We start from the raw sequence: 43924 nt of genomic DNA, 5'->3' as shown, positions 1-43924 counted from the left end.
GATCACGCCGCGATGGCGCCCGCCGCTCTGGTCCATGGCCTCGGTGTTTCGGGCGAAGCGCTCGATCGCCTCGGCCACGAAGCCTCGGTAGAACGTGTCGCGCGCCCGCTCGATCTGCGCCTGGCGGTCCGCCCCGGCGCTCTCGGCCTCGCCGAGGACCCGCTCCCAGGTGTCGGCGAGCGGTTCGTTGCGGAAGAGCTTGCGCGCCTCGGGCACCGCGCCGTTCGGGAGATACAGCGCGGCCGAGGTCGGCCACTCCCGCTGGAAGAACTCGGCCAGCCCGCCGATCGTGTCGGACACGCGCGGCAGGAGCGGATGGCCGTGGCGCGCATAGTGGATCGCGGGCTCCAGGACGGTGCGCAGCGGGAGTTCGCCATGGTCGCGCAGAAGCAGCATCCAGGCGTCGAACGAGCCGGGAATGACGGTCGAGAGCAGGCCGTTGCCGGGGATGAGCTCCAGGCCCTCCCGCTTGTAGTGTTCGATCGTCGCGCCCGCCGGAGCCGGCGCCTGGCCGCAGATCACCTCGGTGCGCCCGGTCCTTGCCGAATGGAAGACGATCGGCACGTCGCCGCCGGGACCCACGAGATGAGGCTCCACGACCTGCAGCACGAAGGCCGAGGCGACGCCGGCGTCGAAGGCGTTGCCGCCGAGTTCCATCATGCGCATGCCGGCAGCCGTCGCCAGCCAGTGCGTGGTGGCGACGGCGCCGAACGTGCCGAGAAGCTCGGGGCGGGTGGTGAACATGGATGGCACTCCCAGATGCTGATGTCTTGGCGATCGCCCTTTCGGGCGCTTCGCCTCTAGTGCTCGCGCGGGTCGAGCGCGTCGCGCAGGCCGTCGCCGAGAAGGTTGAAGCCGAGAACGACCAGGAAGATCGCAGCCCCCGGGAAGACCGACATCCAGGGCGCCTGGCTCATGAAGTTCTTGGCCGTGTTCAGCATCGAGCCCCAGGACGGGTTGGGCGGCTGCTGGCCGAGGCCGAGAAAGGACAAGGAGGCCTCGGCGATGATGGCGGCTGCGATCGTCAGCGTCGCCTGGACGATGATCGGCGGCAGCGTGTTGGGGAAGATGTAGCGGGCCAGGATCCAGCGGTGCGGCAGGCCGATGGCGCGCGCCCCTTCCACGTAGTCCTCGGAAGCGACGGTCAGCGTCTGGGCTCTGGCGAGGCGGATGAAGACCGGCACGGCCGACAGGCCGATCGCGATCATGGCGTTGGTCAGCGAGGGGCCGAGAAAGGCGGCGAGCGCGATCGCGAGGATCAGGAAGGGGATGGCGAGCAGCGCCTCCGTGACGCGCGAGATCGCGGCGTCGATCCAGCCTCCGAAATAGCCGGCCAGCAGACCGAAGGGCACGCCCACCACGACCGCGATCGCGACCGACACGACGCCCGCCATCAAGGAGGCCCGCGCGCCGTAGGCGAGACGCGAGAAGACGTCGCGGCCGAGCTCGTCGGTGCCGAGCCAGTTCAGGGCGGAGGGCGCCTTGCGGATCGCGCGGAAGCTGGTCGCCGCGGGATCGAACGAGGTGACGAGCGGGGCGAAGATCGCCAAAGCCGCGAAGAAGAGGACGATCACCGCCCCCACGATCGCGGCGCGGTTGCGCAGGAACTTTCGCAGCGCGCGGCTGGGCGCGCGCTTGGGCGTTCCCACGACGGCGCCGGGGTTGGCTTGGACGACGGTGCTCACGAGGCGTGCCTCAGGCGCGGGTTGATCAGGACGTAGAGGACGTCGGCGAGGAGGTTCATCGCGATGAAGCCGATCGCGGTACAGAGCACGACGCCCTGCACCACCGCGTAGTCGCGGGTGAAGACCGCATCCACCATCAGCTTGCCGAAGCCGGGGATCGTGAAGATCTGCTCGGTCAGGACCGCGCCCGCGATCAGTTCGCCGAAGAGAAGCGTGAGCAGCGTCACGATCGGCACGAGCGCGTTGCGCAGCGCGTGCTTCAGCACCACGACCTTGGGCAGGAGGCCCTTGGCGCGGGCCGTGCGCACGTAGTCGGCGCGCAGGACGCCGAGCATGGCCGAGCGCGTGTGGCGCATGAGCGAGCCGGCGAGGCCCGTGCCGAGCACGAAGGCGGGCATCAGCATGGTGCGCAGCGACTGCCAGAGATCTTCCGTAGGCGGCACGTAGCCCGATGCCGGCAGCCATTGCAGCTGCACCGAGACGAGGAAGATCAGGAGGATGCCGAGCCAGAAGTTCGGGATCGACAGGCCCGACAGGGCGAAGACGTTGGCGGCGTAGTCCATCCAGGTGCCCTTGCGCACCGCCGCCAGGATGCCGGCCGGAATGCCGATCAGGACCGCGAAGACCATGGCCATGGCGGCGAGCTGCAGCGTGACGGGCAGCTTCTGGAGGATAAGGGTCGCGACCGGCACGTCGGTGCGCAGGGAGACGCCGAAGTCGCCGCGCAGCACCTGCCCCACCCAGGCGAAGTACTGGACGTAGATCGGGTCGTCGAGCCGGTACTGTTCGCGCAGGAAGGCGAGGACGGCGGGATCGCGCTCCTCGCCCGCCAGCGTCAGCACGGGATCGCCCGGCAGGATCTTCTGCAGCGCGAAGACGAGCAGCGAGACGATCACCAGTGTCGGGATCGCGACCAGCGCGCGGCGGGCGATGATGGAGAGCATGGGCGTTGCCTCTCAGCCTTGCGTTCGCCTCAGTCCGCCAGCGCCACGTCGCGCAGGCGGATGATGCCGTCGGGATAGGGCACGAAGCCCGTCAGACGCGCGGAGTGGGCGAAGGGGTAGGACTGATAGTAGGTGTAGATGATCGGCAGTTCGTCCTGGAGGATCGTCTGGGCTTGGTCGTAGAGCGCGAGGCGGGCGGCCGGGTCGCTCGCGCGGCGCGCCTCGTTCAGGAGCCGGTCGACCGTCTCGTTGCAGTAGCGCATGTCGTTGAGGCCGCCCTTGCAGGAGACGTACTGGTGGATGTTGCCGTCGGGATCGACGCGGCCCGACCAGCCGACCTGCGAGACCTGGAAGTTGCCGGCCGGCATCTCCTGCTGCATGGCGGCGAACTCGATCGGGCGCAGCGTGATGTCGAAGCCCGCCTCCGCCGCCATGGCCTGGATCAGCTCGCCGACCTGCTGCCCGGTGCTGGAGCTGGCGACCAGCATCTCGAAGGCGACCCGCTCCTGTCCGGCCTCGGCCAGAAGCGCCTTGGCGCGCTCGACGTCGCGCGCCGGCGCGGAAAAGCGCGGGCTATGGTAGGGGCTGGAGGGCGGAAAGGGCTGCCCGGCGGGCGCCCAGATGCCGCCGCCGACCACATCGTTGATGACGTCGCGGTCGATCGAGAGGTTGAGCGCCTGCCGTATGCGCTTGTCCTCGCCCAGCGGCGTCTTGGCCCGCTCGCCGTTGGCGACGTTGATCGTCAGGCTCTGGTAGCCGAGCCCCGCTCCCACCGCGAGCTTCAGCGTCTGGCTCGCCTCCACGGCCGGCGCGTCCGAGGGCGCCATGCGCTCGATCAGGTCGAGATCGCCCGACTGCAGGTTGGCAAGGCGCACCGTCGTGTCGGGGATCGGCAGGAAGACCACCTGGTCGAACCGGTAGCGCGCGGCGTCGTAGTAGTCCGGAAACTTCGTGAGGACGATGCGGTCGTTCTGGGTGCGGCTCTCGAAGCGATAGGGGCCCGAGCACACGGGCTCGCGGCTCAGGGTGTCGTTCTCGCCGAAGGCGGCGGGCGAGAGCATCATGCCGGCCCGGTCGGAGAGCTGGGCGAGGATCGTGGCGTTGGGCTCCGACAGGTTCAGCCGCACCGTGAATTCGCCCACGACGTCGACGCTCGCCACGGACGAGATCTCGCTCTTGCGAAGCGAGTCGGGCAGCGTGCGGGCGCGGTCGAGATTGGCCTTGACCGCCGCGGCATCGACGCGCGTCCCGTCGTGGAACCGGGCGTCGCGGCGCAGCTCCATCGTGAGCTGGGTGGAATCGGCGTTCCAGCGCCATGTCGTCGCCAGCGCGGGCGTGAACTCCAGCGTCGGCGTGATGTCGACCAGCTTGTCGCAGAGCGAGCCGAACACGATGCGGCCGACGAAGGAGCGGGAGCGATGCGGGTCGAGGACGTCGGGATCCTCGTTGAGCCCGATGCGAAGCACGCCTTGCGCATGGCTCGGCACGGCGCTGCCGCACAGGAGGAGCGCGCCGAGGACGAGAAGGCCGGTGGATCGCATGGAGCTTGTATTCCCTTGGAGGAGCCGGGCGGCGCGGGCGCCGCCCGAGCTGAAGGCGTCAGGGCTTGAGCATCACGCCCCGGAGACGGATCATGCCGTCGGGATGGGCGGTGAAGCCGTCCAGCGAGGCGCGCAGCGCGAAGGCGCGCGGCTGGTAGTAGATGTCCATCGAGGGCATCTCGTCCTGCGTGATGGCCTGCACCTGGTCGTAGAGCGCCTTGCGAGCGGTCTGGTCGGTGACGGTGCGCGCCTCGTTGAGCAGCCGGTCGACCTCGGGGTTGCAGTACTTGCCGTCGTTGAGCGAGCCCTTGCAGGTCATGAACTGGTGAACGTTGCCGTCCGGATCGACGCGGCCCGACCAGCCGATCTGCGCCATCTGGAAGTTGCCGCTCTGCATCTCCTGCTGCATGGCGGCGAACTCGGTCGGGCGAAGCGTCACGTCGAAGCCCGCCTCCGCCGCCATGGCCTGGACGAGTTCGGCGATCTGCTGCGAGGTGGTGGAGTTGCCGAAGGCCATCTCCACGGATACGCGCTCGTGGCCCGCTTCCTTCAGGAGGGCCTTGGCGCGCTCCACGTCGCGCTGCACGACCGGAATGGACTGGTTGTAGTAGGGGCTCGCCGGCGGGAAGGGCTGCTGGGCGGGCTCGAACGTGCCGAAGCCCACGACCTCGTTGATGACGTTGCGGTCGATCGAGAGCTGGAAGGCCTGGCGGATGCGCTTGTCGGAGCCGAAGGGCTCCTTGGCCCGCTCGCCGTTGGCGACGTTGAAGCGGAACTCCACGAAGCCAGTGCCCGCCGCCTGGAGGAACCGGAGGTTCGGATCGCCCTCGACCGCCGCGATGTCGTTGGGCGCCAGACGCTCCAGCATGTCGATGTCGCCCGACTGGAGGTTGGCGAGGCGAACCGTCGTGTCGGGGATCGGCAGGAAGACGAGCTCGTCGAAATGGTAGTTCGCCGCGTCGTAGTGCGCGGGGTTCTTCCGCAGGACGATGCGGTCGTTCTGCGTGCGGCTGACGAAGGAATAGGGGCCCGAGCAGACCGGCTTGTCGGCGAAGGTCTCGAAGGCCGAGGGTGCCAGGATCATGCCCGCGCGGTCCGACAGCTGGGCGAGAAGCGTCGCGTCCGGCTTCGACAGGTTCATCACCACGGTCTGCGCGTCCGGCGCCTCGACGGAGGCCACCGAGGTCAGCTCGCTCTTGCGCAAGCTATCGGGCAGCGACTTCGCGCGCTCGATGTTCGCCTTCACAGCTGCCGCGTCGAGCTTGGTGCCGTCCTGGAAGGTCGCGTCGGGCCGCAGCTTGAAGGTGAGCCTGGTGCCCGCCTCGTCGAAGCTCCACTCGGTGGCGAGCTGGGGCACGATGGTCAGGTCGGGCGCCACGTCCACCAGCTTGTCGCAGAGCGAGGTGAAGATCATGCGCCCGACGAAGGTGCGGGCCCTGTGCGGGTCGAGGACGTCCGGGTCCTCCTGGAGCCCGATGCGCAGCGTCCCTTCCGCAAGGGCGGGAGCGGAGACGCTCACGAGAAGCAGCGTGGCGAGAAGGGTTCTGCGCATCGGGTCGTCTCCGTTGGGGATGAGGGTGGGGAACTCAGTTCGCGAGGCTGACGCCTCGCAGACGGATCATGCCGTCGGGGTAGCCGACGAAGCCCTGGAGCGCCTTCTTGTGGGCGAAGGGATAGGGCAGGAAGTAGAGGTAGGAGACGGGCTTATCGGCCTCGAGCAGCGCGTTGGCCTGTGTGTAGAGCTCGACGCGCTTCGCCTGGTCGTTGGTGGAGCGCGCCTCGTTCAGGAGCTTGTCCACGGCCTCGTTGCAGTAGTGCCCGTCGTTGAGGCCGGCGCCGCAGGTGACGTGCTGGTGGATGTTGCCGTCGGGATCGACGCGGCCCGACCAGCCGGACTGGCCGGCCTGGAAGTCGCCGCTCTTCAGCGTCGACTGGAGCGCGGCAAATTCGGTCGGCTGCAGCTGGATGTCGAAGCCGACCTCGGCGCCCATCGCCTGGATCAGCTCGTAGACCTGCTGCGAGGTGGTGTTGTTGCCGTAAGTGATGGTGAGCGGCACGCGCGTCACGCCGGCTTCCTTCAGAAGCGCCTTGGCGCCCTCGACGTCGGCCGTGGCGGCCGCGTCCTTCGGCGCGGCGAACGAGGCGGGCGGGAAGGGCTGGGTGGCGGGCGTGAACGAGCCGAGGCCCACAACGTCGTTGATCACGGAGCGGTCGATCATCTTGTCGAAGGCGCGGCGCAGGCGGGCGTCGGTGGCGAGCGGGTTGGCCGCGCCCGCCCCGTTCGCGAGGTTGAAGGCGATCGCCTGGTAGCCGAGGCCCGTGACCGGCACGACCGTCAGGTTCGGATTGCCCTCGGCCGCCGCCATGTCGGTCGGCGCGATGCGCTCGATGATGTCGAGATCGCCGGACTGGAGGTTGGCGAAGCGCACGGTCGTGTCCGGGATCGGGCGGTAGACGACGGTCTTGGTCGGATAGGCGGCGGCGTCCCAGTAGCCGTCGTACTTCTCCAGCGTGATGCGGTCGTTCTGGACGCGGTCCTTGAACCGGTAGGGCCCGGAGCAGACCGGCTGGGTGCCCATCGTGTCGAAGGCGGCCGGCGACATGATCATGCCGGCGCGGTCGGACAGCTGCGACAGGAGGGCGGCGTCGGGCCGCGACAGGTTGAGTTGGACCGTGTCGGCGTCCACCACGTCGACGCTCTTGATCGAGGCGATCTCGCTCTTGCGCAGGCTGTCGGGCAGCTCGCGCGCCCGGTCGAGATTAGCCTTCACCGCCGCCGCGTCGATCTTGGTGCCGTCGTGGAAGGTCGCGTCGGTGCGCAGGTCCATGGTGACGCGCAACCCGTCGGCGCTCGTCTCCCAGCGCGTGGCGAGCTGGGGCACGATCTGGAGGTCGGGCGTGATGTCGACGAGCTTGTCGCACAGCGCGGTGAAGACGATGCGCCCGACGAAGGTGCGCGCGCGGTGCGGGTCGAGAAGGTCGGGATCGTCCTGGAGGCCGATGTTCAGGGTCTGCGCGAAGGCGCCGCCTGCGGGAAGAAGAACGGCGGTCGCGAGCAGCGCGGCCTTCAAGGTACGGGTCATGGGGCTACTGGTCCTCGGGATGCTTGGGGTCCGGTTCTTATGCCGGGATTTCGGAGGCGGGCTTGGCGGCCTGCCACTGGCGATAGAGCGCGAGGCGGCGGTCGAGCCGCTCGTTGGGAGGCGGCAGCGGCAGCGAGGCCGACGAGCCGGCGGCCTGGATCTCGCGCCAGAAATGGCAGGCGACGCGCCGGCCCGAGGCATCCGCCGTCTCCAGCACCGGACGGTCGGTCGAGCAGCGGGCCTTGGCATGCGGGCAGCGCGTGTGGAACTTGCAGCCGGACGGCGGCTGGACGGGGTTCGGAACATCCCCTTCCAGGAGCTGGCGCTCGCGCTTCAGGAGCGGCGAGGGCTGCGGAATCGCCTCCATGAGGGCCATCGTATAGGGGTGGAGCGGCTGATCGAAGAGCGGCTCGGTCGGCGCCTCCTCGACGATCTCGCCGAGATACATGACGGCCACGCGGTCGCTCATGTGGCGGATCACGGCCAGATCGTGCGCGACCACGACGAGCGTCAGCCCGAGGCGCTCCTTGAGCTCCTCCAGAAGGTTCACGATCTGCGCCTGGATCGACACGTCGAGCGCCGAGACCGGTTCGTCGCCGAGCAGCAACTTGGGCTCGCAGGCCAGCGCCCGCGCGATGCCGATGCGCTGGCGCTGTCCGCCGGAGAACTCGTGCGGGAAGCGGTCCATCATCGCGGGGCGAAGGCCGACCGTGCGGAAGAGCTCGGCGACGCGCTCGCGCCGCTCGGCGGCGGGACGCAACCCGTGCAGCCAGATCGGCTCGCCCACCACCTCGCCGGCGCTCATGCGCGGGTTGATCGAGGCGAAGGGATCCTGGAACACGATCTGCAGCTCGCGCCGCAGCTTCAGCGCGTCCGCCCCCTTGGCGCCGGAGATGGCGCGGCCCTCGAAGCGAACCTCGCCGGAGGTCGGCGAGATGAGATCGAGCAGCACGCGCCCGAGCGTCGACTTTCCGCAGCCGGATTCGCCCACCACCGCGAAGACCTCGCCGCGCCGGACCGTGAGCGACACGTCGTTCAGGGCGTGGACCGCCGGACGGCGCTGGAGGAAGCCTCCGCCGCCGAAGCGCTTCACGAGGTTGCGGCCCTCGAGGATCGGCTCGGCCGTGGAGGCGGACGCGTCGGCGCTCATGCGGCGGCCCTCCGGGTGTCGCTTGCGGGCAGCTTCTCCTCCAGCGGCGCATACCAGCAGGCCGCGCTGTGGCGGGCGGTGACCTCGCGCAGCGGGGGGTCCTCCGCTCGGCAGTTGTCCTGCGCGAAGGGGCAGCGCGGCGCGAAGCGGCAGCCCTCCGGCATGTCGTCGGCGGGCGGCACGGTGCCGGGGATCGTGGACAGCGAGGCCTGGCGGGCACCAAGAGACGGCATCGCGCCCATCAGGCCGATCGTGTAGGGATGCTGGGGGTCGGTGAAGATCGCCTCGACGGGCCCCGCCTCCACCACGCGCCCCGCATACATGACGGCGACATGCGTCGCGACCTCGGCCACGACGCCGAGGTCGTGCGTGATCAGGATCATCGCCGTGCCGGTCTCACGCTGGAGCTGCGCGATCAGCGCCAGGACCTGCGCCTGGATGGTCACGTCGAGCGCCGTGGTCGGCTCGTCGGCGATGAGCAGGCGCGGCTGGTTGACCAGCGCCATCGCGATCATGACGCGCTGGCGCATGCCGCCCGAAAGCTGGTGCGGGTAGCTGTCGAGCCGCTTTTCGGGTGCGGGAATGCGCACGCGCTTCAGGATGTCGAGCGCGACCGCGCGGGCCTCGGCCTTGGACACGCGGCGGTGGCGCATCACCCCTTCCGCGATCTGCTGGCCCACCGTGAAGGCGGGGTTCAGCGAGGTCATCGGCTCCTGGAAGATCATGCCCATCGCCGAGCCGCGCAGATCGGCGCGCTCGCGCTCCGAAAGCTGGAAGAGATCGCGCCCCTCGAAGATCGCCTCGCCGCCGGTGATGCGCGCGGGCGGGCTCGGCAGGAGCCCCATCAGCGCCAGCGCCGTCACGCTCTTGCCGCAGCCCGACTCGCCCACCACGCACAAGGTCTCGCCCCGCCCGACGGTCAGCGAGACGCCCGACACGAGGTCGGCGCCGGTGCGCCCGAAGCGCAGCGACAGGTCGCGCAGCCGCAGAACCGGCTCGGCCGTCTCACTCGGCCCCGGGCCGGCGGTCTCGTGGTTCGCAAGCATCGTCATGCGGGCGAATGAACCGGAAAGCGAACCAAGGCGCAATCCTCACCCGACAAGGTTTGCGCACAAATTTTGAGCGAGCTTTGCCCTGCGCCCGGCGAGCACGACCGTTTCACAGGCAACCGAGGTCGCATGCGAACCGTCCGCTATGGAAGCGGATCAGGGATTTAGGGCTCGTTTTCGATCCTTTCGGGCGGAGCGCATCGGATCGAGCGCCGCGCTCACGATCCGTTGATCCGCATCGAGGCCGCTTCGTCTTCCCGTCGCGGGACGATTGTCCGCAACTCGCCCTTCGGCTAGCCTTCCTCAAACCAATGCGAACCTTCTCCTATTGGTGCGAACGGAGCGCGGCATGCAGGACCATGCAAGGGCCGGCGGCACGACCGGCCGGAAACCGGGCCCGCCGGGACACGGCGACGCGGACGCGGCGTCGGGCACGGAGCGCTCCGGCATCGAGCGTGAGCTGCGGCGGCGCATCGAGGCCGACGGCTTTCCCGGCGGACGCCTGCCGCCCGAGCGGGTTCTGGCCGAGGAGCTCGGCGTCGGGCGGCGTGCCCTGCGCGAGGCCTTGAGCGTGCTCGAGGGCGAGGGCCGCATCTGGCGGCGGCAGGGTCTCGGCACGTTCGCGGGTGCCCCGCCCGCCCCGGTCGAGCCGCAGATGCCGCGGGCGGACGCGCTCGGCCGCCTCGCGAGCCCGGTCGCGGTGATGGAGGCGCGCCTGGCCGTCGAGCCCGTGGCCGCGCGCCTGGCCGCCATGCGCGCCACCCAGCCCCAGCTCGACCAGCTCGCGCGCGCCGCCGGGCGAACCTTCGGCGCCCGCTCCGCGCAGGACTACGAGGATCTCGACAGCCACTTCCACCGCACGATCGCGGAAGTGGCGGGCAACGTGCTCCTCCTGTCGATGCTGGACCTCCTGTCGCGCGTGCGGCGCGAAGCGCGATGGGGGCAGATGCGGGCGGCGAGCTTCTCGCCCGGCCGCCTGGAGCGGCTCGGCGCCGAGCACACCGCGATTCTCGAGGCGATCACCGACCGCGATCCCGCCCGCGCAGAAGCCGAAATGCGCCGCCACCTGCGCGCCGTGGCGGTGCGGCTCGTCGGCATGGACCCGCTGCCCCTCCTGCTTCCGCCCGAAGGCGGCGAGGGCTGAAGGCTCAGGCCGCCAGCGACCGGCGGCCCGCGGCGGCCAGAACGGTGCGCAGCCCCTCCACGACATGGAAGGGCCGGCAGGGCTTGCGGCAGACCGGCGCACGCGGATAGCGGGTGCGCAGCACGCTCCGCTCCCCCAGCCCCGTGTGGAACAGGAAGGGCACGCCGGCCCCCTGCAGGGCGTCGGCGAGCGGCAGCGCGTCGCGATCCTCGTCGAGGCCGATGTCGAGGACGGCGGCCTGGAAGCGCGTGCGCTCCACCGCCCGGCGGCCCTCCTCGAAGCTGCGCGCGAGCGTCACCTCGATGCCCCGTTCCTCCAGGGCCTCGAGCGTGTCGGCGGCGATCAGGGGGTCGTCCTCGACGAGAAGAACGGCAAGGCCGGACAGGCGCGGGGATTCGATCATGGGCGGCAAGGCTCCTTCGCATGTGCGAAAAGCTTGGCCGGCCAAGCGGTTCCCGCGCCGCAACGTCTCACCCGCGTGACGCGCACGTGCGGGCAAGACTTGCGCGCGCCGCATTTTGACGGCAGTGGGGAGAGCTGCGCCGTGTTCCGCGCCCCGTCCCGTCGCCCAGGATCGCCCGCCCCCATGACCGTCCCCAGCCCGTTCCCTTCGGAGCCGAGCCAGACCCGCCGGCTTCTGGAGTCCTTCGACTGGGCCGCGACGCCGCTGGGACCGCGCGAGAGCTGGTCGCCGGTGCTGCGCACCATGGCCGACGCGGTGGTGGACGCGCCCCTGCCGCAGGTCCTGATGTGGGGTCCCTCCCACGTCATGATCTACAACGACGGCTACGTCGACATCGCCGGCGCCAGGCACCCGCGCGCCTTCGGCGGTCTCGTGCCCGAGATCTGGCCCGAGATCTGGGACTGGAACCGCGAGCGCCTGGCCGAGGGGCTGGCCGGCCGCCGCCACGCCTTCCGCGACCAGGAGATGGTGCTCCACCGCAACGGCGCGCCCGAGACGGTGACGTTCGATCTCTTCTACACGCCCGTGCGCGAGGGGGACGGCTTCGGCGGCGTCCTGTGCAAGGTGGTGGAGAACACGGGGCGCGCGACCGCCGAGCGCGCGCTCCATGTGTCCAACGAGCGCTTCCGCGCCGCGGTCGAGGCGATCCACGGCACGCTCTGGACCAACTCGGCCGACGGCCGCATGGAAGGGCCTCAGCCCGGCTGGGAGGCGCTGACCGGCCAGAGCGAGGCCGAGTATCGCGGCTTCGGCTGGGCGAAGGCGGTCCACCCCGAGGATGCCGACGCAACCGTCGTTGCCTGGAACGAGGCGGTCGCCGCGCGCGCGACCTTCATCCACGAGCACCGGGTGCGCACGCGCTCGGGCGAATGGCGCACCTTCGCGATCCGCGGCGTGCCGATCCTCGACCGGGACGGCCGGCTGCGCGAGTGGGTCGGCATCCATACCGACGTCACCGACGAGCGGCTCAACGCCGAGCGTCTCGCCGAGCACGCCGCCATGCTGGAGCGCCAGGTGCGCCACCGCCAGCGTGCCGAGGACCAGCTGCGCCAGCTCAACGAGACGCTGGAAACGCGCATTGCAGCCGAGATCTACGAGCGGCGCCAGGCCGAGATCGCGCTCGCCCGTTCGCAGAAGCTCGAGACCGTCGGCAAGCTGACGGGCGGCGTCGCCCACGACTTCAACAACCTCCTGCAGGTCGTCTCCGGCAACCTGCAGCTTCTCCTGCGCGACGTGGCGGGGATGGAGCGCGCCGAGCGGCGCGTCGAGAACGCCATGGCCGGTGTTCAGCGCGGCGCCAAGCTCGCCGCCCAGCTCCTCGCCTTCGGCCGTCGCCAGGCACTGGAGCCCAAGGTCGTCAACGTCACGCGCTTCGTGCAGGGCATGGACGACATGCTGCGCCGCGCGATCGGCGAGGGCGTCGAGGTCGAGACCGTGGTGGGCGGGGGCCTCTGGAACACGTTCATCGACCCGACCCAGATCGAGAACGCGCTCCTGAATCTCGCGATCAACGCGCGCGACGCCATGGACGGCCAGGGCAAGCTGACGATCGAGCTCGGCAACGCCCATCTCGACGACGCTTACGTTCGCCACCATCCCGACGTCGAGCCCGGTCAGTACGTGATGCTCGCCGTCTCCGACACGGGAACCGGCATGAGCCCGGAGATCATGGAGAAGGTGTTCGAGCCCTTCTTCTCGACCAAGGCGGAAGGCAAGGGCTCGGGCCTCGGCCTGTCCATGGTCTACGGCTTCGTGAAGCAGTCCGGCGGCCACGTGAAGATCTATTCCGAAGTCGGCCACGGCACCACGATCAAGCTCTACCTGCCCCGCGCCCACCAGGGCGAGGACATGGCGGTCGAGGTCGACGCGGGCCCCGTCTCGGGCGGCTCGGAGACGATCCTCGTGGTGGAGGACGACGAGGCGGTGCGCGCGACCGTGGTCGAGATGCTGACCGACCTCGGCTACCGCGTCCTCAAGGCGGTGGACGCGCAGTCGGCGCTCAACGTCGTGGAAAGCGGCATCCCGATCGACGTCCTCTTCACCGACGTCGTCATGCCCGGCACGATGAAGAGCCCGGAGATGGCGCGCAAGGCCGTCGAGCGCCTGCCCGACCTCGCGGTGCTCTTCACCTCGGGCTACACCGAGAACTCGATCGTCCACGGCGGACGGCTGGACGCGGGCGTGCGCCTCCTGTCCAAGCCCTACACGCGCGAGGCGCTGGCGCGGAAGATCCGCCACACGATCGCCAACCAGCAACAGATCAACCAGGCGCGCCGCGCCGGCACGGCGGCGCCCGCCGCGCGTCCCGCGCCTGCGGCTCACGCGACGCCGGTCTCCCCCGCCCCGGCTGCGCCACCGCGCGCGCTGCCGGCCATCGAGGCGCCGCGCCTGGCGCAGGCGACCGTCCTTCTCGTCGAGGACGACGCCCTGATCAGGCTCAACACGGCCGACATGCTGAAGGATCTCGGCCATGTCGTGGTGGAGGCGGGCCGGGCCGAGGACGCGCTGACCGCGATCCAGACCGTGCCCTTCGACGTGCTCGTGACCGACGTCAACCTGCCGGGCATGTCGGGTCCCGCGCTCGCGCGGCAGGCGCTGGAGGTGAAGCCGGGCGTCGGCATCGTGTTCGCCACGGGCGATCGCCACGTCGAGGGCTTCGACATGGAAGCCCCGCACGTCGCGCTCCTGCCCAAGCCCTACGGGCCGGAGGACCTGGAAGGGGCGATCGCCACCGTCCTCGCCGCCCTTCCCCACTGGAGCGCGGCGAGCGCCAAGGACACGGCAGCCAAGGTCTGACGGCGCCAGCCAGCCAGCCGGGAAGAGATCGTCTCGGCTGGCGGGTTTCGATCCGGGAGTGACATAAGCGATGCATCATTGCACGCCCTTAGAGCAGGCATCGGCATCGCCCTACCGCCAAATGATCGCTACATCTTGGGGTCCGATGTGACCTTGGCGCGTTCTTAGCTTTCTCCAAGCCGCGCCAAAAGCTCACAGATTGAACAACTCCTCTGCAATGCGGTGCGAGCTGTCTTCTCATCGGCTACCCATGACACAATCCAAGCGGTCATTATCGATGAAAAATACCTCTTTCGAGTTGTAAATCGCGTGGATAGTGCGAGCAATGGGGATTTGATCCGCTTGTCGCCAGGGTAGGGTTGTCAATTAATCCTACACACAACCCGTGTACGCATGCGGCATGCAAACCACTACCTCTCGGCTGGGACTTGCGACGGACGCAGCAAGGCGTTGGTCAAGAATTGCTCGATACTTTAATCGTAGTAGCGATGGCGTCGCCGCCGTAGAGTTCGCCCTCCTCGGGGCACCCTTCTTCCTCATCATCTTCATGATCTTGGAGACGGCGTGCATATTCATCGGAGATATCACTCTTGAGCAGGCAACCGCTCGAGCAGGCCGAACGGTTCGGACGGGCCAGGTAGCAACGCTCAATCAGTCAGAAGCAGACTTTCGCAAGAATCTATGTGGCAACATTCTCGTCCTGCTGAACTGCGATAACGTCCGGATCGATCTGCGATCGTATTCCAGCTTCTCATCGATTCCGACCGATGCCCCCATAGCGAGCGGTCGTTTGCAGAGCGGCGAGTTCCAGTTCGAGAGAGGAAACCCAGGGCAGATCATGGCCTTGCGCGTCTTCTACGAGTATCCGCTCTACACGGACATCGTCGATCGCTTCCTCTCCGATCTTGATGACAATAAGCACCTTCTGATGTCGGTCGCGGTCTTCCAAACGGAGCCCTTCTAGTCGTGACAAGACGATGAAGCACACTTCCAACCTGTTACAGAGATTTTTGGGCAGTACGTCCGGCGTTGGCACCGTCGAATTTGCTGTTACCGTTCCAATTTTGCTGATACTTTACCTTGGCGGAGTCGACCTGACCCGTGCCGTGACCTTCAGCCATAAGTTGCAGAACGCGACCACGGCCGTGAACGACTTGGTTTCCCAATCGACGTCACTCACCAAAGCGGATGTCCAGAAGACGTTCGACGCGGCAGATGTGATGCTGGCCCGGTACAGGACGAGCCTTATCAATATACGCGTGACGACCGTGCGCATCGATACCGCCGGCGTTGCCAAGGTCCAGTGGTCGGTAGCAAGAGGTATGGAGCGGCTCGGCGCCAATTCGAACTACAAGCTCTCCCCTCACCTCGAACGTCTCCGCGATTACACGCTGGTCATTACCGAGACCAAGCACGATTTCCTCCCGATCATGACCTACGTCTTCAAGACGTCGTTCGATCTTTCGGCGCAGGCGCAGGGACGCTTCCGTGGTCGGGATCCTGTCTTCTGCAAGGATTGCACTTCGTGAGCGGCACCGATCGCAAACCTATCAACACAGGCCGAAAGTGCATTTGGCAACGCTTTGCTGCTGACCGGCGAGGCAACTTCGCCATGATGACAGCTATTTTGATGGTTCCGTTGATACTGGCAGTCGGCTTCGCTATCGACGGATCGCGCTACTACAAGGCGCGGTCCCATCTTCAGGACGCCATCGACACTGCGGCCCTGGCTGTCGCAGCCTCCACCGAACAGGACGACACAAAACTACGGTCCCAAGCCGAAAGCTTCGTCCTAGCTAATCTCCTGCCCAATACGATCGAGGGTGTTGAGGTCGCCAGTTTCTCCGCGAACGCTGAAGATATCGTCATCGATGGGAGCGGCTTCGTCGAGACGACTTTCATGCGCTTGGCCAATATCGAGCGGGTCAACGTCGCCGCGTCGACGACGACCAAGCGCGCTCCGGACCAGATCGTGGAAGTCGCGCTCGTCCTGGACAACACCTACTCCATGATCGAGAAGGATCCGAACACGGGCGAGACGCGAATCCAGACTTTGCGCAAGGCTGCCAAAAGTCTGGTGGAGACCCTTTTGCCCGACGATCCGTCCAAGCAAGGGACGACCTCGATCGCGCTTGTCCCCTACGCCGACCATGTGAACGTTGGTGCCGACAAACGGACGGCCTCGTGGCTGCAGCTTAACGGTGAGGAACGATCGGTCACCACAGGTGAGGGTAACCGGCAGTGCACCAAAACGACGAATATCGTTGCGCCTTATTGCTCGAAATACAACACGGAACCGAAGACTTGTACGCGCGTCCGTGACGGCGTTACCGAGTCTTACTCGTGCCCCGTCAACACGACCTGCGCGCAGTACTCGACGACAAAGACTGAAACCACCTGCACCGGAACCGACAGGGTCACAACGAATTACAAGTTCTACGGCTGTGTAGGTACCCGTGTTACCGGAACGCTCCGGCAGAGCGATGCAAGCCCGACCGCTCGATACCCAGCCTATGTCGAGACGCGTCAGAACTGTGCCCAACCCATCATTCCCCTCACCACCGATCGCAAGAGCCTGTTGGATGCTGTCGCTGGTATGACGCACCAGCCGTCCAGCTATACGGCTCTAACCCATATCCCGTCGGGCATTGTATGGGGATTGAACGTCCTGTCGCCTCCACTGCCATTCGAGGAGGGAGAGGCCTACGATCCGCAGAACCGATCTCCACGCAAGGTCATGATCGTGATGACCGATGGCGACAACACGCTGGTCTCACGAACGAACGATGGGAAACACTTGGAGCCGTCTGGCAATGCTTCCCAGATCGAGAACCAGATCAACGGCGTCAATGAGGATACGACCGCAGTCTGTTCGAGCGCGAAGGCGAAGGGCATCGAGATCTATTCGATCGCCTTCATGGTCAAAAAGGAGGTTGCGAAAAGCCTTCTGCGAAAGTGCGCCACTGATGGGGCTCACTATTACGATGCGACCGATGCGGCAAAGCTGACCGCTGCCTTCTCGGGGATCGCACGCTCAATCAGCCAAGTGCGCATCGCGCGGTAGGTCAGTTCAACCAAGTCTCACCTCCCGTGACATGCGTGGATAAGTCGGCCATAGCTCCTCTGATGTAGCCTCCTGCGCGAGATACACCATAAGACCCATCAGGCGTCCGCTTTTCCGTTGATTCGCTTTGAAGCAGACCGACCGGTTTCCACCCGTCTGCGCTGTTGCATCGAAGCATCTTTGGCGGTCCCCGTGGGCGCTTGGCGTTGCTCTTGTAGCGGATCACCCTCGTCAGAACCGCCGCCACAGCGCCAGAAGCAGTCCGCGCTCGGCGAGCCGCTCGCGGGCAGCGACGGTTGCGAAGCCGCCGAGCTGGAGCGACACGGCGGGGGTCACGTCGCGCACCGCGCTCAGCTGCAGCTTGTGGTCGCTGCCGGCCGGCACGCCGTCCTCGCCCATGACCGCAAAGGTCGAGAAGACCTGAGCCAGAAGCAGCGTGCGCGGGACCGGCCGCACGCCCAGCGTCAGGTCGAGGCGCAGCTCGTCGGGCCGCGAGGCGCGGAAGCGGTAGGCGAGTTCGCCCGCCGCGAACGCGTCCCGGCCGCGAAGCTGGAAGCCGTAGCCCGCCAGACCCCGCGCCTCCGCCTCGAAGCGGAAGCCGCCGTCGGCGCCCGGTCCCTCCACGGCCCGCGCCTGCGCCCCGCGCAGGTTTCCCTCCGCCGAAAGGACCAGGGGCCCGCGCTGGAGGAGACGCGTGCGCAGGCCGATCTCCGTGAAGCCGAGACCCGTGTCGTCGGCCGATGGCCGGTCCTCGAAGCGCAGCGCCCGCGCCTCGGTGCGCCCGCGCAGCGTGAAGCGGTCCGTGATGCCGTATTCGGCCAGCACCTGGATCTCGGACTTGCGGAAGCGCGGCATGGGGCCGAGCGCGCCCGCCGCGTCGAAGCGATGGTCGGCCTGCGAGCCGAGAAGCGTCGCGATCGCAAGACCCTGCCCCTCCGGCAGCGTCCACGGACCGGCAAGAGCCACGCCCGCGCCCGCGCCCACACACAACGCAGCCACGGCCGCGCGAGCCCAACCTCGTAATCCCATGGACCCGCCCCTGCCCGGCGCGTGCGATTCGCCGCACAACCCATGATGGAAGACAACGCAACCTCGGCGCCAGCCGCAACAGTGCTCATTAACAGTTCCTTCACCATGCGCGCGGCGCACTCGCCTGCGGGGCGCGGACTTGTTAGAGGACGCGCCGAAACCCAGCCGCCGACACGGGAAGCGTTCATGACCACCACGAGCGAGATGCAGGCCAGTCTCCTGGCCGAGGCCCTGCCCTTCATGCAGGCCTACGAGCACAAGACCGTGGTGGTGAAGTACGGCGGCCATGCCATGGGCGATCCCTCGCTCGGCCAGGCCTTCGCGCGCGACATCGCGCTTCTGAAGCAGAGCGGCATCAACCCGATCGTGGTGCATGGCGGCGGCCCGCAGATCGGCGCCATGCTGAAGCAGATGGGGATCGAGTCGCGCTTCGAGGGGGGCCTTCGCGTCACCGACGAGGCGACCGTGAAGATCGTCGAGATGGTCCTGGCCGGCTCGATCAACAAGGAGATCGTCGCCCTCATCAACGCCGAGGGCGAATGGGCCATCGGCCTGTGCGGCAAGGACGGCAACATGGTCTTCGCCCGCAAGGCGGAGAAGCGCGTGCGCGATCCCGACTCGAACATCGAGCGCGTGCTCGATCTCGGCTTCGTCGGCGAGCCGGCCGAGGTCGACCGCACGCTTCTCGACCTTCTCGCCCGCTCCGAGATGATCCCCGTCATCGCGCCGGTCGCCCCGGGCCGCGACGGTCACACCTACAACATCAACGCCGACACGTTCGCAGGCGCCATTGCCGGCGCGCTGGAGGCCTCGCGCCTCCTGTTCCTGACCGACGTGCCGGGCGTCCTCGACCGCAACGGCGAGCTGATCAAGGAACTCTCGGTCACGCAGGCGCGCGCGCTGATCGCCGACGGCACGATCTCGGGCGGCATGATCCCGAAGGTCGAGACCTGCATCGAGGCGATCGAGCGCGGGGTGGCGGGCGTCGTGATCCTGAACGGCAAGACGCGGCACGCGGTGCTTCTGGAACTCCTGACCGAGCACGGCGCGGGAACGCTGATCGTTCCGTAAGGCGATCGTCGCGTTTTCGGGTTGTCGGCGGCCGATCCCTGGGGTACGCGCTGGGGCGTACCTGCGGGTACGCCTCCGTCATCCCTGAAAGCCCTTTGCCGTGAGCCCCTCGTCCCCCGCGGTTGTCGCCCCGAACTCGAAGGCCCGCATCCTGTTTGCGAGCCTGATCGGCACGACGATCGAATTCTTCGACTTCTACATCTACGCGACCGCCGCGGTGCTGGTCTTCCCGCACCTCTTCTTCCCCTCGGCCGATCCGACCTCGGCCATGCTGCAGTCGTTCGCGACGTTTGCGATCGCCTTCTTCGCGCGGCCCGTGGGCGCGGCGCTGTTCGGCCACTACGGCGACCGGATCGGCCGCAAGGCGACGCTGGTGGCAGCCCTCATGACCATGGGCCTGTCGACGGTCGCCATCGGCCTTCTGCCGACCTTCGAGGCGGCCGGCGTCCTCGCCCCGCTCCTGCTGGCGCTCTGCCGCTTCGGGCAGGGGCTGGGCCTGGGCGGCGAGTGGGGCGGCGCGGTGCTGCTCGCCACCGAGAACGCACCGCCGGGCCAGCGCGCCTGGTACGGCATGTTCCCGCAGCTTGGCGCGCCGATCGGCTTCATCCTGGCCAACGGCTCGTTCCTGGTTCTGGCCGAGCTCATCTCCGACGAGGCCTTCTACAGCTGGGGCTGGCGCATTCCCTTCGTCGCCTCGGCAGCCCTCGTGCTGCTGGGCCTCTGGGTCCGCCTGCGCATCCACGAGACGCCGGAGTTCCGCGCCGCCCTCGACCGCCACGAGCGCGTCAAGGTGCCGCTCGTCACCGTCTTCGCCGAGCACAAGGGCGCGCTTCTCGCCGGCACGTTCGGCGCCATGGCGACCTTCGTCCTGTTCTACCTCATGACGACCTTCGTCCTGTCCTGGGGCACGGGCGCGCTGGGCTTCGGCCGGGCCGAGTTCCTGCCGCTCCAGATGCTGGCCGTGGTGTTCTTCGGCCTTGCCATTCCCGTCTCGGCGAAGCTCGCCGACCGCTTCGGGGCGCGCGCGGTCCTGGTGGCGGCGACGCTCGGCATCGGCGCCTTCGGCTTCCTGTTCGCGCCGCTCTTCGGGCTCGGCACGGGGGTCAGCGTGCTGGCGTTCCAGATCATCGGCTTCTCGCTGATGGGCCTGACCTACGGGCCGCTCGGCACCGCGCTCGCCAACCTCTTCCCGACGGCCGTGCGCTACACCGGGGCCTCGCTGACCTTCAACTTCGGCGGCATCGTGGGCGCCTCGCTGGCTCCCTACATCGCGACCAAGCTCGCGACCGGCTACGGGGTCGGCTCGGTCGGGCTCTATCTCACCGCCGCGGCCGCCGTCACGCTGCTGGCGCTTCTGGCGATCCCGCTCGGCGCGCGCCAGACGCCGCGATCGGCCTGACATCCCGCAAGGGCGGCGCAGCGTCGCCGCCCCCTGCCCCGGCCGTCCGGGTTGACCGCGACGGCCAGCCATGCGGAATGGCGCCATGACCGACGCCCCCCTGAGCACCACGATCCGCCGCACGCCCGACGCCGGGCCCGCCGACTTCGCCCATGTCCGCGACTGGGTGTTCGACCTCGACAACACGCTCTACCCGCGCCGCACCGACCTGTTCGCGCAGATCGACAAGCGCATGACGTCCTATGTCTCGGAACTCCTCCAGGTCTCGGCCGAGGAGGCCAAGGTGGTGCAGAAGGAGCTCTACCGCGAATACGGCACGACGTTGCGCGGGCTCATGGAGCGCCACCGGATCGACCCCGACGGCTTCCTCTCCTTCGTCCACGACATCGACTATTCGTTTCTGGCGCCCGACCCGGCGCTCGGCGCCGAGATCGCCCGCCTGCCGGGGCGCAAGTTCATCTTCACCAACGGCGACCGGGGACACGCCGAGCGCACGGCCCGCCAGCTCGGCATCTTCGAGCATTTCGAGGACGTGTTCGACATTGTCGCCGCAGGCCTCGTCCCCAAGCCCGCCGCCGAGACCTACGACAAGTTCGCCGGCCTCCACCGGATCGACACGGCCAACGCCGCGATGTTCGAGGATCTCGCGCGCAACCTCGAGGTGCCCAAGGCGCGCGGCATGCGCACGGTTCTCGTGGTGCCGGAAAACTTCGAGACCACGATCGGCGACGTCTGGGAGCACGAGGGACGGGACGGCGAGCACATCGACTTCGTCACCGACGACCTGACGCGCTTCCTGCGCCGCATCCGGGGCGAGGCAGGGGACGCCGCCTGAGGGGCGACGCCCCGGGGCCGGATCGTCAGTCGCCGAGCAGCGAGCGGCCCGGATGCGCCAGCGAGACGCCGCCGCTGGCCGCGTCCGCCATCTGATCGGCCTCCGCAGCGCCTACGCCGCGCCGGTTCTGCGCGAAGACCGCGTCCTGCTGCGTGTTGACGCGTGTGACCGCGTCGGCCTTGGCGGCCTCGCGCGCGGCCCGGCTCTGCGCGTCGGTGTCGCTCGCGCCGCGCGCCGCGTGCGTCTCGTCGGGCGCGAGGCGCTCATGCACGTCCATCGCCTGCTGGCGGCGCATCATGTCGGAATCGGTGTCGAGATCGCCCATGGCGTCCTCCTGTCTCAGGGTTAGGGGCCAACGGGGCGGCGCCGTCGCGGTTCCCCCGTTCCGTCCCTCGACGCCATGCGCGGGCGCTCAGAAGCCGTAGGCCTTCCGGATCACGGCCCACCCTTCTTCCGCCGTGTCGACGAAGTGGAAGAGTTCGAGGTCGCCGGGCGCGATCGTCCCTTCTTCGGCGAGAAAGCCGAAGTCGACCGCGCGGCGCCAGAAGTCGCCCCCGAAGAGCACCACCGGAATGCGCGCCATGCGGCCCGTCTGGATCAGCGTCAGCGCCTCGAACAACTCGTCCATCGTGCCGAAGCCGCCCGGAAAGATCGCCATCGCCTTGGCGCGCAGGAGGAAGTGCATCTTGCGCAGGGCGAAGTAGTGGAAGTTGAAGCAGAGTTCGGGCGTGACGTAGGGGTTGGGCGCCTGCTCGTGCGGCAGTGTGATGTTGAGCGCGATCGACACCGCCTCGACATCCGCCGCGCCCCGGTTGCCCGCCTCCATGACGCCGGGACCGCCGCCCGTCACGATCACGAACTCCTTGCCGCCCGAGGTGTTGGCGGAATGCTGCGAGGCGAGCCGCGCGAAGTGCCGGGCCTCGTCGTAGAAGCGGCTGTTGGCGCGAAGGCGCTCCGCCTGCCCCTCGTTGCGCGCGGCCCAGGGGGCCTGCCCCGGCGCCGGGATGCGCGCGCCTCCGAACAGGACCACGGTCGACAGGATGCCCGCCTCGCGCAGCGCCATCTCCGGCTTCATCAGCTCCAGCTGCAGGCGCACGCCCCGCATGGCGTCCGAGTTCATGAAGTCGTGGTCGTCGAAGGCGAGGCGATAGGTCGGCGAGCGGGTCTGCGGCGTGTCGGGCCTGGCCGCCTGGCGCGCGAGGTCGTGGCCGGACGAGGGAAACGGCTTGAACGTGCCCACCGGCTCGCCGTCGGGCTTCACGGGCAGGTCGGCCTCGGTCTTGGCGCTGTCGTCGTCGGTCATGGGTCCTGCCGTGCCTTGCGATTGACCCCTTGCCGGGGGTCCCATAGAGCGTCTGCCGACCCATACGCCGCCGGAGACGATTTCGCGATGCTGGACGCCGCCAAGCTGGAAACCACGATCGAGAGCGCCTTCGAGGCGCGCGAGACGATCGATGCCACGACGACGGGCGAGGTCCGCGAAGCCGTGGACGCCGCCCTCGACGGTCTCGACCGAGGCGAGTTCAAGGTCGCGACGCGCGGCGGCGACGGCGGCTGGACCGTCCACCAGTGGCTGAAGAAGGCCGTGCTCCTCTCGTTCCGCCTCAACGACATGGAGATCGTCGAGGGCGGCCCGGGCCGCGCGACTTGGTGGGACAAGGTGCCCTCGAAGTTCGACGGCTGGGATGCCGCGCGCTTCCGCGAGGCGGGCTTCCGCGCCGTGCCGGGCGCCATCGTGCGTCGCTCCGCTTCGATCGGGCGCGGCGCGATCCTGATGCCCTCCTTCGTCAATCTCGGCGCCTCGGTCGGCGAGGGCACGATGGTGGACACCTGGGCGACCGTCGGCTCCTGCGCCCAGATCGGGCGCAACGTCCACCTCTCGGGCGGCGTCGGCATCGGCGGCGTCCTGGAGCCGCTGCAGGCGGGTCCCACCATCATCGAGGACAACTGCTTCATCGGCGCCCGCTCCGAGGTCGTCGAGGGCTGCATCGTGCGCGAGGGCTCGGTGCTGGGCATGGGCGTCTTCATCGGCCAGTCCACGAAGATCGTCGACCGCGAGACCGGCTCGATCACCTACGGCGAGGTGCCGCCCTACTCCGTGGTCGTCGCCGGGTCGCTGCCGGGCAGGCCCATGGGCAACGGCGAGGCGGGCCCCGCGCTCTACTGCGCGGTGATCGTCAAGCGCGTCGACGAGCGCACGCGCTCCAAGACCTCGATCAACGATCTCCTGCGCGGCTGAGCCGCGCCCGCTCCTGAAACGAAAAAGGCCGGGCTCAGCGCCCGGCCTTTTTCGTTGGAAGGGTCGGCTTCGATCAGTTGAAGCCGAGGCCGCCCGCCGGCGCGGCGGCGCCCGTCGAGGGGCCGGAGGCGTCGAACGTCCCGCCGAAGCGGCTGGCGTCCGGTTCGGGCGCGGCGCGCACGACGCGTCCGCCGGTGGAGGCGGGACGATTGGCGACGCGCTCCAGGAGCGGCACGGGGCGGTTCTCCGCGACCTTCACGCTCGGCGGCACGGAGGCTTCCGGCGCGGCCTCGGCCGTGCGCGGCGCGCCGGACGGCAGGGCGACACGCGCGACGGCCGCGGGAGCGATGGCGGCGGACGCGCTCGCCGGCGCGGCCTGCGCGGCGGTGGGAGCGATCAGGGCTGCGGCCGAGACGCCCGGAAGCGGCGTCGGCGCTGCGGTGGCGATGCTGCGGGCGATCAGGCCCTTGCGCGGAGTCGGCTCGACGGCGGCCACCAGGATGCGGTCGGGACCCATGGCCGGCGTCTTGCGGGCGCGGATCGAGGCCATGTGGCGCTTGACGTTGGAGCAGTAGACGCTGGCGGACTTGGTCATCACCGTGGTGCGATGGCCGCCCTTGTACTTCATGGCGGTCTGGCAGACGTCGCCGTTGCCCTCCTCCCAGGCGCCCTTGAGGTAGCGCATGCCGTAGCGAAGGTTGGTCTCGGGATCGAGCAGGGCCTCGGCCGGGCCGGAGAAGCCGAGGCCGCGCGCGGTGGCGGGCTTGATCTGCGACAGGCCGTAGACGCCCGCGCCCTTGGCGCGCGGATTGTAGTGGCTCTCGACGCGCACCACCGCGTAGGCGAGTTCGCGGGGAATCTCGTTCTCGTCGGCCGCCTTCTCGATCATGCGGTCGATCTTGGGGTCGCCGGTGATCGTGTCGGACACGGCCTGCGCGACGTTCTGGACCGTGGCGACCGAGACGCTGGCGACGTGGACGGCGCCCGAGCCGACCTTGGCGGCGCCGGCCACCACCGTGTCCTTGGCGGCAATCGCGGTGAGCGCGGCGGCGTCCTTGGCGGCGGAGGCTGTGTCGAGCGCGCGGCCGGCCAGGGAACGGGGCGCCTGGACGCGGGCGACGCGCTCGCCCCGCTCGGCGGTGGGCGTGGCGGCCGCCGCCACCTGGACCGGTTCGGCGCCGGGACGGGTCTGCGGCAGGATCACGCGGCTGGGACCGCCGTCGGCGCTGGCGATCTCGACCGCCTTGGGCGCTTCCGCGACCTGCGTTCCGGCGGGTGAGGCGGGCGTGAGGTCGGCGGTGCCGGTCAGGGTGTCCTTCTGGGACACGCATCCCGTCAGGATCAGCGGTGCGAGGATGGCGAAGGTCGCCACGTGCTTGAAACGACCGGCGCGCAAACGAGCGAACCGGGCTTCCTCAGCCCGCTGATAGGTCATGCATGGCCCCCATGGCAGTTTCCCCTGCGGCCCGAACTCGCTTCCGAACCCGGCCAAAACGTGGCGAAGCTGGGGCGAAGGTTACGAACCGTTCACGAACGTAGCGCAGCGTGGCGGGAAAGCACCAGTCTTGATTTTTCCATGCACAGGCTCAAGGCAAGCCCTGAGGGGTGACGCGATCGGCACGGAACGTTAAGGCATCCTCCATGACCGAGCTTGTCCTGGACCCCGCCCGCAACCTCGAGACGCTTCTGCGCTGCCCCTCCGTGACGCCCGAGGAGGGTGGCGCGCTCGAGGCGCTGGAGCGGATGCTGGCGCCGCTCGGCTTTTCCACCGAGCGCCCCGTCTTTCACGAAGACGGCGAGGCGAGCGTCGAGAACCTTCTCGCCACGCGCGGCTCGCAAGGCCCCCACCTCTGCTTCGCCGGCCACACCGACGTCGTGCCGCCGGGTCCGGAGGGCGACTGGCGCCACCCGCCCTTCTCGGCCGCCGTCGAGAACGGCGAGATGTGGGGGCGCGGCGCGGTCGACATGAAGGGCGGCATCGCCTGCTTCGTGGCGGCGCTCGCGCGCCTTGTCGCGCGCGGCGCCCTTCCCGATGCGGGCCGCGTCTCGCTTCTCGTCACCGGCGACGAGGAGGGTCCGGCCGTCAACGGCACGGTGAAGCTCCTGCGCCACGCCGAGGCCCGGGGCCTTCGCTTCGATGCCTGCCTCGTCGGCGAGCCGACCAATCCGGACGCGCTCGGCGACATGGTCAAGATCGGGCGGCGCGGCTCGCTCTCGGGCGAGCTTACGCTTACGGGACGCCAGGGCCACGTCGCCTATCCCGACAGGGCCGACAACCCGCTCCACCGGCTCGGGCCCGTGCTGCAGTCGCTGCTCCATCCCCTTCTCGACGGCGGCACGAGCCGGTTCCAGCCCTCCAACCTCGAGGTCACCTCGGTGGACACGGGCAACCCCAGCACCAACGTCGTTCCCGCGAGCGCCACGGTGCGCTTCAACGTGCGCTTCAACGACTGCTGGACCGGCGAGACGCTGCGCACCGAGCTCGAGCGGCGCATCGAGGCGGGGCTCGCAGCCTGCCCGCGCGGCCCCGGCGAGCACGCGGTCCGCTGGCGCGAGCCGGTCTCAGAATGCTTCGTGACGGCCCCGGGCGCTTTGACGCAGACGCTCGGCGAGGCGATCGAGGCTGTCACCGGCCGCGTCCCGGACCTCTCGACCTCGGGCGGCACGTCGGATGCGCGCTTCATCAAGAACCATTGCGCGGTGGTGGAGTTCGGGCTTGTCGGGCGCACCATGCATATGGCTGATGAGCGTGTCGCCCTGTCGGACCTCGAGACGTTGACGCGCATCTATGAGACCTTCATTGCCCGCTGGTTCGCCGCCCACGCCTGACTTCCTGCCCTCGCTCGGCGAAATCCTGCGTTACTTCTCGGGCGCGGCGCGTCTGATGGGCGGGCAGCCGGACGGCCTTCGCCGGCTCGACCTCTCGGCCGACGGATTCTGGCGCTCCTTCGCCGCGCTTCTCGTCGCCCTGCCGCCCTCGATCCTGTCCTGGATCGAGTTCGAGCGCATCGAGCGCGCCGGGGGCCAGGCGGGCACCGCGATCGACTACCTCGCCCACGCCGCCGCCGACGCGACCGCCTGGCTCGTGCCCATCCTCATCATGATGTCGGCCGCGCCCCATATCGGCTTCACGCGCAAGATCGTGCCCTTCGTGGTGGCGCTGAACTGGGGCGGCGCGCTGATGGCGTGGATCTTCTCGCCCTTCTTCCTGCTCGTCCTGCTGACGGGCTCCAACGAGGGGACGCAGGCGCTCGGCCTCGTGGTGGCCGCGCTCTCGATCGTCCTGACGGTCCGCCTCGTCAGCCACTCCACGCAGTCCGACCTGCCGCTCTCGATCGCGATCGTCACGATGATGGTGATCGTGGCGCTCATGAGCTACGCCGCCGTCTCCGACGTCTTCGGCATCCGGGTGGCGTAAGGGCGCGCCCGTCAGTTCGCCCTGACGCGCAATCCGTCGATCAGGAGCGCCACCATCGGCCAGCTGTTGGCCGTTCCGGCGAGCGCACCGACCGCGCGCAGCAAGTCCCAGGGCTCCACGTCGCCGCGCAGCTGCTTCGATGCGACCGCGGCGTCCAGCAGCGCGCGCAGCGCGGGCTCGAAATTCGCCCTGAAATAGCCCGGCAACGTCTCGAACGTCGGATCGCCGGAATGCAGCGCGGCCGCCAGACCCCGCTTGGTGGTCAGGAACTCCCAGTAGCGTTCGAGCCAGAACGCCACCGCGTCCGCCGGAGCATGACGCCGCGCCAGTTCGGCGGCCGCCGCCGTGCAGGCGTCCACCTCGCGGCGGAACACGCCGGCGATCAGATCGGACCGGGTCGGGAAGCGCCGGTAGAGCGTGCCCATCCCGACCCCTGCCCTTGCCGCGATCTCGCGGACCGGCGCGTCGATGCCCTGGTCGGCGAAGATCTGCTTGGCGGCTTCCAAGAGGGCATCCTCGTTGCGGCGGGCGTCTGCGCGGACGCCGCGTCCGGTCGATGCGGCGGATGGCTCCATCGGCTCCTTCGACAATCCATCTCTCCGAACTCGCGACGCGCCATGCCGGCTTGATAAACGGAACATTGCTCCGTATATCACAAGCGGAGCGACGATCCGTTTCTTACACCGATCGGGCCGCCCATGCCAGCCAGCAAGGATCCCGCATGAACAACCTCATCGACATCGCCCGCGCCATCCCCGTCGCGCCCGCCGCCATGGCGGCCTCGTTCAGCCCAGTCCTTCTGCCGGTTCCCGGCCGCCCGCAGCCCCTGGAGATGCGGATCACGACGCCCGTGTCCGGCGACCGGCTTCCAGTCGTCCTCCTGTCGCACGGGCACGGCCCCTCGCTCTATGTCCCGTCCAAGGACGGCTACGGTCCCTTGGTGAACTTTCTGGCGGAGCGCGGCTTCGTCGTGATCCAGCCCAGCCACGCCAACTCCAAGGTCGCCGGCCTGCCCTCCGCCGCACCGGATGGCCCGATGTTCATGCGGGAGCGCGCGGACGAGCTGAAACGAATCCTCGATGGACTGGACGCGATCGAGGCCGCCGTTCCCACGCTGGCCGGGCGGCTCGACCGTGATCGCATCGCGGCGGTCGGCCATTCGCTGGGCGGACAGACGGTCAGCCTGTTGCTGGGCGCCCGCGTGAAGACGGACGAGGGCCGGGACGCAGGCATCGTCGACCTCCGCGAGCCCCGCATCAAGGCCGGCGTCCTTCTGGCCGCGCCGGGCGCGGGCGGCGACGACCTGAGCGCGGCGGCCAAGCGATACGGGCCGATGTTCTCACCCGACTTCGCGCACATGACCACCCGGGCGCTGGTCGTGTACGGCGATGCCGACAACAGCCCGCACCTTACGCTTCGCGGCCCCGACTGGCACGCCGACCCCTACCACCTCAGCCCCGGTGCCGACGCCCTGCTCACCCTTTTCGGGGCCAAGCACGGGCTGGGCGGCATTGCCGGCTACGATGCCAAGGAAACCGACGACGAGAATCCCGATCGCCTCGAACTCACGCGGCGGATGGTCTGGGCCTATCTGCGCTCGGCGCTCGACGAGAGCGATCCCGCATGGACGGATGCCTGCGCGGCCTTGGCGGGACCCGCAAGCGCGCTCGGACACACGACGCGCAAGTAGCGGCGGACCATTCCGCGGGGCAGGCGACGGTCCGATCCCGACCGCCGGTTCCGCAGCGGATCAAGCCTCGTAGTCGACCTGCGTGAGATACAGCCCGTCCGGCGGGGCGACGGGGCCGCAGCGCGTGCGGTCGGCGGATGCCAGGACCGCTTCCACGTCGTCCCCGCTCCACCGCCCCTCGCCCACCAGCTTCAGCGTGCCCGCAAAGGAGCGGATCTGGTTGTGGAGGAAGCTCTGGGCCGAGGCGCGGATGTGGATCTCGGCGCCCTCGCGCGTGACGTCGAGCCGCTCCAGCGTGCGGACCGAGCTCTTCGCCTGGCAGTTCACGGAGCGGAAGGCGTTGAAGTCGTGCGTGCCCAGAAGCCGCTGCGCGGCCTCGTGCATGGCCGGCACGTCGAGGGGGCGCCAGACCCACCAGACATGGCCCTTGAGAACGGTCGGCGGCGGGCGCCGGTCGAGGATGCGATAGAGATAATGCCGCTTCCTGGCCGAGAAGCGGGCGTCGAACGCATCCGGCACCCGCTCGGCGGCGAGCACGGACACGCCGCCCGCCTCGCGCAGCGACGCGTTCAACGCATCGCGCACCGTGTCGGCCCGCCATTCGCGCGCAAGGTCCACATGGGCCACCTGGCCGAGCGCATGGACGCCCGCATCCGTGCGCCCCGCGCCGAACACCGTCACCTCCTCGCGCGCGAACGCACCGATCGTGCGCTCCAGCACCTCCTGCACCGACAGGCCGTTCTTCTGCCTCTGCCAGCCGACGTAGGGTGTGCCGTCGTATTCTATGGTGAGTTTGTAGCGGGGCACGAAGGCTAGAGCCCGAGCCGCGTGCCGGCGGGAACGGGCGCGCCGCGCAGCATCTCACCCGCCGGCGCCGCCTTGGCTCCGGCGCGCTGGACCTCGAGGAGGCGCACCGCGCGCCCGTCGCCGGCCGCCACCAGAAGCGCGTCGTCGAGCGCGGCGCCGGGCTCGCCCGCCCCCTCCACCGCCTCCGCGCGCAGGAGCTTCAGCCGCTCGCCGCGCAGGAGCGTCCAGGCGCCGGGCGCGGGTGAAAAGGCGTTGACGCGGCGCGCGATCGCATCGGCGGGCCGCCGCCAGTCGATCTCGGCCTCGCGCTTGTCGATCTTGGCGGCATAGAGCGTCTCGCGACCCGTGCGGGCGGCGATCGATGATTGCGTCTCGAAGTCGAGCGTCCCGTCTTCCAGCCGCCGCATCGCCTCGGCCATCAGCCCGGCGCAGGCGGCCGACAGGCGCGCCGACAGATCGCCCGCCGTGTCGCGCGGCCCGATCGTCTCCTCGTGCGTCAGCGCCACGGGTCCCGTGTCGAGCCCCGCCTCCATGCCCATCACCATGAGGCCGGTCACGGGATCGCCGGCCTCGATCGCGCGTTGGATGGGCGCCGCGCCCCGCCAGCGCGGCAGGAGCGAGCCGTGGCCGTTGAGCGCGCCGAAACGCGGCGCGTCGAGCACGGCCTGCGGCAGGAGGAGCCCGTAGGCCACCACCACCGCGACGTCGGCGCCGATCGCGCGGAATGCCTCGCGCTCGGCCTCGCCCTTCAGCGAGACCGGCGTGCGCACCTCGAGCCCCAGGCGCTCGGCCTCGACGGCCACGGGAGCGGGCACGAGCTGCAGGCCGCGTCGGCCGGCGGGCCGGGGCGGCTGGGCGTAGACCGCCGCGATCTCGTGGCCCTCAGTGTGAAGGCGCGTCAGCGTCGGCACGGCGAAGTGGGGCGTGCCCATGAAGACGATGCGCAGGGTCATGGGACGTCAGTCCGTCTGTAGGTGTCCGGGGGCGGGGCTGCGGAAGCCCCGCCGGCCTCAGGCCGACTTGCGCGCCGCCTTGGTGAAGCGCTTGATCACCATGTCGCGCTTGAGCTTCGAGATGTGGTCGATGAAGAGAACGCCGTTCAGGTGGTCGATCTCGTGCTGCAGGCAGGTGGCGAGCAGCCCGTCCACCTCCTCCTCGCGGCTCCTGCCGTCGAGGTCCAGCCAGCGCACGGTGACGCGCGCCGGGCGCTCCACCTCGGCGTAGTAGTCCGGGATCGACAGGCAGCCTTCCTCGTAGACGGAGCGCTCGTCCGAGCCGCCGAGGATCTCCGGGTTCAGGAAGACCTGCGGTGCCTTTTCCGGATCGTCCTCCTTGGAGAGGTCGATGGTCACGATGCGCAGGGGCTCGCCCACCTGGATTCCGGCGAGCCCGATGCCAGGCGCGTCGTACATCGTCTCCAGCATGTCGTCGGCGAGACGGCGCACGGCATCGTCGACCCGCACCACGGGATCGGAAACGCGGCGCAGGATGGGATCGGGCAGGATCACGAGGGGCTTGACGGTCATGGGCGTCAGGTAATCGCAAGCCTCCGGGCGGTCAACCGAGGCGCGGGCGTTCCCGGTTTGATCTGGCCCGGTGGGCGCCGAGACGATAGGGTCCGCCCCCATGGACTTCGCCTCGCTCGCCCCGCTTCTCGACCGACCGCTCTTCGCGCTCGGATCGCATCTTGTGACCGTGGGCGAGCTCGCGCTCCTTCTCCTTGCGCTCGCGATCCTGTGGCGCCTCCTGCGCCGCCGCCGGGGCGCCGGGGCCGGATACGAGGGCGAGGGGCTGGAAGCGGTGCTGCGCGCGCAGGCCGAGCTTTCGGGCCGGGTCCAGTCCATGGGCGAGCTCCTGGCACAGCGTCAGGGCGAGGTCGGCCGCACGCTCCACCGCCAGCTCGCCGAGCAGGCGGAGCGCTCCGGCGAGACGCTGGCCCGCCTCCAGGAACGGCTCGCGCTGATCGACCGGGCGCAGGGCGACATCCGGAACCTTGCCGGCGAGATGGTGCGGCTGCAGGACATCCTCGCCGACAAGCAGGCGCGCGGCGCCTTCGGCCAGGCGCGCATGGAGGCGATCGTGCGCGACGCGCTGCCGCCGGGCGGCTACTCGTTCCAGGCGACGCTCTCCAACGGCAAGCGGCCGGACTGCGTAATCCCCATGCCGAACGGCGCGCCCGCCCTCGTGGTGGACGCGAAGTTCCCCCTGGAAAGCTGGACGGCGTTTCGCGAGGCGCCGGACGAGAGCACGCGCCAGCCGGCCGCCGCGCGCCTTCGCCGCGACATGGACGTGCATGTGCGGGCGATCTCCGAGAAGTACCTCCTGCCCGGCGAGACGCAGGACACCGCCTTCCTGTTCGTGCCGTCCGAGTCGATCTTCGCCGATCTCGGCGAGTACTTCCCCGACATCCTCCAGCGCGCGCGGCGGTCGCGCGTCGTGGTGGTCTCGCCGACCCTCCTGATGCTCTCGATCGAGGTGGTGCGCGCGCTTCTGAAGGATCAACGCATGCGCGAGGAGGCGGGCCGCATCCAGCGCGAGGTCATGCTCTTGGCCGAGGACATGGCGCGCCTCCAGGCCCGGGCCGAGGCGCTGCGCACCCATTTCGGGCAGGCGGGGCGCGACGTCGAGCAGGTCCTCGTCTCCACCGCCAAGCTCGTGCGCCGGGCGGGGCGAATCAGCGAGATCGAGCTGCACCCGGGCGACGAGCCGGAGCCGCGCTGAGCGGCCGGATGCCGCACCCGCCGGGCGCGACGAAACGCATTTGAAAGGTTTTCCACACGCCCGAGCAATGATATCGAAAAACTCAGGACCTAAAGCTTGACAAAACATTAATCGGCCGGGATCGAAAACGCTTCGCTTGCGTTTATCCCCCGGACTGATTTGGGGCTTGGGGATAAGACGATGCGCGCAGCCATCACCGCGATGTTGACCGGCCTCGTCCTGTGCGCCTCGCCGCTGGCCTTGCCCGCGCACGCCTCGCCCACAGGCGAACTGGCTGCCGCCTACAACCAGAACACCGACATCGCCTTCCGCAAGGGCCTGCAGACGCGCCTGGCCTGGAGCGGCGACTATCAGGGACCGTTCGACGGCGAGGTCGGCCCGCAGACCCTGCGCGCCGTGCGCGACTTCCAGGCCCGGCACGCCATGGTGGCCGACGGCGTGATGGACGAGCGCTTCCTGCGCGCCCTCATCGAGGCGAGCGACAAGACGCGCGACGCGGTGGGCTTCACGTTCGCCGACGACACGACCACCGGCGCGCGCATCGCGCTCCCCGGCACGCTGGTCGAGCCGGCCGGCGACACCGAGATCGGCCGCATGTGGCGCTCGGCCGACAGCCGCATCGAGATCGAAACCGTCCGCTTCAACGACGGACACACGCTGGACCGCGTCTTCGACGTCCTGTCGGCCAACGGGCCGGACCGGCGCGTCGCCACCGCCGAGCGCAAGGGCGACGGCTTCACGATCCGCGGGATCGAAGAGGGGCGCGACTTCCTGATCCGCTTCCAGGGCCGGGGCACGGACCTGCGCGGCTTCTCGGTCGCCTGGAGCGACCAGGACGCACTGGTGCGTCCCTATGCGCAGGTCGCGGCCGAGAGCTTCCAGCCCTTCGCCGGCGAGCCCGCCGCCGAACTCGGCCCCATGGCCAAGCTCTTCGAGTCCGGCCGCGCGGCGGGCGTCGCCTTCGGCGAGGAGGCCGCTGCCGCCCCGACGACCCCGGACAAGGGCAAGGGCGGCACGGCAGGCCCCGGCTTCGACTCCTCGGGCACCGGTTTCGTGGTGTCGAGCGATGGCTGGCTCCTGACCAACGCCCATGTCGCCAAGAGCTGCAAGACCGTGCTCGTCGGCGACCTCGGCGCGGCCTCGAAGGTCGTCGTCGACGAGGACCACGACCTCGCGCTCGTGAAGATGGACAAGCCTCTCGGCAAGCCGCTCGCCATCGTCGGCGGCAAGCCGCGCCTCGGCGAGGACGTGCTGGCGCTTGGCTTCCCTCTGCGCTCGATCCTGGCCGACAGCCTGAACGTGACGCGCGGCAACGTGTCCTCGCTCATGGGCCTGATGAACGACGCCAACTACCTGCAGATCTCGGCCCCCGTGCAGCCCGGCAACTCTGGCGGCCCGCTGGTCGACCTCGCGGGCCGCGTGGTCGGCGTCGTCACCGCCAAGCTGAACGCGGTGGCCGTGGCCGACCTCACGGGCGACATCCCGCAGTCCATCAACTTCGCGATCCGCCCCGACGCCGCCGCGCGCTTCCTCGAGGCGCACGACGTCCGCTACCAGACGGCCGACGCGTCGGCCACGCTGGAAAGCGTGCCGGACGCGACCGCTAAGGTGCAGGACTCGGTCTACCCGATCCTCTGCCTCGGCTCGAAGTAAGCCGGCTCACCACCGACATATCGGATGGACGAGAAGGGGCGCCTCCCATCGGGGCGCCCCTTCGTCATGTCCGGACGGGGTCAGTTCGCGATGGCGCGGTCGAAGGTCGAGGACACGGTCACGCGCTCGCCCGAAACGCTCGCGCCGGACGCCGGCAGGCGCAGCATGCGCCCCTCGTGCTCCACCACGAGAAGCTCGCCGTCGCTCGTGTCGCCGGCCATCTGCGCCTCGCGGATCGGGCCGATCTCGCGTCCGTCGGCGCTCATCGCGGTGCGGCCGACGAAGCTTTGAGGATCGGTCGCGCCGACGCCCGAGTCCACCTCCTCGCCCGAATTCAAGGCCGGAACGGCGGGCTGCGTCGCGTTGCCGGGCGCAGGCTGAGATAAGGCAGGCGAGCCGAGAAGCGCGGCCAGAGCACCGGCGATCAGGAGGGGCTTCATCAGTGTCCTTTCAGCGACATCCGAGGATCGGGAGGCGAGCGCCCGCCGTGGTGCGGCGTCCTCACATACCGGGTGACGCGGCGCGCCCGACCGCCGTTCCCGTGTCATGGAAACTTCATCCAAAGCGGCCCGTCCGGTACGTGAGCGGGCCTCTGCCCGAACAGGCCAGGCCAGCCTCCGCGCGGCCTGTCATCTACCTGTGATCTTCGGCCCCTAGGGCGGCTCTGGAACGTTTCCAGAAACGCGACCCAGGACATTTCGATGAACGAGCACGCGTCCCGTCAGGCCGCCTTTCCGACCAGCCGCCTCGAGGAGGCAGACGGCGAAGGGCTGAACCCGACCGCGAACACGACCATGGGCGAGATCATCGCCCGCCGCTTCTCGCGCCGCGACATCCTGCGCGGTTCGCTGGCGGCCGCCGCGATCGCCGCGACCGTCAGCCCGGCGGCGCTTCTGGTCGCCGACGAGGCCCGTGCCCAGGGTTCGGCCGGCGGCGGCTCGCGCTTCTCGTTCCCGGAAGTTCAGGCCGGCATCGACGAACACCACCACGTAGCCGAGGGCTACGACGCGGACGTGTTGCTGCGTTGGGGCGATCCCCTCTTCCCCGACAGCCCCGCCTTCGATCCGACGCGCCAGACGCCCGAGGCTCAGGGCCGCCAGTTCGGCTACAACAACGACTATGTCGGCTTCATCCCGCTGGACGGCTCCTCCGAGCACGGCCTCCTCGTGGTGAACCACGAATACACCAACGAGCACCTGATGTTCCCGGGCATCGTCCAGGTGGTCGAGGAGGCGGACGCCAAGGACCCCGCCAAGACGGCCCCCAAGCTCAAGATCGCCGAGGCCGACCAAAACCGCGTCGACGTCGAGATGGCGGCCCATGGCGGCACGATCGTCGAGATCCGCAAGGTGGAGGGCAAGTGGCAGGTCGTGCGCGACGGCGCCATGAACCGCCGCATCACGGCCGGCACCGAGATGATGCTGACCGGTCCCGCCGCCGGCTCGGACCGCCTCAAGACCTCGGCGGATGCGACCGGCACCAAGGTCCTGGGCACGATCAACAACTGCGCCGGCGGCGTCACGCCCTGGGGCACCTACATCATGGCCGAGGAGAACATCCACGGCTACTTCACCGGCAAGCTGCCGGAAAACCATCCCGAGGCGGCCAACTACAAGCGCCTCGGCATTCCCGAGGGCACCTATATCTGGGGCCGTTTCCACGACCGCTTCGACGTGGCCAAGGAGCCCAACGAGGCCAACCGCTTCGGCTGGGTCGTCGAGGTCGACGCGATGGACCCGAACTCGGTGCCCCGCAAGCGCACCGCGCTCGGCCGCTTCAAGCACGAGGGCGCCGACAACGTCGTCTCCAGGGACGGGCGCGTCGTCTTCTATCTCGGCGACGACGAGCGCTTCGACTACGTCTACAAGTTCGTCACCGCCGGTCGATTCAACCCCGACGACCGCGCCAGCAACATGAACCTCCTCGACGAGGGGACGCTGTTCGTCGCCAAGTTCGCCGACGACGGCACGATGCGCTGGATGCCGCTGCGTTTCGGCGAGGGGCCGCTGACCGCCGAGAACGGCTTCCGCGATCAGGGCGACGTCCTGATCGAGACGCGCCGCGCCGCCGACCTTCTGGGCGCGACGCCGATGGACCGTCCCGAGGACATCGGCCCGAACGGCGAGAACGGCCGCGTCTACGTCATGCTGACCAACAACACCAAGCGCAAGGACACGCAGGTGGACGGCGTCAACCCGCGCGCCAACAACGCCTTCGGCCATATCATCGAGATCGCCGAGGCGGATGGCGACTTCGCCGCCGAGTCCGGCCGCTGGGAAGTGCTCCTGAAGTGCGGCGACCCAGCCGTGGCCGCCGTCGGCGCGACCTTCTCCACCGAGACCACCCGCAACGGCTGGTTCGGCATGCCCGACAACTGCCACGTCGACACCGAGGGCCGTCTCTGGGTCTCGACCGACGGCAATAGCCCCAAGGCCACCGGCCGCACCGACGGTCTCTGGGCCGTGGACACGGACGGCCCGGCGCGCGGCACCTCCAAGCTCTTCTTCCGCGTCCCCGTCGGCGCCGAGATGTGCGGCCCCCTCGTCCTGCCCGATCTCCAGACCGCCTTCGTCGCCGTGCAGCACCCGGGAGACGGCGGCGAGGACTGGGAGGGCTTCGGCCGCCTGTCCTACTACGAGGACCTCTCCACCCGCTGGCCCGACTTCCGGCCCGACATGCCGACGCGTCCCTCGGTCGTCGCCATCACCCGGCAGGGCGGCGGCCGCATCGCCTGAGGCGAGCGGGCGCTTGGGTCCGTGGCGGGGCTACCGCCCCGATCCCCGTCCGGGAAGGACTTCCCGGACCCTTCTTTTTTATGGGTGACATGTCCCCGACCGGGGCGGGCCGTTGGCCCGCCCCGGTCGGGGAAACCTCTTCAACGAAAGGGGTGCAGGGGAAGACCTTCCCCTGCCGGGTCGAGGGCGGAGCCCCGTCTTGGCGACCCCGAGCACCCGCGCCTCAACCGGCGATGCGTACGGTCTCGCGGGTCGGCCAGCAGGTGGCCGGGCGGCTGGCCGCTTCCTCGGCGGCGCCGAGCGAGCGGCGGGTCTTGAAGCCGGCGAGGCCGTCGGTTCCCCCGACATCCATGCCCTTCGCCTCGAGGCGCTGCTGGAGGCGGGAGACCTCGCCGCGCGTCAGGCCCTTGGGTGCGGTCCAGGGCGTCTGGAAGGCGCCCTCGGAGCCCGCGATGCGGTCGGCGAGATGGCCGATGAAGAGGGCGTAGAGGTCGGAGTTGTTGTAGCTCTTGATCGTGTAGAAATTGGGCGTCGCCACGAAGGCGGGTCCGAAGCGCCCGGCGGGCATGAGGAGCGTGCCCGGCTGGCGCGCCTCCGAGGCGGGGAACGGCTGGCCGGAGATGCGGGTGAGGCCGGCGCGGGCGAGGTCGGCGACGGGGCGCATGCGGTCCGGCCCCTCGATCGTGCAGGAGACGGATGCGGGCACGCGTGCCTCGAAGCCCCAGGGCCTGTTCGCGACCCAGCCGGCGTCCTTGAGATAGGCGGCGATCGACAGGAGCGTGTCGGGCACCGAGTTCCAGATGTCGCGGCGCCCGTCGCCGTCGCCGTCGCGCGCGAGCTGGCGAAACTTGGTGGGCATGAACTGCGGCTGGCCGAGCGCGCCGGCCCAGGACGATCGCATGTCGGCAACGGAAAGGTCGCCGTCCTCCACGATGCGCAGCGCGGCGATCAGTTCCTCGCGGAACATCGCCTTGCGCCGCGCGAGATAGGCCTTGGTGCCCAGCACCTCGAAGGCATCGTAGGGAATCTTGGCGGTGCCGTAGCCGGACTCGCGGCCCCAGATCGCGACGACGATCGGCCCCGGTACGCCGGTCTGGCGCTCGATGCGAGCAAGAAGCTGGGCGTGGGTGCGCAGGAGCGCGCGGCCGCGCGTGACGGTGGTCGCCATGCGCTTCTCGTCGAAGTAGCCGGCCGGGCTCGAGAACTCGGCTTGCCGGTTCACCTCCTCGACGGGCGCGGTTTCGCCCGGCAGGACGAGGTCCGGCAGATCGAGGTTCGGATGGACCTTGCCGAGCGCCCGGTCGAAAACGGCGCGCGAGACCCCGGCCGCCTTCGCTTCCGGCCAGATCTCGCGCTCCAGGAACTGGCGGAAGCCCTGCTCAATCTGGGGCGGCGCGGCGGCCTCGGCATTGCCGGCGGCCATGAGAAGCAGGAGGGCCGTCGCCGCCCCTTGGATCGCTCGGCGCATGTCGCCCCCGTTTCACGTGAAACACACCTTTGTGCTGCCGTTACAACGCGGGACTTGTGTCGGCCTCGTGGCGTTGCCCGTTCGCCTCACGCGCCGCGTTGCGATAGGCGGCCACACAGCCGAGCGTTGACAGTCGGCGGCGCGCCTCGCCAAGAAGAACGAACCCGATACGTTTCACGCTCCGAGACCCGACGCTTGACCCCGCTCCGTCCCGCCTCCGACCCCGAGACGTTCGAGGATTACCTGCGCGGCCAGGGCTGGATCGGCGAGGCGATCCTCGCCAAGCGCTGGGACGAGACCTCGCTCGGGCCGATCGAGGGCTGGCCGCTCGCGCTGAAGGCGACGATCCGCCTCGCCATGGGCTCGCGCCAGCACATGGTCTTCTTCTGGGGACCGGACCTTCTCCAGTTCTTCAACGAGGCCTATTCGCCGACCATCGTCGGCATGCCTCCGGATCCGATCGGGGCGCCCTTCACGCAGTACTGGGCCGAGGTGCTGGAGGGCGTGCGCCCCTTCGCCGAGCAGGCGCTCTCGGGCCGAGGCACCTGGTACGAGGACCTGCCGCTGCGCCTGACGCGTGGCGGGGTGACCAAGGACACCTACTGGACCTTCTCCTACTCGCCGCTGCACGACGACGAGGGCCGGATCGCCGGCTTCATGAACGTCGTCAACGAGACCACGAAGACGGTCGAGGCCCGCAACGCGCTCACCGAGGCCAATGCGCGCGCGACGGGGGAGTACGAGAAGACGCGCGCGGCCCTGGCCAGCCAGCGCGAGGCGGAGAAGCGGCAGCGCCTTCTTCAGCGCGAGCTGGCGCACCGCATGAAGAACACGCTCGCCATGGTGCAGGCGGTGGTGACGCAGAGCCTGCGCCACGCGCCCAGCCTCGACGAGGCGGCCGAGGTCGTGTCGGCCCGCATCCAGGCGCTCGGCCGCGCCCAGGAGATGCTGACCGAGGCGAACTGGGAGGCGTCCGACATCCGGGCGGTCCTCGAAACGGCGCTCGAGCCGCATCGGGACGCGGGCGAGCGCTTCCGGCTGGACGGGCCGCTCTTGGACCTGTCGAGCCAGCAGGCGATGGGTCTTGCGCTCGCCGCGCACGAGCTCGCCACGAACGCTGCGAAATACGGTGCGCTGGCCGGCGATGCCGGGCGCGTCGAGGTGTCCTGGACGGCCGGCGAGGACAAGGCCTTCCTGTTCCGGTGGAGCGAGAGCGGCGGCCCGGCGGTCGCCGCGCCGAGCCGGAAGGGTTTCGGCAGCCGGCTCGTGGAACGCGTCGTTCCCGGCTACTTCGCCGGGCGCGGCGAGTTGCGCTACGGGCCGGAGGGCCTCTCCTACAGCCTCAGGGGCTCGCTCGACCCGGAGGCCTGACCGCTCGGGGTCATGGGCGTCACGACGCCGCGTCGGGGCCCGCCCGGGTTGACTCGGCGGCCGTCGGCTCGACATGCGCCTGACCCGCCGCCGGTCCTCGGCGCGGGCCGCGAACGCCATGCCGGGAGCCGCCCTTGTCCGAAACCCTCGCCCCCGCGCGCGCCGAAGCCCGATCGGCCGGTGCGTCACCCGGCGCGGCGCTGAGCGTCCGCGCCCTCGCGAAGTCGGTGCCCGGCGGGCGACAGCTGTTTCACGACCTGGACCTGTCGGTCAGAGGCGGCGAGATCGTCGCCGTCCTCGGCGAGTCGGGCGTCGGCAAATCGACGCTCCTCAACATCCTGGCGGGCCTCGACGATCCGGACGGCGGCGAGGTGCGGATCGGCGGCGAGCCGGTGGGCCCGCTCGACGAGGCGGGGCGAACCCGGCTGCGGCGCGAGCGGATCGGCTTTGTCTTCCAGGCCTTCCACATCCTGCCCTATCTGACGCTCGGCCAGAATGTCGGCCTGCCGCTCGCGCTGGTGCGCAGCGACGCGCATGCGATCGGCGAGCGGGCGCGCGCGATGCTGGAGGCCGTCGGCCTTGGCGGTCGCGCGGACGACTATGCACGCGACCTCTCGGGCGGCGAGTTGCAGCGCGTGGCGATCGCCCGCGCGCTGATCCACGAGCCGGCGCTGATCCTTGCCGACGAGCCCACCGGCAACCTCGACCCCGAGACGGCGGGGCGAGTCCTCGACCTCCTGGCCGCGGCCGTGCGCCGGACCGGGGCGGCAGCCGTGATCGTCACCCATTCGCGTGCCACCGCCCGCATCGCCGACCGCGTCCTGACGCTGACCGCGTCCGGCCTGCGCGACGACACGGCGACGAAAGGCGATTCCGATGGCCGCTGAGGCGGGCCTTGCCAGCGCGCGCCTCGCGCTCGGCTGGCTGGTGCGGGGCGAGGCGCGCGCCCATCCGGCGCGCTTCCTCCTGACGGCGCTCGCCATCGCGGTGGGCGTCGCGCTCGGCTTCGCGGTGCATCTCGTCAACGCCTCGGCGCTCCAGGCCTTCGACGGCGCGGTGCGCGGCGTCAACGGGGCCGCGGATCTGTCGGTCCGGGCGGCGAGCCCGCTCGGGTTCGACGAGGCGCTCTATCCCACGGTGGCGCGCACCGAGGGCGTCGCGGGCGCAAGCCCGGTGGTCAGCCTCGACGCCGAGATCGGCACCACGCGTTTGACGCTGCTCGGCCTCGACGCCTTTCGGGCGGTCGCGGTGACGCCGAGCCTCGTCGGTGTCGCGAGCGGACTCGACACGCGCACCGAGAGCCCCTTCGCCCCGGATGCGCTGTTCCTGTCGCGCGCGGTCCTGTCGGACCTGCGCTTGTCGGTCGGCGACCGCGTCACGGTCTCCGCCAACGGGCGGCAGGCCGACATGCGTCTGCGCGGCGCGCTGCCGGGCGTGGCGGAGGGCCAGCGCATCGGCGTCCTCGACATCGCCGCCGCGCAATGGCTCTTCGACCGGCTGGGGCGGCTCGACCGGATCGATCTGAGCCTCGGCAACGACGCGCCGGGCACGCGGGATCGCCTCGCCGCGCTGTTGCCCGGCGACGCCTCGCTCGGCGGGGCCGACGAGGAGGCCGCACAGGGCAACGCGCTGTCGCGCGCCTACCGGGTCAACCTCGACATGCTGGCCCTGGTCGCGCTCGTGACGGGCGGCTTCCTGGTCTTCTCGGCGCAATCCCTTTCGGTGGCGCGGCGGTTGCGCGTCTTTGCGCTGGTCCGCACGCTCGGCCTGCCGCGCGGCGGCGTGATCGCGGCCGTGGCGGCGGAGGGTCTCGTGATCGGTCTCGTCGGAGCGGTGTTCGGGCTTCTGGCCGGCTGGGGCCTGGCGGTCGCGCTCCTGCGCTGGTTCGGCGGCGATCTGGGCGCCGGCTACTTCCGGGACGGGGCGGCGGGTGTCGCCTTCCAGCCAGGTGCGGCCCTTGCCTTCCTGGCGCTGGGGCTCGCCGCCGCGCTTCTGGGCAGCGTCCTGCCGGCGCGAGCCGCCAGCCGTGCCGCGCCCGCCGCCGCGCTCAAGAACACGGGCGACGCGCTGGATCCGCGCCGCTCGCCGCTCTTGAAGCCCGCGCTGCTTCTCGTGGGGGTCGGCACGGCGCTGGCCTTTCTGCCGGCCGTGAACGGACTGCCGCTCTTCGGCTTCGCGGCGATGGCTCTCATCCTGGCGGGGGGTGTCGCGGGCGTGCCCTGGCTCCTGCGCCGCCTTCTTGAACCCCCCCTGCGCCGTCCGCCACGCGGCGCCGCCGCGCTTCTCGCGCTGCGCCACGTCCACGGCGCGCCGGGCGAGGCTGCGACCGCTCTTTGCGGCATCGTGGCGAGCACGGCGCTGATGATCGCGATGGCGACCATGGTGACGAGCTTTCGGGTGGCGGTGGACGACTGGCTCGGCGACGTCCTGCACTCTGACCTCTACCTGCGCGTGGACGGGGGCGCGGGCCTCGACGCCGCGGCGCAGGCGCGTCTGCGCGCCGTGCCCGGCGTCGGCGCCATCGAGTTCAGCCGGCAGCTCCCTCTCGGTCTGCGTCCCGGCCAGCCGCCGGTGATCCTGATCGCGCGGCCCGTCGCTGCCGATCCCGCCTCCTCGCTCGCGCTGATCCGGCGGACAGCCGTCACACAGGGCGCCCTGCCCGTCTGGGTTTCCGAACCCGCCAGCCGGATCTATGGCTGGGATTTGGGTCAGCGCGTCGCGCTGCCGCTCGGACGGGGAGCGCAGTTCACGGTCGCCGGGGTCTGGCGCGATTACGCGCGGCAACAGGGTGCGGTCGCGATACGGATCGAGGACTACGAGCGCCTGACGGGCGACGCCACCCGCGACGAGGCGGCGGTGACTCTGCAGCCGGGTGCCGACCCCAGTCGCACCGGCGAGGCGCTGCGCGGGGCTCTGGGACCGGACCTTTCGCGCGCCGTCTCGCTCGCCGAGCCCGCCACGCTGCGCCGCTACGCGCTCGACCTCTTCGACCGGTCGTTCGCGGTCACCTATCTTCTGGAAGCGGTCGCGATCCTCGTCGGGCTGGCGGGCGTCGCGGCCACGGTGTCGTCGCAGACCATCGCTCGCATCCGCGAGTTCGGCATGCTGCGCCATATCGGCGTCGCACCCCGCCAGATCGTGGCTATGCTGGGCTTCGAAGGCGCGTTGCTCGGGCTCGTCGGTGCGCTCGCGGGCGTGCTCTTGGGGCTAGGCCTGTCGCAGGTCCTGATCCATGTCGTGAACCCGCAGTCCTTCAACTGGACCATGCAGACCCGCCTGCCGCTCGGCACGATCGTTGCCGTCGTCGCGGCGCTCGCGCTCGCGGCCACCGCGACGGCCATGCTGGCGGCGCGGCGCGCGACGGCCCGCGACGCGGTTCTCGCCGTTCGGGAGGATTGGTGATGGGCTCGCCGGCAAGCCATCGCGCCACGCGGATCGTCACGAAGGATGCGATATGAAGCATGTCCTCTTCTCCCGGCGCCGCTTCCTCGTCGGCGTGGTGTCTCTCCCGTTCGGCCTCCACGCGGGTCCGGGCCTGGGCGGTGCCATCGCGTACCCGCAGGTTCGCCCGGGGGTACCCCTCGTCTTCCCACGCGACCACGGTGCCCATCCCACGTTTCGCACGGAGTGGTGGTACGTCACCGGGTCGCTGCGGCTGCCGGGAGGCGAGGAGGTCGGCTTCCAGGTTACCTTCTTTCGCAACCGGCCGCCGGGGGCAGCCAGCGACAATCCCAGCCGCTTCGCGCCGGACCAGATCCTCTTTGCCCATGCGGGAGTGTCCGATCCGAAAGCCGGACGCATCGAGACCGCGGAACGGGCGGCCCGCGACGGGTTCGGGTTGGCGAGGGCGGAGGAAGGCGACGCTGACGTCGCGATCGACGACTGGTTCTTTCGTCGGCGGTCGGACGGTCGCTTCGAGACGCGCGTCGGCGACAACGCGTTCGAGGTCGAACTCCTTCTGGAGCCGACGACGCCCCCTCTCCTGCAGGGGGAGAACGGCTACAGCCGCAAGGGCCCCGCTCCGGAGAACGCAAGCTACTACTATTCCCTGCCGCAGCTGCGGGTGAGCGGTACGTTGCGGACGCAGGAGTGCGGCGACGAGGCGCTGCCCGTCACGGGTCTTGCCTGGCTCGACCGTGAATGGTCGTCCGACCTTCTGGCTTCCGGGATCGTCGGATGGGACTGGACGGGCCTCAACTTTGCGGACGGCTCGGCTCTGACGGCATTCCGGCTGCGCGATGCGGCGGGCGCGAGCGCGTATGCGGGCGGCTCGTGGCGCGGGGCGGACGGCTCGGTCGAGACATTGCCTCCAGACGCCGTTGCCTTCCATCCGCGTCAGATGTGGCGTTCGGAGCGGTCCGGTGGGACGTATCCGGTCGATCCGGTGGTAGAGGTTCGTTTGGGGTCCGGTGCGCTCACGCTTCCCCTCACCGCTGCAATGGTGGATCAGGAGGTCGGCAGCGCGCTGGGGCTTCCGGTCTACTGGGAAGGTCTCGTGCGAGGGCCGGACTGCGTTGGTTACCTCGAACTCGTCGGCTACGGCAGCGCGGTCCGGTTCTGAGTTTCGCT

General features: G+C 69.7%; 38 protein-coding genes. 19 read left to right on the top strand and 19 right to left on the bottom strand.

Translation table 11 applies throughout. From position 1 onward, the window contains the following. The 8 genes from AUL35_RS13770 to AUL35_RS13735 all read right to left on the bottom strand — a co-directional run. A partial coding sequence (locus AUL35_RS13770) for a gamma-glutamyltransferase (RefSeq protein WP_192847097.1) occupies window positions 1-744 on the bottom strand: 744 nt, incomplete at its 3' end. 56 nt (window positions 745-800) lie between these two features. Then, complete coding sequence (locus AUL35_RS13765; RefSeq protein ID WP_244493776.1) at window positions 801-1649, bottom strand: ABC transporter permease; 849 nt, start codon at window positions 1647-1649, stop codon at window positions 801-803. Between the two features lie 32 nt (window positions 1650-1681). After that, window positions 1682-2629 (bottom strand): ABC transporter permease, encoded by a 948-nt coding sequence (locus AUL35_RS22765; RefSeq protein WP_062015707.1) that lies wholly within the window; start codon window positions 2627-2629, stop codon window positions 1682-1684. A gap of 29 nt (window positions 2630-2658) precedes the next feature. Beyond that, window positions 2659-4170, bottom strand: coding sequence for an ABC transporter substrate-binding protein (locus AUL35_RS13755; protein WP_062015705.1), 1512 nt, complete (start codon window positions 4168-4170; stop codon window positions 2659-2661). Between the two features lie 58 nt (window positions 4171-4228). Further along, window positions 4229-5722 carry an ABC transporter substrate-binding protein gene (locus tag AUL35_RS13750; protein WP_062015703.1) on the bottom strand — a complete coding sequence of 498 codons (1494 nt, stop codon included), beginning with the start codon at window positions 5720-5722 and terminating at the stop codon, window positions 4229-4231. A 34-nt stretch (window positions 5723-5756) separates the two neighbouring features. After that, window positions 5757-7253: an ABC transporter substrate-binding protein gene (locus tag AUL35_RS13745; protein WP_062015701.1), complete on the bottom strand. Its 1497-nt coding sequence runs from the start codon at window positions 7251-7253 to the stop codon at window positions 5757-5759. A 37-nt stretch (window positions 7254-7290) separates the two neighbouring features. Next, window positions 7291-8403, bottom strand: a complete 1113-nt coding sequence (locus AUL35_RS13740; protein ID WP_062015699.1) for an ABC transporter ATP-binding protein — start codon at window positions 8401-8403, stop codon at window positions 7291-7293. After that, window positions 8400-9455 (bottom strand): ABC transporter ATP-binding protein, encoded by a 1056-nt coding sequence (locus AUL35_RS13735; RefSeq protein ID WP_062015697.1) that lies wholly within the window; start codon window positions 9453-9455, stop codon window positions 8400-8402. The genes AUL35_RS13740 and AUL35_RS13735 overlap by 4 nt, the downstream gene beginning before the upstream one ends. Window positions 9456-9801: 346 nt before the next feature. On the opposite strand from AUL35_RS13735, the gene AUL35_RS13730 reads away from it, so the two are divergent. Then, the gene (locus tag AUL35_RS13730) at window positions 9802-10596 is read left to right on the top strand and encodes a FadR/GntR family transcriptional regulator (RefSeq protein ID WP_156417992.1); all 795 of its coding nucleotides are present in this window, start codon (window positions 9802-9804) and stop codon (window positions 10594-10596) included. Between the two features lie 4 nt (window positions 10597-10600). Here AUL35_RS13730 and AUL35_RS13725 read toward each other — a convergent pair whose 3' ends face one another. After that, window positions 10601-10999 (bottom strand): response regulator transcription factor, encoded by a 399-nt coding sequence (locus AUL35_RS13725; RefSeq protein ID WP_062015693.1) that lies wholly within the window; start codon window positions 10997-10999, stop codon window positions 10601-10603. Between the two features lie 183 nt (window positions 11000-11182). Between AUL35_RS13725 and AUL35_RS13720 the strand changes: the two genes are divergently transcribed. The 4 genes from AUL35_RS13720 (at window position 11183) to AUL35_RS13710 (ending at window position 16919) form a co-directional block, all read left to right on the top strand. Then, window positions 11183-13855 (top strand): response regulator, encoded by a 2673-nt coding sequence (locus AUL35_RS13720; RefSeq protein WP_062015692.1) that lies wholly within the window; start codon window positions 11183-11185, stop codon window positions 13853-13855. 400 nt (window positions 13856-14255) lie between these two features. After that, window positions 14256-14819: a TadE/TadG family type IV pilus assembly protein gene (locus AUL35_RS21660; RefSeq protein ID WP_082666327.1), complete on the top strand. Its 564-nt coding sequence runs from the start codon at window positions 14256-14258 to the stop codon at window positions 14817-14819. Window positions 14820-14832: 13 nt separating this feature from the next. Further along, window positions 14833-15384 (top strand): TadE/TadG family type IV pilus assembly protein, encoded by a 552-nt coding sequence (locus AUL35_RS13715; RefSeq protein WP_062015690.1) that lies wholly within the window; start codon window positions 14833-14835, stop codon window positions 15382-15384. Then, window positions 15381-16919, top strand: a complete 1539-nt coding sequence (locus tag AUL35_RS13710) for a pilus assembly protein (RefSeq protein ID WP_156417991.1) — start codon at window positions 15381-15383, stop codon at window positions 16917-16919. Before AUL35_RS13715 ends, AUL35_RS13710 begins: the two co-directional genes overlap by 4 nt. 231 nt (window positions 16920-17150) lie before the next feature. Here AUL35_RS13710 and AUL35_RS13705 read toward each other — a convergent pair whose 3' ends face one another. Further along, window positions 17151-17885, bottom strand: coding sequence for a hypothetical protein (locus AUL35_RS13705; RefSeq protein ID WP_156417990.1), 735 nt, complete (start codon window positions 17883-17885; stop codon window positions 17151-17153). Window positions 17886-18134: 249 nt separating this feature from the next. On the opposite strand from AUL35_RS13705, the gene argB reads away from it, so the two are divergent. The 3 genes from argB (at window position 18135) to AUL35_RS13690 (ending at window position 21253) form a co-directional block, all read left to right on the top strand. Beyond that, window positions 18135-19019 carry an acetylglutamate kinase gene (argB, locus tag AUL35_RS13700; protein ID WP_062015684.1) on the top strand — a complete coding sequence of 295 codons (885 nt, stop codon included), beginning with the start codon at window positions 18135-18137 and terminating at the stop codon, window positions 19017-19019. Window positions 19020-19119: 100 nt separating this feature from the next. After that, window positions 19120-20418, top strand: a complete 1299-nt coding sequence (locus AUL35_RS13695) for an MFS transporter (RefSeq protein ID WP_062015683.1) — start codon at window positions 19120-19122, stop codon at window positions 20416-20418. Window positions 20419-20503: 85 nt separating this feature from the next. Further along, window positions 20504-21253, top strand: a complete 750-nt coding sequence (locus tag AUL35_RS13690) for a pyrimidine 5'-nucleotidase (RefSeq protein WP_062015680.1) — start codon at window positions 20504-20506, stop codon at window positions 21251-21253. Window positions 21254-21278: 25 nt separating this feature from the next. On the opposite strand, the gene AUL35_RS13685 is transcribed toward AUL35_RS13690, so the two are convergent. Then, complete coding sequence (locus AUL35_RS13685; RefSeq protein WP_062015679.1) at window positions 21279-21578, bottom strand: hypothetical protein; 300 nt, start codon at window positions 21576-21578, stop codon at window positions 21279-21281. An 87-nt stretch (window positions 21579-21665) separates the two neighbouring features. Beyond that, the gene (locus tag AUL35_RS13680; RefSeq protein ID WP_082666326.1) at window positions 21666-22556 is read right to left on the bottom strand and encodes an LOG family protein; all 891 of its coding nucleotides are present in this window, start codon (window positions 22554-22556) and stop codon (window positions 21666-21668) included. 87 nt (window positions 22557-22643) lie between these two features. On the opposite strand from AUL35_RS13680, the gene dapD reads away from it, so the two are divergent. Continuing rightward, window positions 22644-23492, top strand: a complete 849-nt coding sequence (gene dapD, locus AUL35_RS13675) for a 2,3,4,5-tetrahydropyridine-2,6-dicarboxylate N-succinyltransferase (protein ID WP_062015677.1) — start codon at window positions 22644-22646, stop codon at window positions 23490-23492. A 73-nt stretch (window positions 23493-23565) separates the two neighbouring features. On the opposite strand, the gene AUL35_RS13670 is transcribed toward dapD, so the two are convergent. Beyond that, window positions 23566-24927 carry a lytic transglycosylase domain-containing protein gene (locus AUL35_RS13670; protein ID WP_082666325.1) on the bottom strand — a complete coding sequence of 454 codons (1362 nt, stop codon included), beginning with the start codon at window positions 24925-24927 and terminating at the stop codon, window positions 23566-23568. A 206-nt stretch (window positions 24928-25133) separates the two neighbouring features. Here AUL35_RS13670 and dapE point away from each other — a divergent pair, with 206 nt between their 5' ends. Together dapE and AUL35_RS13660 are read left to right on the top strand one after the other, a co-directional pair. After that, window positions 25134-26321 (top strand): succinyl-diaminopimelate desuccinylase, encoded by a 1188-nt coding sequence (gene dapE, locus AUL35_RS13665; RefSeq protein WP_062015673.1) that lies wholly within the window; start codon window positions 25134-25136, stop codon window positions 26319-26321. After that, on the top strand, window positions 26293-26910 hold the full coding sequence (locus tag AUL35_RS13660) for a hypothetical protein (protein ID WP_244493775.1): 618 nt from the start codon (window positions 26293-26295) through the stop codon (window positions 26908-26910). The genes dapE and AUL35_RS13660 overlap by 29 nt, the downstream gene beginning before the upstream one ends. An 11-nt stretch (window positions 26911-26921) precedes the next feature. On the opposite strand, the gene AUL35_RS13655 is transcribed toward AUL35_RS13660, so the two are convergent. Continuing rightward, complete coding sequence (locus tag AUL35_RS13655; RefSeq protein ID WP_062015717.1) at window positions 26922-27485, bottom strand: TetR/AcrR family transcriptional regulator; 564 nt, start codon at window positions 27483-27485, stop codon at window positions 26922-26924. A 146-nt stretch (window positions 27486-27631) separates the two neighbouring features. On the opposite strand from AUL35_RS13655, the gene AUL35_RS13650 reads away from it, so the two are divergent. Beyond that, window positions 27632-28600, top strand: coding sequence for a chlorophyllase (locus AUL35_RS13650; protein WP_062015672.1), 969 nt, complete (start codon window positions 27632-27634; stop codon window positions 28598-28600). 60 nt (window positions 28601-28660) lie between these two features. On the opposite strand, the gene truA is transcribed toward AUL35_RS13650, so the two are convergent. The 3 genes from truA to def are packed head-to-tail and all read right to left on the bottom strand — an operon-like array spanning window position 28661 to window position 30933. Continuing rightward, window positions 28661-29407, bottom strand: coding sequence for a tRNA pseudouridine(38-40) synthase TruA (truA, locus tag AUL35_RS13645; RefSeq protein ID WP_062015670.1), 747 nt, complete (start codon window positions 29405-29407; stop codon window positions 28661-28663). A gap of 5 nt (window positions 29408-29412) precedes the next feature. Then, window positions 29413-30360 carry a methionyl-tRNA formyltransferase gene (fmt, locus tag AUL35_RS13640; protein ID WP_062015668.1) on the bottom strand — a complete coding sequence of 316 codons (948 nt, stop codon included), beginning with the start codon at window positions 30358-30360 and terminating at the stop codon, window positions 29413-29415. Window positions 30361-30417: 57 nt separating this feature from the next. After that, window positions 30418-30933, bottom strand: a complete 516-nt coding sequence (gene def, locus AUL35_RS13635; RefSeq protein ID WP_062015666.1) for a peptide deformylase — start codon at window positions 30931-30933, stop codon at window positions 30418-30420. 100 nt (window positions 30934-31033) lie between these two features. On the opposite strand from def, the gene AUL35_RS13630 reads away from it, so the two are divergent. Both AUL35_RS13630 and AUL35_RS13625 read left to right on the top strand, forming a co-directional pair. Next, complete coding sequence (locus AUL35_RS13630) at window positions 31034-32128, top strand: DNA recombination protein RmuC (RefSeq protein WP_062015664.1); 1095 nt, start codon at window positions 31034-31036, stop codon at window positions 32126-32128. 180 nt (window positions 32129-32308) lie between these two features. Continuing rightward, a complete protein-coding gene (locus AUL35_RS13625; RefSeq protein ID WP_244493774.1) occupies window positions 32309-33781 on the top strand; it encodes a serine protease in 1473 nt (490 codons plus the stop codon). Between the two features lie 80 nt (window positions 33782-33861). Here the strand turns inward: AUL35_RS13625 and AUL35_RS13620 are convergent, their stop codons facing one another. Beyond that, a complete protein-coding gene (locus tag AUL35_RS13620) occupies window positions 33862-34221 on the bottom strand; it encodes a hypothetical protein (protein WP_062015662.1) in 360 nt (119 codons plus the stop codon). Between the two features lie 261 nt (window positions 34222-34482). On the opposite strand from AUL35_RS13620, the gene AUL35_RS13615 reads away from it, so the two are divergent. Next, window positions 34483-36516: a PhoX family phosphatase gene (locus AUL35_RS13615; protein ID WP_062015660.1), complete on the top strand. Its 2034-nt coding sequence runs from the start codon at window positions 34483-34485 to the stop codon at window positions 36514-36516. A 223-nt stretch (window positions 36517-36739) separates the two neighbouring features. On the opposite strand, the gene AUL35_RS13610 is transcribed toward AUL35_RS13615, so the two are convergent. Further along, window positions 36740-37984, bottom strand: a complete 1245-nt coding sequence (locus AUL35_RS13610; RefSeq protein ID WP_062015659.1) for a lytic transglycosylase domain-containing protein — start codon at window positions 37982-37984, stop codon at window positions 36740-36742. A 195-nt stretch (window positions 37985-38179) separates the two neighbouring features. Here AUL35_RS13610 and AUL35_RS13605 point away from each other — a divergent pair, with 195 nt between their 5' ends. From AUL35_RS13605 to AUL35_RS13590, 4 genes are all read left to right on the top strand, one after another. After that, a complete protein-coding gene (locus AUL35_RS13605; RefSeq protein WP_082666324.1) occupies window positions 38180-39355 on the top strand; it encodes a PAS domain-containing sensor histidine kinase in 1176 nt (391 codons plus the stop codon). 134 nt (window positions 39356-39489) lie between these two features. Next, a complete protein-coding gene (locus AUL35_RS13600) occupies window positions 39490-40242 on the top strand; it encodes an ABC transporter ATP-binding protein (RefSeq protein WP_082666323.1) in 753 nt (250 codons plus the stop codon). Further along, window positions 40232-42757, top strand: a complete 2526-nt coding sequence (locus tag AUL35_RS13595; RefSeq protein ID WP_062015657.1) for an FtsX-like permease family protein — start codon at window positions 40232-40234, stop codon at window positions 42755-42757. Before AUL35_RS13600 ends, AUL35_RS13595 begins: the two co-directional genes overlap by 11 nt. Window positions 42758-42809: 52 nt before the next feature. Further along, complete coding sequence (locus tag AUL35_RS13590; protein WP_062015655.1) at window positions 42810-43916, top strand: lipocalin-like domain-containing protein; 1107 nt, start codon at window positions 42810-42812, stop codon at window positions 43914-43916. The last annotated feature ends 8 nt before the right edge of the window (window positions 43917-43924 follow it).

It is taken from the genome of Aureimonas sp. AU4 (assembly GCF_001463765.1).
GTDB lineage: Bacteria > Pseudomonadota > Alphaproteobacteria > Rhizobiales > Rhizobiaceae > Aureimonas.
This window is presented reverse-complemented; position numbering and strand designations above follow the sequence as displayed.

What these genes read in the sequence shown, in the direction of transcription:
- AUL35_RS22765 (WP_062015707.1), bottom strand. Translation starts at nt 2,629, where the DNA reads ATGCTCTCCATCATCGCCCGCCGCGCGCTGGTCGCGATCCCGACACTG.
- AUL35_RS13755 (WP_062015705.1), bottom strand. Translation starts at nt 4,170, where the DNA reads ATGCGATCCACCGGCCTTCTCGTCCTCGGCGCGCTCCTCCTGTGCGGC.
- AUL35_RS13750 (WP_062015703.1), bottom strand. Translation starts at nt 5,722, where the DNA reads ATGCGCAGAACCCTTCTCGCCACGCTGCTTCTCGTGAGCGTCTCCGCT.
- AUL35_RS13745 (WP_062015701.1), bottom strand. Translation starts at nt 7,253, where the DNA reads ATGACCCGTACCTTGAAGGCCGCGCTGCTCGCGACCGCCGTTCTTCTT.
- AUL35_RS13740 (WP_062015699.1), bottom strand. Translation starts at nt 8,403, where the DNA reads ATGAGCGCCGACGCGTCCGCCTCCACGGCCGAGCCGATCCTCGAGGGC.
- AUL35_RS13735 (WP_062015697.1), bottom strand. Translation starts at nt 9,455, where the DNA reads ATGACGATGCTTGCGAACCACGAGACCGCCGGCCCGGGGCCGAGTGAG.
- AUL35_RS13730 (WP_156417992.1), top strand. Translation starts at nt 9,802, where the DNA reads ATGCAGGACCATGCAAGGGCCGGCGGCACGACCGGCCGGAAACCGGGC.
- AUL35_RS13725 (WP_062015693.1), bottom strand. Translation starts at nt 10,999, where the DNA reads ATGATCGAATCCCCGCGCCTGTCCGGCCTTGCCGTTCTTCTCGTCGAG.
- AUL35_RS13720 (WP_062015692.1), top strand. Translation starts at nt 11,183, where the DNA reads ATGACCGTCCCCAGCCCGTTCCCTTCGGAGCCGAGCCAGACCCGCCGG.
- AUL35_RS21660 (WP_082666327.1), top strand. Translation starts at nt 14,256, where the DNA reads ATGCAAACCACTACCTCTCGGCTGGGACTTGCGACGGACGCAGCAAGG.
- AUL35_RS13715 (WP_062015690.1), top strand. Translation starts at nt 14,833, where the DNA reads ATGAAGCACACTTCCAACCTGTTACAGAGATTTTTGGGCAGTACGTCC.
- argB (WP_062015684.1), top strand. Translation starts at nt 18,135, where the DNA reads ATGACCACCACGAGCGAGATGCAGGCCAGTCTCCTGGCCGAGGCCCTG.
- AUL35_RS13690 (WP_062015680.1), top strand. Translation starts at nt 20,504, where the DNA reads ATGACCGACGCCCCCCTGAGCACCACGATCCGCCGCACGCCCGACGCC.
- AUL35_RS13685 (WP_062015679.1), bottom strand. Translation starts at nt 21,578, where the DNA reads ATGGGCGATCTCGACACCGATTCCGACATGATGCGCCGCCAGCAGGCG.
- AUL35_RS13680 (WP_082666326.1), bottom strand. Translation starts at nt 22,556, where the DNA reads ATGACCGACGACGACAGCGCCAAGACCGAGGCCGACCTGCCCGTGAAG.
- dapD (WP_062015677.1), top strand. Translation starts at nt 22,644, where the DNA reads ATGCTGGACGCCGCCAAGCTGGAAACCACGATCGAGAGCGCCTTCGAG.
- AUL35_RS13670 (WP_082666325.1), bottom strand. Translation starts at nt 24,927, where the DNA reads ATGACCTATCAGCGGGCTGAGGAAGCCCGGTTCGCTCGTTTGCGCGCC.
- dapE (WP_062015673.1), top strand. Translation starts at nt 25,134, where the DNA reads ATGACCGAGCTTGTCCTGGACCCCGCCCGCAACCTCGAGACGCTTCTG.
- AUL35_RS13655 (WP_062015717.1), bottom strand. Translation starts at nt 27,485, where the DNA reads ATGGAGCCATCCGCCGCATCGACCGGACGCGGCGTCCGCGCAGACGCC.
- AUL35_RS13650 (WP_062015672.1), top strand. Translation starts at nt 27,632, where the DNA reads ATGAACAACCTCATCGACATCGCCCGCGCCATCCCCGTCGCGCCCGCC.
- fmt (WP_062015668.1), bottom strand. Translation starts at nt 30,360, where the DNA reads ATGACCCTGCGCATCGTCTTCATGGGCACGCCCCACTTCGCCGTGCCG.
- def (WP_062015666.1), bottom strand. Translation starts at nt 30,933, where the DNA reads ATGACCGTCAAGCCCCTCGTGATCCTGCCCGATCCCATCCTGCGCCGC.
- AUL35_RS13630 (WP_062015664.1), top strand. Translation starts at nt 31,034, where the DNA reads ATGGACTTCGCCTCGCTCGCCCCGCTTCTCGACCGACCGCTCTTCGCG.
- AUL35_RS13625 (WP_244493774.1), top strand. Translation starts at nt 32,309, where the DNA reads ATGCGCGCAGCCATCACCGCGATGTTGACCGGCCTCGTCCTGTGCGCC.
- AUL35_RS13620 (WP_062015662.1), bottom strand. Translation starts at nt 34,221, where the DNA reads ATGAAGCCCCTCCTGATCGCCGGTGCTCTGGCCGCGCTTCTCGGCTCG.
- AUL35_RS13615 (WP_062015660.1), top strand. Translation starts at nt 34,483, where the DNA reads ATGAACGAGCACGCGTCCCGTCAGGCCGCCTTTCCGACCAGCCGCCTC.
- AUL35_RS13610 (WP_062015659.1), bottom strand. Translation starts at nt 37,984, where the DNA reads ATGCGCCGAGCGATCCAAGGGGCGGCGACGGCCCTCCTGCTTCTCATG.
- AUL35_RS13595 (WP_062015657.1), top strand. Translation starts at nt 40,232, where the DNA reads ATGGCCGCTGAGGCGGGCCTTGCCAGCGCGCGCCTCGCGCTCGGCTGG.
- AUL35_RS13590 (WP_062015655.1), top strand. Translation starts at nt 42,810, where the DNA reads ATGAAGCATGTCCTCTTCTCCCGGCGCCGCTTCCTCGTCGGCGTGGTG.